The organism is Pseudomonas sp. SB113 (assembly GCF_040754745.1).
Classification (GTDB): domain Bacteria; phylum Pseudomonadota; class Gammaproteobacteria; order Pseudomonadales; family Pseudomonadaceae; genus Aquipseudomonas; species Aquipseudomonas grimontii.
Genome location: NZ_JBFMHW010000039.1, coordinates 1 through 42,544, shown reverse-complemented (window position 1 = coordinate 42,544; position 42,544 = coordinate 1). Strand labels below are relative to the sequence as shown.

Here is a 42,544-nt window from a genome sequence, read left to right as displayed (position 1 = left end):
TGGCTTGTTTGACGTCTATTTCTGCCATCACTTTTTACGGACCTTCGACGTGAATAGCCCTGACTACGGCGCATAATGTGTCCACTATGTCCCCGCACAGGTGTCAACCATGTGTCCGGTCCGTACACGCTTTTCCAAAGTGAGCCGCCGTCAGGGCGGAACCCTAAGCCGCCGTTACCGCAGCAACGGATATGTACCCGGTCCAATCCAAAAAAATGGTCGGCCCAGAGGCCGCCATCGGGGGCAAGTCCCGCTCCCACATTTAAGTCGCGATGCATCAGTTAGATAGTCGTCGGCTCCCGAGCCGTCACGGGAGCAAGCTCCCTCGCCACAGGCTCAGGGCGACGCCAAAGTTGTCTAGATACCCATGCCCCGATAGCAGAGTGTCAGTCAGCAGATTTGTTGGCTGACCCACCGCTATCGGGAGCAATCGTCGCACCGCCCCTCCCACATATGGATCTGTGTCAGATTAGAGGTATTTGAGCCACGCCAGGTCGCGGCGGCGGGCCTTGAGCGCGGCGAACCAGCGCACCGGCGGGTAGAGCGCCAGGGGCAATGCCATCGCCATCAGCCACACCGCACCCATACTGTCGAAGCCAAAGTAGTTGCCATGGTTCAGGCCAAACAGCGCAACACACAGGACATACAGCACTTTCAGCACATAAAGATGCAGCAGGTAAAAGAACATCGGCACGGAACCAAACACCGCCAACACGCCGATCCAGCGTCGATGCCCCACGCGTTCAAACGCCAGCAACAGCAACAGCCCAATCCCCAGCGTCAATGCCAGGAACAACAGCGAAGGCGGGTACTTGGTGACGTTGAAAAAACTCATCAGCGTCTGCACGCCGCTGTCATACGCCTGCCACGGTTTCTCGCCGTAGCCATTGAGCGCACGCAACAGCACAAACCCCAGCAACGCGCCCAAGCCGCCGAGCAGCAAATAGCGCTGGCGCACGGCAGGCAGCGTGGCCTTGGCAAACCACGGTCCCAGGCCGTAACCGAGGGCAATCACGCCGATCCACGGCAGCACCGGGTAAGTCGTGCGCAGGCGCAGGCTGTCGGACACGTCAATCCAACTGCGTTCATGCAGGATCGTCCACGGAATATGCAGCGCCGAGCCTGGATCGAAGTGCAACCCATCCAGCAGGTTGTGCCCGCCGATGATCACCAGCGCCAGCCCAATCAACAGCGGGCGCGGCAGCCACACCAAGGCGGCGAGGGCGAGCATGCTGATGCCAATCGCCCAGATCACCTGCAGATAGATCACGCTGGGCGGCAACTGGAACGTCCAGGCGAAGTTGACCAGGGTGAATTCCAGCACCACCAGGAACAGCCCGCGCTTGAACAGGAATGCCGACACATCGCGGCGGCCCTGGTATTTCTGGCCGTATAAAAACGCGGATAAGCCCGTGAGCAACACAAACACCGGCGCACACAGGTGGGCGAGGGTGCGGCTGATAAACAGCGCGGGTTCGGTGCTGTCGATGCTCATCGGGTCGCTGACTTGTCGATGCAGCAGGAAGGTTTCGCGCACATGGTCGAGCAGCATGAACAGGATCACCAGCCCGCGCAGGGCGTCGATTGAGAGCAGGCGTTGGCGCAGGGGGGCAGCGTCGGTCATGGGCAGGGTCACAGGGCAGGGCGGAAAGTTTGCGTTATTCTATAACATTAATTTGCGCGTTGCCGTGCTTCGTTGTCCAGACTAGAATGCGATCAATTCTTAATTACTCCTTGGCCTCGGCGCCGGTGACTTGCATGTCGTCCCCCCTCAATCTGCCTATCAAGGACCTGTACCGCGAACACCACGGATGGTTGTATCGCTGGCTTGACCGCAAGCTGGGCAATGCCAGCGACGCGGCCGACCTGGCCCACGACACCTTCATGCGCCTGCTGACCCGCCAGGGCAGCGCGGGTTTTGGCAGCGAGCCGCGCGCCTTGCTCACCCATATCGCCAAGGGACTGATGATCGACAGCTGGCGGCGCCAGGAAGTCGAACGGGCCTACCTCGAGACCATCGCCCACCTGCCCGAGCAGCAAGTACCGTCGCCGGAAACCCGCTGGTTGATCCTCGAGGCGCTGTACCGCATCGAAGCCATGTTGCGCGATCTGCCCGAGAAAACCCGCCAGGCCTTCCTGATGTCGCAGATCGACGGTCTCACCTACCAGCAGGTCGCTGACGAATTGAAGGTGTCGCTGGCTTCGGTCAAGCGCTACATGCGCGATGCGTTCCTTGCGTGCCTGAGCGTGGCATGAACCCGTCGATCGACCCGCTGATCCTCGGTGAAGCTGCCGACTGGATGGTGCAATTGCAATCTGGCAGCGCCACCGACGAGGATCGCCGTGCCATCGCCCGATGGCAGTGCCGCAGTGCCCAGCACGCCCAGGCCTGGCAACGGGCGGAGGCGATTCTCGGCGATTTCAACAGTGTGCCCGGCGCGATTGCCGGCGACACCCTCAAGCGCATTGGCCGCAAGAGATCCCTTGGCCGGCGCCAGGCCCTCGGGCTATTGCTGCTGGCGGGGCCGGCAAGCTGGCTGGCCTGGCAGCACAAACCCTGGCAGGCATGGACCGCCGACCAGCACACCGCCATCGGCGAACAACGCAACCTTACGTTACCGGATGGCACGCGGCTGCTGATCAACACCGCCAGCTCGCTGAATATCGCCTATACCGACCACGTGCGGTGTATAGAGTTGTTGCAAGGCGAAGTCATGATCACCACGGCCCAGGACCCTGCGCCGACTCATCGTCCGTTTATCGTGCAGACCCGCCACGGCACCGCCCGCGCGCTGGGCACGCATTTCAGTGTGCGGGTCGGTGAGCAGATCAGCCGCGTGGCGGTGATCGACGGGGCGGTGGAAATGCTGCCGCAGCATGCCAGCCGTGGGCTGATCCTCAAGGCCGGCGAGCAGAGCGCGTTCGGCAGCGACAGCGTGGCGGCGCTGGCGCCGCTGGATGTCGGCGCGCTGACCTGGGAGAACGGCATGCTGCTGGCGCAGCAGATGCGCCTGGCGGATTTGCTTGAGGAGTTGGGCCGCTACCGGCGTGGCGTGTTGCGCTGCCACGCCAGTGTGGCCGGGCTGAGCGTGTCCGGCGCGTTCCCGCTGCGTGACACCGATGCCAGCCTGCGTCTGTTGCAGGAAACCCTGCCGGTAACCATCAGCGGCTTGACCGGCTACTGGGTAACGATTGAGCCACGCTGAAATTTTTTACCTTTTCGCTGATACCTTTTTCGTTGTCGCCCGGTGTAGGGGAGAACCCTCAACTTTGCACCGCGCCGACAGGAATGCCCATGACCTTCACACCGCACCCCATCCGCCCTTTGAAGGCATTGACCCTGGCCGTCGCGCTGGCGGCCATTGCGCCGCTGCACAGCGCCGTGGCTGCCGAGGCGGCGACCAGCGCGGCGCGCAGCTACCAGATCGCGCCTGGGCCATTGGGTAATGTATTGGCGCAGTTTGCGGCGCTGTCGGGCGTGCCGTTGTCGTTTGACGCCACGTTGCTCAATGATCAGCGGAGCACAGGCTTGCAGGGCAGCTACACCACACAATCGGGCTTTATGCAGTTGCTGCAAGGCAGCGGCTATACGCTGCAAAGCGCCGGCAGCAATGGCTACACCGTCGTGCCACAGGCCGTTGGCGACGCGCTGGAGCTGGGCGCCACCACCATCAGCGGTGAAGGCGGGGCGCAGGCGGATACCTACGGCGGCGGGCAGGTAGCGCGTTCGGCACGGCTCGGCGTGTTGGGCAATCGCTCGATCAGTGATGTACCGTTCAGCGTGGTCAGCTACACCGCCAAGACCATCTCCGACCAGCAGGCACGCACTGTTGGGGATGTGCTGCTCAACGACGCCTCAGTGCGCCAGTCATCCGGCTTCGGCAACTTCTCCCAGGTGTTCACCATCCGTGGCCTGCCCTTAAACACCGATGACATTGCCTTCAACGGCCTGTACGGCGTGCTGCCTCGGCAAATCATCACCACCGAGGCGCTGGAGCGCGTCGAGTTGTTCAAAGGCCCCAATGCCTTCGTCAATGGTGTATCGCCGGCTGGCAGCGGCATTGGCGGCAGCGTCAACCTAGTGCCCAAGCGTGCCGAAGACATCGCCACCCGCAGCGTCACCCTAGACACCACCACCGACGGGCAATCCGGTGGTCACCTTGATCTGGGCCAACGCTTTGGCGAAGACAACCGCTTCGGCGCGCGGGTCAACCTGGCCAGGCATGGCGGCGACACAGCCATCGATGATGAATTCAAAGGCTCGCAACTGGTGGCCGTTGCCCTGGATTACCGTGGCGATCGCCTGCGCCTGGCCACTGACTTCGGCTATCAGAAAGAGCGCATCAACAACGGCCGTTCCGTGGTCTACCCCAACGGCACCCAGGTACCCAAGGCGCCGTCGGCCAAGGATAACTATGCGCAGGACTGGAGTTGGTCGGAGCTGGAGGACACCTACGGCATGTTCAATGCCGAGTACGACCTGAATGAAAACTGGACGGTCTATGTCGGTGGCGGTGCCAAGCACACACGCGAGAATGGTCAGTATTCGTCGTTGTATGTGGGCAACGATGGCAGCGGTCGCGTGGGCTTTTTGTACTCGCCCCATGACGAAGACAACAAGAGCGCCATGGCCGGCCTGAACGGGCATTTCAACACGGGGTCGGTGACCCATCAGGTCAACTTCGGACTGTCCGGCATCTGGGGTGAGCAGCGTTCAGCATTTGAGGCGATCCTGCAGGGCAACCGTCGGCCGGGCAATCTGTACAACCCGACCCAGGTACCGCGCCCGACCGTGACTTACTTTGGCAGCGATATCCACGACCCGCGCATCGTCGGTAAGAATCGCATCAAGAGTGCCGCCGTTTCGGACACGCTGGGCTTCATTGATGATCGCGTGTTGTTGACCGTTGGCGTACGTCGCCAGACCATCGAAGTGGATGGCTGGAACACCACGAGCGGCGCGCGCACCGCGAACTATGGCGAGTCCATTACCACGCCGGTGTATGGGCTTGTGGTCAAGCCGTGGGAGCACGTGTCGTTCTATGCCAACCGGATTGAGGGGCTGGCCCAGGGACCCACGGTGCCGACGGCTGTCGACATCACCAACAGTGGCGACGTATTTCCACCCAGTCGCAGTAAACAGACAGAAGCCGGGGTCAAGCTCGATTGGGAAAACTACGGTGCGACCCTCGGCGTATACCGCATCGAACAGCCCAACAGCGCGACCAACAATAACCCCGGTAGTGTGACGCCGCAGTTTCCCAACGGTACGCGGACGTTCAATGTCGACGGCGAGCAAATCAACAAAGGCGTCGAACTCAATGTGTTCGGCGAACCCCTCGACGGCCTGCGCCTGTTGGCCGGTGCCACGTGGATGCACACCGAATTGCAGAACACCTCCAACGGCCTTAGCGACGGCAACCGCGCCGCCGGCGTGCCGCGTTTCCAATATAACCTGGGGGCCGACTGGGACATCCCCGGCCTCCAGGGCGCCGCCGTCAACGCGCGGATGCTGCGTACCGGTGGGGAATACGTCAACGCCACCAACACCCTGAACATCCCGGCCTGGACCCGCGTCGATCTCGGCGCCCGCTACGGCTTCAAGGCCGATGACAAGTACATCACTTTGCGCGCCAATGTCGAAAACGTGGCGAACAAAGCGTACTGGGCGTCGGCGTCGACGGCCAATAACTACCTGACCCAGGGCGAGCCGCGTACGGTGAAGCTGTCGGCCACGGTGGACTTCTAAGCGGTAAACACGGTCCACTGTAGGCGCGAGCGTGCTCGCGCCTACAGGAGAATAAAATGAACACGCCACAGACCGTTATCGACTTCTGGAAAAGTGCCGGCCCCAAACGCTGGTTCGCCAAGGACGATGCCTTCGACGCCACCTTCCGCAACACTTTCCACGCCACCCACCTGCAAGCCGCCCGGCGTGAATTGGAAAGCTGGCTGGACTCAGCCGAAGGCACCCTGGCCTTGCTGATCCTGCTCGACCAATACCCACGCAACGCCTTTCGCGGCACCGCGCATATGTTCGCCACCGACCCGCTCGCGCGCCTGTATGCCCAGCGCATGGTGGACGCCGGGCTCGACCGGCAGGTTGAGCCGGCATTGCGTGCGTTCTGTTATTTGCCGTTCGAACACTCGGAAGACCCAAAGGACCAGCAACGCTCCCTGACCCTCAACCAGCAGTTGGACGCCAACACCTACCGCTGGGCCAAGCAGCACGCGCAGATCATCGAGCGCTTCGGGCGTTTTCCCCATCGTAATGCGGTGCTGGCCAGGGACACCACGGATGAAGAACGCGCCTTTCTGGACAAGGGCGGTTTTGCCGGTTAACCCGCTATTCCGTCCAGGAATGCCCCCATAAAAACAGCGCATTGTCTTTCCCGCCGCACATCTCGTAGCGTAGGGCTTCACCCAAGGAGCCCCGCCATGAACCAGCCCCCGTTACGCCTCTACGTTGATTCGCTCTACACCAGCCCGTACGCGATGTCGGTGTTCGTGACCCTGCGGGAAAAAGGCCTGGCCTTCGACCTGGTCACCCTGGACCTGGAGGCCGCGCAAAACCAGACGGCCGATTTTGCCCAGCTGTCCGTGACCCAGCGGGTGCCGACCCTGGTGGAAGGCGATTTTGCCTTGTCGGAATCCTCCGCGATTACCGAATACCTGGACCAGGCCTACCCCGAGACCAGTGTGTACCCGGCCGATCCAAAACAGCGGGCGAGGGCGCGACAGGTACAGGCGTGGTTGCGCAGTGACTTGCTGCCGATTCGCCAGGAGCGTTCGACCCTGGTGGTGTTTTATGGGCAGAAAATGCCGCCGTTGTCAGCGCACGCCCAAGCGGCAGCACGCCGCTTGATCAGTGCGGCGCAGGTGCTGCTGGCGGGTGACCCGTCGTACTTGTTCGGTGAGTGGTGCATTGCTGACCTGGACCTGGCCGTGATGCTCAATCGCCTGATCCTCAACGGCGACAGCGTGCCCGCCGAGCTGGTGGACTACGCGCAACGCCAGTGGAGCCGGCCATCGGTGCAGGAATGGCTCAACCAGCCACGTCCTGCGCTGTAGCGTTTGCGGTCATTTGCGCCACGCGCCGGTCCAGGTCTTCCCAGTCCGCCATGCCCAGCACCCGCGTGGTGTTCAAACCACGCAGGTAGCCGCGCAATTGTTGGGCGCTGGCGCAGACCTGGTCTGGGTCGGCGTTCGGGGCCTGCAGCACGTGTTCATAGTCGGCCAGGTAATCGGCGACTCGCTCGCGAAACTCCGGCAAGACCGCTTCACGAATACGGTCGAAGGTTTTCTGGTGGGGCTTCATGGCGGCTCCTTATAAGATTTATCGCGACACTATCGCTTCAGATAATAGTCACCATCACGCATCGCAAGTTCTGTTTTTACAGGGAAAGCGCAAAATTGCCCCATCGAGACGCTGTTCAAGGAAATGCGCGATGAGGACGATTATTCAGCTGGGTTTAATGATTCTGATGCTCGGCTCTGTGGTGGTGAGCAATGCTGCCATCGCCGATGAACTACGTACAGGCCATTTGCTACCTATCGTCGGTAGCGTAAACTCCCTGCAGCATGCGCAATCGGTGGGCGTGTTGTTAAGCGATAACACCCGCGACAACCTCAGCTACCTTGAACGCTACCACGACATGGCCTTGAATGGCGCCAAGGATGCCCTTGACGGGCGTATCCGCGAGGCGTTCGTCAACAGCTCCGACCCGGAACTGGCCATTGATTGGTTGATGAGCTCGCTGCAGGGAACCTTTCTGTCGGTGACGGTCTACGACAACCTGGATGCCCTGGTGCAGGCTCACCCCGATGTGGTGGTGATGCTCGATACCCATAACCAACTGCTGACCCAGCGTAACGATCAGGTCGAGGCGCGCTTTACTGCGCGGTTCTATGACGCAGATCTGCAATACATCGCCAAGGCCGAAGGCTCGGTGCACAGGCAGGTGCCTTCGGTGTGGGTGCACGACAAGGCCGCACCGGAGATTGCCGCGCGGATCGAGCAGCAGCGGGATGTACAACTCGACGCCCTGAAGCAGTTCGATGCCTCGCTCAAGGCGCTGGTTCGCGCGGGTTGATGTGAACCTTTATTTTTATACTCGGGATTTTTTCATGCGCTCTTTTTTCGTACCGGCCGCGGCCCTGTTGCTGGCCGGTTGTGTTTCCGCCCCCAACAGTCCGACCTTGACCCTGCAAACCAGCAAAAGCCCGGAAGCCTATGTGCTCTGCGTACTGCCCAAGCTGGAAAAACACGGCATCACCTCCACCGTGACGCAGAACTCGCGCCACGCCAAGGTGGTGTTGACCAGCAAGATTGCCGCCGATGACGTGCTGGAGGTCTACAAGGCCGGGGACGGCGGCAAGGTGTTTTTGTATGAGCGCAAGCCGCTGGCGTCGACCATCACGCCGTCGCGGCTTGAACAGGTTGCGCAGGACTGCAGATAACCAATGTGGGAGGGGGGGCCTCCCACATTTGAATCTGCATAAGGCCTAAGGTCTGACTTCGCTGCTGAAGCTGTTAACCGTTTTCACCAGCCCTTGAGCGGCCAGCGCCACCAACTCCCCACCTTTCTCCACCGTCGCCAGCGCCGGGTCCGAGCCCATGCGCCCGTCGGGGAAGCGGGCGCGGAAGTCCAGGGCTTCACGGATCGGCCCGGTGTTGGCGATTTGCGGGGAGTAGTTGGCCGACTTGATCGCGTCCGGGTACGCCCACTGCGTCACCGCGATCTCCGAGGGTGTGGCATGGCTGCCATGGCCCACCGGAAATTGGCGGTGCGCCAGGTCGGTGACGCCTTCCAGGTCCCACCAGTTCACCAGCTTCAGCGCAAACCCGGCAGGGCGACGGCTAAAGCTCGCCTCGGCGTACAACTCGGAGAACGCCGCTTCAATCGTGGCGATATTGCCGCCGTGGCCGTTCAAAAACAGGATCTTGTCGAAACCATGCCCGGCCAGCGAGCGCACCCAGTCGCCAATCGCCGCGATAAAGGTGGAAGGGCGCAGGGAAATGGTGCCGGGGAAGCCCAGGTGGTGCTGGGCCATGCCGATATTGAAGGTCGGGCCGATGAGGATGTCGGCGTTCTTTTGCGCCTCATGGGCGATGATTTCCGGGCACATCCAGTCGGTGCCCAGCAGGCCGGTGGGGCCGTGTTGTTCGTTGGAGCCGATGGGGATCACCACCGTGCGGCTGCGTTCCAGGAACTGCCCGATCTCGATCCAGGTCGATTGATGTAGAAGCATGCGAAGCTCTCTTTTATCTGTGGGGACAGGCTAACCGCCACGGATTGTACGACTACTCGCCACCTGTTGGGGTTTGCAATTGAGGTACGTCGAGGACTTCAACCAACGCTGGTCGGGGTACCACGAAAACATGAACTGCCCATCCTTGAGCTTATCCACCACCTGGCGCGCCACCTGCGGGCGCACGGCCGGGCAACCCTGGCTGCGGCCAATGCGGCCTTCGCGCTTGCTCCACAAGGGGCTGACGTAGTCGGCGGCGTGAATCACGATGGCGCGGTCGCGGGCCTGGTCGTTGAACCCCGGCTCCAGGCCGTCCATGCGCAGCGAGTAGCCATGGGTGCCGAGGTAGCTTTCCTGGGTGCGGAACAGGCCCAGGCTGGATTGGTGGCTGCCTTCCAGGTTGGAGAACTGGGTGGCGAAGTTTTCCCCGGACTTGGCGCCGTGGGCCACCAGGTCGCGCAACACCAGGGTTTTCTTGCGCAGGTCGAAGATCCACAGCCGACGGGCGGTTGAAGGCTGGGAATAGTCAATCACGGCCAGGCGCTCGGAGCGTTCCTCGCCATTATTGACCGCGCATTGCACGGCGCTCAGGGCGCTTTTCAGTACAGTGGGATTGAGTTCTGGAGCCGAGCGCGCCAGGCTGCTATACAAGGAAGGAGGGTTGCCATTGGCGGCGAGCGCAACATTGCTCAGTAAAGCCAGGCCTACGGTGACCAAACCGAGGCGGCATATAAAAGTCAGCATCTACAGTACATCCCCCACTGTGGATTGGAGCAAAGCTATTGTTCAAAAAACACGCATGTTACTTGAGCATTTGCCTGCTCGTTGCACCATTGGTCGCCACAGCCGACGTGCTGCCGGTCGAGCCGTTGCCGGTCACGACGCCAGCGCCGGTCGAGCTGGCCCCGGTGCAACAGGCGCTGGCGCAACTGCCCAGCGTCTGCCCCGGCCTTGCCGCGCAGATAGACGCCGCCGCCCAACTGCGCCTGCAAGCGCTCTACCAGCAGCAGGGTAATGGGCCGCTGTGGTCCGCTAATGATCGCCGCGAGGCACTGCACGCCCAATTGCAGATGCTCGCCGATGACGGGTTGGACCCCACCCACTATAGTCTGCCTGCGGCGGATGCCATGGCCAATGTGCTGTGCAGCGACATCGACCTCAGCCGGCACTACCTGCAAGCCCTGCAGGACCTGCATTACGGACGCCTGCAGCAATCGCGCTTCGAGCCGCTGTGGCATTCGCAGCCGCCCACCCGTGACCCCGACACCGAAGTGCTGGCCCTCGCTGCCGTCGGCCTGCACGACATGGCCCAAGCCTTTGACCAGGCGCGCCCCAGCGCCGATCTGTACCGCAGCCTGCGTAACGCTTATTCCACCGTGCGCCTGCAACCCTTGCCCCATTGGGACCCGGTCGGCAGCGGGCCGTTATTGCGTCCCGGCATGGACGACCCGCGCGTCCCCGAACTGGCCCGTCGGCTCCACAGCGGTGGCTACCTGTCCGACGAACCCAAGGGCGCGGGCAAACAATACGGTCCGGAACTGGTCACGGCGGTGAAGGCCTTCCAGCTCAGCCACTCCTTGCAATCGGACGGCGTGATCGGCGCTGGCACCGTGGCCGAACTCAATATCAGCCCGGCCATGCGCCGCGAACAACTGCGCATCAACCTCGAGCGTTTCCGCTGGCTGGCCCAGGACCTGGAACCCGAAGGCGTGCTGGTCAACGTCGCCGCCGCGCAACTGAGCGTGTACCAGAGTGGCATCCCGGTGTGGCAAACGCGCCTGCAAGTAGGCCGTGCCGAACGCCAGACGCCGCTGCTCAAGTCCCGCATCACCCGGCTGACCCTCAACCCCACCTGGACCATCCCGCCCACCATCATGCGTGAGGACAAACTCCCGGCCATCCGCCTCAACCCCGAATACCTGCGCCAGCAGAACCTGCAAGTGCTCGACGCCGAAGGCCACCCGCTGGCGCCGGAAAATATCGACTGGGCGCGCCCCGGCAACATCCTCCTGCGCCAGGAAGCCGGCCCGCGCAACCCGCTGGGCAAGATCGTGATGCGCTTCCCCAACCCGTACTCGGTGTACCTGCACGACACCCCCAGCCAACCGCTGTTCACCAAAGGGCCACGGGCATTCAGCTCCGGCTGCGTCAGGGTCGAACAACCGTTGTTGCTGCGCGACCTGCTGGTAAGCCCGGCCGAACGTGCACGCACCGATGAACTGCTGGCCACCGGCGTGACCCACGAATTCAGGCTGGCCACCCCGGTGCCGGTGCTGTTGGGCTATTGGACGGTGCAGGTCGATGGCCAGGGTGACCTGGTGTATGCGCCGGATATTTATGGGCGCGACCTGGTGTTGATGAAGGCGATGGGGAGCGTGCTCTAGGGCATTGCCGTGTGGGCGACGATTAACGCGACGGCCTCGGTGGCTGTCACGGAGGCCGTGTCGAGGGTCAGCACGGGCTGGTCCCAGCGCTCGTACTCATGCGCCGATACCGACTGCCAAGTCGGCGGAGTCAACCCAGGAATGTCGCCCGTACGGGTTTCCACACGGCGCCGGTGTTCCTGCGCGTCTGTACACACCACCTGAACATTGATCAGCGCCGCGTCTGCCATCGCGGCCGTCGCTGTCCAGGCTGCCCGGCTTTCCTGCACCGGGTTCACGCAATCGGCGACGACCCTATGGCCCAACTGCAAGTTACTCAGCGCCAGCGCATTCGCCACGCCGTAACCGCTGGCACCGACATCACCCGCCAATACGCCCGCGTCGCGAATGGCCTGTTCGATCACATCGATGCGCAGGTAAACCGCACCGGTCTGGTGTGCCAGTTCGCGGGCAATTGTGGTTTTGCCAGTGCCGGGTAGGCCGCTGAAGACGATAAGCATGCTTGACGCTCGATAAGGTCGGGGCGGTTCAGGGTATCCTCCAGTTCCCCCACCGGTCGACCCCAGGACAGCCCATGACCTTGCCGTTCACAAAGATGCACGCCCATGGCGACGATTTCATCATCATCGATCGCCGTGGCCTGGACGACCCCGTCACCCCGGAAGTCGCACGCCGCCTGGGCAATCGCCACACCGGCATCGGTTTCAATCAGCTGGCCGTGGTGCTCGACTGCGAAGACGCCGCCGCGCGCGTCAAATTCTGGAACCCCAACGGCACGCCGCTGGCAACCTGCGGCAGCGCCACGCGTGGGGTGGCCGACCGCTTGATGCATGAAACCCGCAGCGATTCGATTGTGCTGCGCACCGACCGTGGCCTGCTGACCTGCGTGCGCGAGGCGGGGCGGCGGGTGTCGGTGGACATGGGCGCGCCGTCGCTGGACTGGGCGGCCGTGCCGCTGGCCGAGGCCATGGATACATGTACGTTACCGCTAGCGGGCAACCCGGCGGCGTGCAGCATGGGCAACCCCCATTGCACGTTTTTCGTGGCCGATATCAACGCCATCGACCCGGCCGCCGTGGGCCCGACGCTGGAAGTTCACCCGCTGTTCCCGGCCAGGACCAATGTGCATTTCGTAGAGGTGCTCGACCGTGGGCATATCCGCCTGCGCATCTGGGAGCGTGGCGGCGGCGTGCCGTTGGGGTCCGGTTCGTGTTGCTGCGGCGCGGTGGTCAATGGCATCCGCCGTGGCTTGCTGGATGCCACGGTGCAGGTGCAGTGCGACGGCGGTACGGTTACGGTGCATTGGGACGGGCAGGGCGGTGTGGTGTTGACGGGCAGTGTGGAGCCGATCATGCAAGGCAGTGCCTACCTGTTCTGAAACGTCACCGTGAAGGTGGTGCCGGCCGTGGCACAGGAACGCACGGTCACATCGCCGCCATGCACCCTCGCCAATTCCCGCACGATATACAGGCCCAGGCCCACGCTGCGCACGTCGCTGCCTTGGTCGGTGCCACGGGTCATGGGCTCGAACAACCCGGCCAGCAAGGCTTCGGGAATCGCCGTGCCGTGGTTGTGCACCGCCACTTCGCAAGCGCCGTCATCCAGGCGCGAGGTGATGGTGATCGGCCGTTGCGGGTCGCCATAGGCCACGCTGTTGGCCACCAGGTTGCCGATGATCTGCTGCACGCGATCGGCATCCAGGCAGGCGTCGCCACGGCCTTGTGCCTGGTGCTCCAGCGTTGCCTTGGGGAACGCCACACGCAGTTCGTCCACCGCGCGATGGATCACCTCGTGCAGGTCCAGCGGCGCCGCCTTGATGGTGATGCCGTGACCAACCCGTGCCTGGGTAAAGTCCAGCAGGTCGGCAATCATACGTTGCGCGCGCTCGGACGACTGGCCGATATGCCCCAGCAACTGGCGTTCCTTGGCGGTGCGTTCGCCACGGTTGAGAAAGTCCGACGCCATGCGAATCGCCGTGAGTGGGTTTTTCAGGTCATGGCTGACAATCGCGACCATTTGCTCGGCAAACAGCGCGCGACGCTGAGCGATAGCGTAGGCCTCCTTCAGCTCGGCCTGGGCTTGCTGCAACGCGACTTCGGTGGCGGTTTTTTCCTGCAACAGTGCTTCGGCCAGGTTGCGTGCGTTGAGCAACTCGCGTTCGTACTTGTCGCGGTCGGTGGTGCCGAACAGCGCCAGGTCGTACACCACGGCGCCGGCCTGTTCGCGTTTGTTGCCGTTGAGCAGCACGGTCACCTTGTGGCCGTCGCGGTGCAGCATGTCCAGCTTCACCTCGGTGACGCTGCCGTGCATGCGCAGCATCGGCGCCAGGTGGGTCTGGTGGAAGATCCGCCCGCCCATGCTCAGCAGGTCCTGGAAGTGCCGGCCATGCAGCTCGGCGATGCTGAACCCCAGCCAGTCGCTGAAGCGCGCGTTGGCCTGCAGGATCGTGCCATCTTCCGTGGTGACGGCCAGGGCGCAGGCGGCGCTGTCGAACAGCTCAGCCGGCACGTGCGGGCATCCACGGCACCAGGAAAGCGTCCATGGCCGCCGCGCAGGCCTGCGGCGCGCTCATGTGCGGGCAATGGCCGACATTGTCCACCAGGCAATAGGTGCTGTTGGGCAGCACGCTGTGCAGGTATTCGCCCACGGCCACGGGCGCGATCAGGTCGTTGCTCGATTGCAGGATCAACACCGGCGTGGGCAGGCCGATCACGTCCTGGCGGTTGTCCGACATAAAGGTCACTCGCGCGAACTGCTTGGCGATGTCCGGCTCGGTGCGACAGAAACTCTCGGTCAGCTCGTCGCTCAGCGCCGGTTGGCCGGGTGCACCCATGATCACCGGGGCCATGGCGCTGGACCAGCCGAGGTAGTTGCTGTCGAGGGTGTCGAGCAGGTCGTCGATGTCGGCGCGTTTGAAACCGCCTACGTAACCGTCGGCATCGATATAGCGTGGCGACGGGCCGATCATCACGTGGGCGGCGACACGGCCGGGGGCCAGGCGGTCGGCGAGGGTGCCGATCATCGCACTGACCGAGTGCCCCACCAGAATCACCGGGCCCTCGGCGAAGGCGTCGATGATCTCGTTCAAGTCGCGGGCATAGCCGTCCAGTGCGCTGTACTTGGCCTTGTCAAAGGCGTTGAGGTCGGAGAGACCGGCGCCCACCAAGTCATACATCACCACGCGAAAACGGTCTTTGAACTGCGGCGCGAGATAGTTCCACATGGCCTGGTTGCAGCCAAAACCATGGGAAAACACCAGGGTCGAGTGCCCATCACCCATCACGTTGACGTTGTTGCGCTGGAGTAGGCCCATGGGGAATCTCGAAGTTATGGCGTATTGCTATGTGTGCTGCAGTTTAGATAGTCGATGGCTTTGGGTCACGCGTTATAGCGTTGATAAGGTAAAGTCAGCGCCTTCAGGAAGAAACTTCAGGTAACAAACATGATGCGGTGGTTGCGGCAATCCGTCTTGAGTCTGCTGGTATTGATCTCCGCCAGCCTGTTTATCACCGCCCAGGCCGAGACTTCGCCCATCGGCGTGGCCCTCGACCAGCGGGTGATCGACCTCACCAACACTCTTGACGCCGACACCACCACTCGCCTGAAAGACCAACTCGCCGCCCTTGAACAGCGCAAAGGCGCGCAGGTTGGCGTATTGCTGGTGCCGACCACCGGTGGCGCCAGCATCGAGGACTACGCCAATCAACTGTTCCGCGCCTGGAAACTGGGGCGCAAGGACGTCAACGACGGCATCCTGCTGGTCGTGGCCAAGGACGACCGTAAGGTGCGCATCGAGGTGGGCTATGGCCTGGAAGGCACGGTGACCGACCTGCTGGCCCACCGCATCATTGAAGAACACATCACCCCGGCGTTTCGCCAGGGCGACTATGCCGGCGGTGTGGTCCAGGGGGTGAACGATCTGGTGCTGCTGGTGGACGGCGGTGACCTGCCGCAGGTGACAGGGCCGGGGGTTGCTCCCGAGGCCATCGCGGTGTTGCTGGCGTTTATCCTTGGCGCCATCGGCGGCGTGTTGATCGCCGCGCGCAAGCTGGGCTGGCGTGGGGCACTGATCGCTTCGGCGGCCGTCACCGTGTTGCTGGTGGTGTTCGCCGGGGGCCGGGAATGGCCGATGTACCTGCTGGTATTGCCGCTGACCCTCCTGATTGGCGGCGCCACCTTCGGCGCATTGTGGCTGGCGCGCACCGCGTTCTACTGCGTGATAGGGCTGTTGGCCTACATCGTCGGGGTGGTGATAGCCAATCGGTTTGTGGAGGTCAGTTATATCCATTGGCTGGTGTGGCCGTTTGGCGGGGCGTTGGTGCTGGGCTTGTACCTCGGGTTGTTCTTCGTCATCAAAGCCTCCTGGAAAAAGAGCCCGCGCTTTTTCCTCCTGCGTGCGCTGGCGGTCATGGCCATCTACGTCGCTGCGGGGACACTGTTTGGGCACGGGTATCAGGGCTGGATTGTGGCGATTCCAGTGGCCTCCTTCGTGGCGTTTATCGTGTTTGTGCAGAGCATCGCCAGTGGAGGCTCGGGGTCGGGCGGTGGCTCCAGTTCGAGTTCCAGCGGGTCCAGTTCCAGCAGTAGCTCCAGCAGCAGCTCCTCGGGGGGCGGTGGTTCCAGTGGTGGCGGCGGGGCGTCGGGGAGTTGGTAAACAGGATGCGGTCCTTGCAGCAATGGGTCCTGAGTCTGCTGGTGCTGGTGTGCGCCGGCCTGTTTGTCACTGCGCAGGCCGACACTTCGCCTATCGGCGTCGCCCTTGACCAGCGGGTGATCGACCTCACCCACACCCTCGACGGCGCCACCATCACCCGCCTCACCGACCAACTCGCCGCCCTTGAGCAGCGCACAGGCTCGCAGGTCGCCGTATTGCTGGTGCCCACTACCGGCGACGCCAGCCTTGAGGACTACACCAACCAACTGTTCCGCGCCTGGAAACTGGGGCGTAAGGGCGTCAACGACGGCATCCTGCTGCTGGTGGCCAAGGAGGACCGCAAGGTGCGCATCGAAGTGGGCTACGGGCTGGAAGGTACCGTGACCGATTTGCTGGCCCACCTCATCATTGAAGAGCACATTCTCCCGGCGTTTCGAGAGGGCAACTATGTGGGCGGTGTTGCCCGGGGTGTGAATGATCTGATCACTCTGGTGGATGGTGGTGATCCGCTCAAGATCGCTGATCCGGGGCTGCCACTTGGCGCCATTGCCGTGTTGCTGGCGTTTGTGATCGGCGCCGGCGGCGGCGTACTGATGGTTACCCGTAAGCTGCACTGGCGCGGCGCCTTGATTGCCACGGCGGTGCTCACGGGACTGGTCGTCGCTTCTGTCGGGGGTAGTGATTGGCCGGTCTATCTCCTGGTATTTCCGGCGAACATGCTGATCGGTGGCGCCGTTTTTGCTGCGCAGTGGCGTGTGCGCACGGTGTTCTACTGCGCGTTGGTGCTGTTGATCTACATCGTCGCGGTGGCGATCGCGTACCTGTGCGTGGGTATCCATTTCATGGAATGGACGGAGTGGATGGAGTGGTCGCTGGGTGCCCTGGTGACGTTGCTGATTTACTGGGCAGTATTCGACGCGATCAAGGAGTCCCGCAGAGATAGCCCGGAGTCGTTCTCCTTGCGTTTGTCGGTGTTGTTGGTGGTTTACCTGGCAGGGGCTGTGTTCACAGTGTTTGAGTACGTTGCCGGTGATTGGCCGTACGTGATTTTCCTGATCCCGTTTCCTGCAGTCCTTATCTTTGACAAGCCCCGCGGCGGTCGTCGTTCGAGGTCACTCCGCAGGTCCGGTTCGAGCTCCGGCAGCTCTTCCGGCAGCCGTTCTTCCGGGGGCGGTGGCTCCAGTGGCGGTGGCGGGGCGTCGGGGAGTTGGTAACCAATGGCTGACATTATTCCCACCAGGGCGAGACCCCTGGCAATCGGCTATTTGGCAACCCCCTGAACGTTACAGCCGCTTGGACAGAAACACGCGACTGCTGCCTGCCGGTTCACAAGGGACCTCCCCAAACCGCACCCATCCATGCTTTTCATAAAACCTCGGGGCCTGAAAACTGAGGGTATAGAGCACCGCGTTCGTGCAGCCGCGACGCCGGGCTTCGTGCTCAAAGGCTTGCAGCAACCGGCTGCCGAGGCCTGTACCGCGCAGGGTCTCGGGCAGGTGGAACAGGTCGAGAAAGGCCGTGCCCAGGGTGGTTTTGCCGGTGATGCCGCCGAGGACTTGCCGCGTGGTGGGATCCTTGATCAACACCGACAGTGGCTGGCGATCGTTGAAGCCCGTGATGGCTTCATTGAACGCGGCAAGACCGCTGCCGAGAAGGTGTTCGGCGTCGGAGGTGGCTTGGTCGCTGATTTCAATGAGGGGTGCAGTCATCACGGCTTCCAGGTGGTATTAGTTGCGTGGCCATCCGCCCATGTTATCGGGCCTGGCTTCGAAGTCTATCGCCTCGCGATACGGATCACCGAGGTTGGCGTATCGACCGTTACCGGCGGCCTGGGTGGGTTGCCAGCTTTGGGTGTTGGGATCGAATACTTCGGCATCATCCCCGGCTGTTTGATCCAGGGGGTTGTGCCTTGGCTTGTCGTTATCAAAACCGCCTATTTCCACCGCCTGGTACATCGCTGCGTGGGGGTTAAAACCATTGATTGAAGACATCACTGAACCTCTCTGAGTGCGTAAGAAAAAGACCAACAGAACCCGCCTTGGCGAGTTGCATCGCAGGCTACAGAAGCCGGAATGGCCGTTCAATCAGGCGGTTTTAGACGGGTGTAACGGTTTAAAACTGTGGTGGCAGAGATTCAGCGACTGGCGGTTTTGGCTATCGGCAGTGTCTTGAAAAACGGTGCGTAGTGCGAGGTCTGGCGTCAGATATTGGCGCTGGTCCCCAGGTTTTTAAACCTTGTCATTCATTTATGTGCGTAATGACTCTTTGCGCCTACACAACGCGATACAAGAGGCGTGTTGTTAATGTGCCGCGTTAAAGAGCCATCACCATCTCATGCCAGGCCATGCCGCCATGATCCGAGGGTGAAGGGCGCACATAGGTGTAGCCCATGCGCGCGTACAACGGCACATGCTGTTCCTTGCACATCAGGTGAATCGTGCGCTTGCCCATCGCGCGCATGCGCTGCACGAACTCGATCATCAGCACCTTGGAATACCCCTTGCCCTGATGCGCCGGGTCGACCACCACCGACATGATCACCACATTCGGCGCCTCGGCCGAATGCCCCACCAGTTCCTTGAACGCCTCGTCCGACATCACCACTTCATGGGCGCAGCCACCATTGATAAACCCCACCACCTCGCCCTCGGCTTCCAGGATCAGGAAGCCTTGCGGGTATAGCGCAATGCGTGTGGCGATCTTTTCCAGGGTCGCGGCTTCGTCGCCTTCATAGGCAGTGATTTCTATCTCGAAGCAACGAGCGGCGTCGGCGGGTAGGGCGTTGCGCAGGGTGAGGGCGGGCATGCGGGTTCCTGGAGTTGTGAACGAAAGAACGCATGATAGATACAAAACCACCCTGTGGCACGGTCTACCGGCATGCCCTCGTTATCTACGGGGTAGAGGCGACGAGCTTGAAAAACGGCTCGTTCGTCAAGGCCCCGGTCTGGGCGGCCGAACCCTCGTGGGAGCCGTCGAGCTTTCGCGCGGCGATGGCGGCGGTACAGACGCTATCAAGTCCTTGTCTTGCTCAAATGACAGATCCCTGAAACCAGAAAACCCGCCAAGGCGGGTTTCTTTATAGTTAAATCGACGGCCCGAATCAGTGGGGCATCCACCCCATCATTCTGTCGGGCTTACATCGACAATCCGGGCGTGACGCAGTGCTTCGTTGATCTGTTTACCGAAATTGTTCACGTTTTCGAGCCTTACAGGGCTGAATGTGTCATCGGGACAGTCTGGGTGAAACTTGATGCTGACCGGCCACACCCTTTGTGGCGGGGTGGTGTAGTCAGCAACATGAGGCGAACCAACGCTCACACTGGCGTCGGATATTCCGTTCTGCTTGGCCAGTTCATGAAAGAGCTCCGTCGTTGCAGACATATTGTCATCGGTGACAATGACTCGGATGACGTCTCGGTCCGGCATGCCTGGCGCAGGGGGCATACGCAACGCTTCAGGCGCTTCAGGCCGTGTCGGCGGGGTGTGGGAGGAAGGAGGGGGTTGAATACCTTGCATGGTAATTACCTGTAAGTTTGAGGGTTGGATTGATCGCTTCACTGAGTGGCCGATTCAACGTGCAAGGTTCCTGGCATCCAGGGCGCTGAGTGAATGGAAATGTTGCCGGTATTACCCCCGTTTGGGTGTAGGCCTCAAAAACCAGAAAACCCGCCAAGGCGGGTTTCCTCACCGCTCAAATCACATCAACTCACCGCAGGCGCACCAAGCCCTCGACGCTCGATCACCGTAAACACATCCGCCACATCCTGGACCATGATCCGGGCGGTATTGGCAACGGTATTGATGTCGTGCTCGGCATAGTCGGACACGTTGGCACAGGCCATCAGGTGCAGGTAGGCGAGGGCTGCCTGGATGCGACGTTGAATGCAGCGAGCTTCTATCGGGCGTGTGGATATGCGGGGGGAGCGGCAGGCGATTTACTATGCGCCGTCGGGGCTGGCCCTGGCGTGTATACCGATGGTTAAGCGACTAAGCGCCTGACGCACAACGCAGGATCCCTCTGTGGGAGCGCTCGAGCTTTAGCGATGCCGCGATGGAGGTGGTACAGACGCTATCAAGTGCTTGGCTGGCGACCACTTTGTCTGGCGGTTAGGCATCGCACGCCAGATACAGCGATGCATTTTTTGGAAAGTCCAATAAAGTGAGTTTTTCGATGCTGTCTATTTGTTGTGGTGTAAGCAGGTAGTCATAGACACAATCGTTTTCATCCTCCCAGCCCATGATAGGAAGCAAATCGGCGGCTGTTAAGTCGAGCGCAATTTCAGTCGAAATATTCTCGCTTCCCGCTGGAACTACGTAGATCAGATGCTTCATGGATCTATCCTCCTTGTGTCGTCTGCGTCTTTGGTTCGTTCACCTGTAATAGGGTCAAACTCGCCCAAGTGTTTGCCTCTCTTGGTGTACTTCTCAACTTTGCCTCGTTCGAAGTCCCACTCGTAGATATAGCCTGGCTCTTTCCAGCGGGGTCTAAGCTTGCCTCCGCCTTTGACACCGGTATGCAGGCGCATCTGCGACCGTGCTCGCTGCACCGAGCGCAACTGCTCTTCGCTATACAATGCGCTATCGCCCAACTCTCCCGGCCAAGCCAACCCCACTACACCGGCCAACAAGCCAGCGGCTATAGACCCAGCGGCGGCGACAGCCGACTCCACTACCACCGTACGCAACGCCAGCTGCCCCAAACCGACCGGCAAGGCGCTGCCATCGATCTGGCGCAGGTGTACTGCGCCCCGGGTGTCCATCTCGCGTCCACCCAACAGGCTGAAATGGCCATACTCGCTGATCAACTCCAGCGGTACGTAACCGTCGGGGTCCGTATAGTGAGTGAGGCCATCTGGCAGTTGGCAGGGTTTGAGGAAGGTGCAGCCGGGAGGCCTGGTTGGCTTAGGCATTGGGGCTGGGGGGGGGATGAATAAATCGATAGGTGGCGAATAGGACACACGCGATGGCTGCGGGGTGAGGATTCGCCGTTTGAGTTGTTCTTCTTCGGTGATCGGGTAGGCGCGTTCAGACATGACGGGCTCACTTCCTTGTGTGGGGAAGTGAGCCTAGGGGGAGGATCAGGCGGCGGGAATTGGCATTATTCGATGGTAAACGTGGGAAAAGTAGGCAGAAAATACAGCTTGCTTCGAATACTGCGATTTTTATTTATTTGTCTAGGTTTGGTTTCAATTGATTTGGCTAACGCTGGAGCTTCATCCGCGTGCGTCACTGAGTGGCTTTGAGGTATAGCGCGTCGAGCGGAGGGTTCAGTTCCTCCAGTTTAGTGGTTTGCCCTCAAGTCCTTGTCTTGCTCAAATTACAGATCCTCGGAACCAGAAAACCCGCCACAGCGGGTTTCCTCACCGCTCAAATCACATCAACTCACCGCAGGCGCACCAAGCCCTCGACGCTCGATCACCGTAAACACATCCGCCACATCCTGGACCATGATCCGGGCGGTATTGGCGACGGTGTTGATGTCGTGCTCGGCATAGTCGGACACGTTGGAACAGGCCATCAGGTGCAGGTAGGCGAGGGCGGCGTTGAGACGCTCACTGGCGCTGGCATGCAGCTCGCTGAGTGGGGCGTCGCTGTCGATCAGCAGCACGGGGTAGTCGGTTGCGGTTTGGGATATGGGGGTGAAGCGGCGGGGCGGGTGTTGAGTTGTCATAAGGTTCGATTCTATTTTGGCTAAAAAGAACTGCCACCTTGCTGCTGCGAAACAGATTGGGTGGCAACTGTGCGCGGGTTCGCAGACCAGGAAGAATCACACCCGGCAGACCCGAAGGTCTCCCACGCACAGCCGCCATAAAGCGAGACGCAGGCGTACTCCGCCTGAGGGTCTGATGACTGTGCAGGTTGATTCTATTTTGTAGGGCTGCGAAACCCTGTCGCTGACCAAAGCCGGCGACGCGGCGAACTATAAAGTGCCGCTAGCCGAGGTGCAACCGACTAGCCGAACGACGGCATCGGCCTAAGGGCTTGATAAGATTAAACTGCCAAAGCGGGAGCAAGCTCCCTCACCTCCGTTATTCATTCACCCGACCGGGCCATGAAAACGCATGAAGGAACGACCCCATGCTGGAAATAAAACGCGCCACCCCCACCGACGCCAACGCCGCTTTTGACATCCGCCGCGAAGCCATCCGCAGCCAATGCATCGGCGCCTACACCGTCGAACAAATGGCGCTCTGGACGCGCGGCAAGGCCGAGGACGGCTACAGCGCGCTGATGGAAAAATCGTTCTACCTGGGTTGCTTGAACGGTGAACCGGTGGCCACCGGCATGCTCGACCCGGCCAACAACGAAGTCGGCGCGTTGTTCGTGTTGCCCGCATTCACCGGGCGCGGGTATGGCAAGGCGATGCTGGAGCACCTAGAGCATGTCGCACGGGAACTGGCGATTGAAGAGGTGGTGCTGGACGCGACGTTGAATGCTGCGAGTTTTTATCGCGCGTGTGGCTACGTGGGCGATGAGCAGGCGATTTACCACTCGCCGTCGGGGTTGCAGTTGGCGTGTATTCCGATGAAAAAACACCTGCATCAATGACGCAAATGCGCGCGCAAGTTCCCGATAACCTGCGCTACTGAAGGCCCGTGGATCACCGGCGGCATCAGGCTCTCGCCAAACTCCCGCCACACAAACAGGGTCAGTTCCGCGCCATCGGTGAGCGTTTTTGCCAGGTCCTGCGAACCCAAACCCTGCAACCGCCGATAACGCTCATCCCGCCAGAATGCATCCTCCACCCAGTCATACACCGGGATGAAATGAAAGTGCAGCGGGAACCCCGGCATATGCCCATAGCGGCTGATATACAACCACTTGGGCTTGAGGTGCGCTTCCATGATCCGCTGGGTTTTCGCCAGCAGTCCACCCAATTCGGCCAACGCCGCCTCCGGCATATCGGCGAGGGAATCAATTGGCGCCTTGGCGCCCAGCATCAGGTAACCCGGCAGCTTCGAAGCCAGGTGATGGTTGAGCCGCCAGTGCTCGGTCTCAAACAGGATGTAGGCGGGGTCGATCTGCATCAGCACGCGTCCTTGGGAGCAAGGTCGGCAGGATAACAAGCGCGCTCGCCTGTATCCCACAAAACCACGCGATCTGTGTCTATCGTGCGCGCCGTCAGGTGGATAGCCTCCAGCCACGTTAACTGACGACTGAGCACACCATGGAACTCACCACTGTCCCGTTTGGCATCACCGACTGGTCCACCGTCGAACCCGAGCTTCACCCCGGCGTGACCGGCAGTGCCTCATGGCGCACCTGCCACTTCGGCACCACCCGCGTGCGCAGGGTCGATTACAGTCCCGGCTACCTGGCCGATCACTGGTGCACGCGCGGGCATGTGCTGCTGTGCCTGGAAGGCGAGCTGCACACGGAGCTGGAAGACGGCCGCCAGTTCACGCTGACGGCCGGGATGAGTTACCAGGTGGGCAATGACATGGAGGCGCATCGTTCCTCGACGAGTGTCGGGGCGAAGCTGTTTATCGTGGATTGAGGAGTGATCTTTGTGGCGAGCGGGCTTGTCCCGCGTTGGGCTGCGAAGCAGCCCTGAAACCTGCCGACGAGGTCTGTCTGAAGGAACTTCATGATCTTATTGGGGCTGCTTCGCAGCCCAACGCGGGACAAGCCCGCTCGCCACAGAAATAGGCACAACCCCCCAAATCCGCTGCATCAATGCATCTTGCTATGGTCCATGCCATCCAGCCCACGCGCCTTGGCCTGAACCTCAACGGTCTGCTTCTCGCCCTTGGCGTCCTGCACCGTCAGGGTCAGCGGCACCTGGTCACCTTCATTGATCTGGCCGGTCAGGCCCATCAGCATCACGTGGTAACCGCCGGGGTCGAGCTTGACCGCCTTGCCCGCCGGCAGGGCCACCGAGTCCACCGGGCCCATGCGCATCACGTCGTCCTTCATGCTCATCTCATGGATCTGCACGTCTTTGGCCACCGGCGAGGCCACGCTGAGCAGCTTGCTGTCGCTGTCGGCGGTCACGGTCATGAACGCGCCGCTGGACGGTTGGCCCGGCACCGAGGCGCGTACCCAGGCGTCGGTCACTTGCACCTGGGCGCTGGCGTGGGCGGCGAGGCCCAGCAGGGACAGGCCGATCAGGGTGCGTTTGAGGTGTTGAACGGCAGTCATTAGCAGACCTCCATGACGGTGAGCAGGTCTTCTGCGCACTCTTTAGCGGTAAGGGATGCCTGCAAGCCCAGGCGCAGGTTGCCACGGGTGTCGAAGACAAAACTGGTGGCCGTATGGGACAGGGTGTAGGTGTCGCCGGCGGGGATCTTTTCATAAAAGATCCCGAACTCCTTGGCGGCCACGGCGATTTCTTCCGGGGTCCCGTACAGCGCTTCGAAGCTGGGGTCGAAGGCCTTGACGTACTTGTCGAGAATCTCCGGCGTGTCGCGTTCCGGGTCCAGGGTGATAAAGATCACCTGCATGATCTCGCCGTCACGGCCCATCAGCTTCTTGGCCTGGGCGGCGCGGGCCAGCGTGGTCGGGCACACGGCCGGGCACTGGGTGAAACCGAAGAACACCACCGGCATCAGGCCACGGTAGGAACTGAGGGTGACGGTGTCGCCCTCGGTGTTCTTGAGCTTGAAGGTGCGGCCCATGATCTTGTCGCTCAAGTCCTTGCCGTACCTGAAGTTCAATCGGGGGCTGTTGTCACAACCGGCCAGCAGGCCCAGACCCAACAGGCCCATGCCGGTCAGAACCTTGCGGCGGGTGAATAACGTACTCATCAACGGTGCATCCTGTGAAACGCCCGCATTGCGCGAAATTAACTCGGCAGGCTTTGAATAGGAGTAAACGAGGAGGGCGCCAAGTCTACCAACCCTGGCCAGCCCGCGTAATCTGCGACGTTCTGCCACAGGGGCACGCCGCGCTTCATCCTTTTGCGGCTCTGGTGGTAGAGTCGCCGCCATGAAATTGAGCCACCCCGACCGTTCCCTGATTGTCTGGACCCTGTACTTCTGCGTGCTGATGAACCTGTTCGTGTGCGGTTTGGGCCATGGCCAGATGATGGGCCAGCAGCTCAATGGGATCGGTGGCGCGTTCTGCGCGGTGGACGGCAAACAGGCGCCACTTTCCGACAAAGGGCTGGGCGCGCCGTCGTCCAGTAACATCTCGAACTACTTTGCCTGCCCGGTGTGCAATGCCGTGAGCGTCGCGCTGGTGTTCCTGATCGGCCTGGCCTGGCTGCTGGGCCTGGGGCAAACCCCACGCCCGGCCCATGAGCGGCGCAACAAGGCGCCGCCGCGTTATTCCTGGCCCTCGGCCAACCCTCGCGCATCCCCCGCCTTCTGACGTGTGCCTTGGGCCTCCTGTGACCAGGGGGCGTTCTATCGTCACGACAGTGAGTGCGCTTTATGAACCATCACTTGCCTGCAGGCGCCAGTCGCCTGGTCAGCCAGGCGTCCCGTCGCCCGCGCGTGGAAACGGCACGGCCGGACTACCCGAGCAATGCCCGCTGCTTTGTACACCTGGATGCACGCCTGTTGCCGTATTGGCACACCGTGTTCGACATCTGCCCGACGCTGCTCAAGCTCGACCCGCCCGAGGGCCTGAACCTGTTTCGCAGCTTCATGACCTGGGCCTATCGCAACCAGCCGGCCCAGGACTGGACCTGGCACCTGAACGTCTGCCGTTGGCTGCTGGCCTCGCCGTATCGCGGGCAGATTGATGAAGAACCCATCGAAACCTTCATGGCAGCGGCGGCGGCGCGTTGGATCAGTACGGATGACAGCCAGGCCCAGGGGGTGGTGCTGGCCTGGCAGGGCTCGACAGTGTTCGATTGGAAGGCCGCGCGCATTCCCGGCGCCGAGCAACAGGTACTCCCTGCCACGGAATGGGATTTTGCCTGGTGTCCGTTCGCCTCCCCGGGGGTATTCCAGGGCTGGTTACCGGTGCCTTGAACGCCGCACAGGCGCCCGGGATTGTTACGTAAACCGCAAAAGTGATTGACGGTTTTAGCGGCTGTTTCCCCACGGCCCAACGCTATACCGTGCGCGCACCCGTTGAATGCAGCACCACCCGACCGACAAAGAACAGGGTTGGGCTGTAACGGGGTCGCCTCAATCACTTCACGGAGCCTTCATGAAACACACCACGTGCCTGGCGCTCGCCGTCTCCCTCGGCGCCGCGCAGCAGGCGGCTGCATCGGGTTTTATCGATGACAGCAAAGCCACCCTCGACCTGCGCAATTTCTATTACAACCAGGACACCCGCAACACCAAGGCACCTTCGGACAAGGAGTGGGGCCAGGCCTTCATGTTCAACTACCAGTCCGGTTTTACCGATGGCCTGGTGGGCTTCGGCCTGGACCTGCAAGCGATGTACGGCCTGCGCCTGGACGCCTCGGGGCGTGCCGGCAAGGCCGGTGAAGACAACACCCCTGGCAGCGTCTTCCCGTTATCCGATGGCAAGGCTGCCAATGACTTCAGCAAGATCGGCGCCACCGGCAAAGTGCGCCTCTCCCAGACCCAACTCAAAGTCGGTACCTTGGTGCCGAAGATGCCGGTGCTGATGTCCGAAGACGGCCGCTTGCTCCCGCAGACCTTCCGTGGCTACCAGGTCGACTCCAAGGACCTCAAGGACTTCAACCTGATCGCCGGTAAAATGGAGCAGGTACTGGACCGCAACTCCAGCAACGGCCAGGGCATGTCGATCGCCGGTGCCAACGACCCGGCCAAGGGCAAGTTCAGCAACCAGTTCTACTACGGCGGGGTGGATTACGCCGTCAGCAAGCAACTGCAAGTGCAGTACTACTACGCGACCCTGGAGAATTTCTACCAACAGCATTTTGTCGGCCTGGTGCACAACTGGCAGTTGCCGGTGGGGCAGCTCAAGACCGATCTGCGTTACTTCTACAGCACCGCCGACGGCAAGAACGGCAGCGCCGCCGGGCGCGGTGAAGGCTATGTCAGCTCCGGGTATTACGCGCCGGGCGTCAACTCCGGCAAGGTCGACAACCGCCTGTGGAGCGCGATGTTGACCTATGGCGTGTACGGGCATTCCGTGGGCCTGGGGTATCAGAAAACCACCGGCGAAAGTGACTTCCCCCACATCAACCAGGGCCAGGGCCGTTCGCTGTACCTGATCACCAACGCGCAGTCGCTGAAGTTCGTCAACGCCGGGGAGCAGGCCACGGTGGGTAACTACACCTATGACTTTACCGGCCTGGGCATTCCGGGCCTGAAGTCGAGCGTGACCTATATCCACGGCAGCAACATCCGTGCGGCGCGTCGCGACAACAGCGAGTGGGAGCGCGATTTGCGCGTCGACTACGTGATCCCCACGGGCACGTTCAAGGGCCTGGGCCTGACCTGGCGCAGCGCGGTGCTGCGCGGCAATGACACCGCCGACAAGGATGAGACGCGGCTGATCGTCAGCTACAGCCTCCCGTTGCTGTAGGCCGAGCAGGAGCAACGCTTGACCGGCATCAAGGCCGCCCCGCGCGCCAGCCCGCACACTGGACTTCCCACGGCCGGTTCCTCTGCGAGGCTCCCATGCTCTACCTCCTGTTGCTATTGGCCCACCTGTTCGCCGCGCTGATTTTTATCGGCACGGTGTTTTTCGAGGTGCTGATCCTGGGGCACCTGCACCAGCACTTGCCGATTCGGGTGATGGTACTGGTGGAACAGGGCGTCGCCCGGCGTGCCCGGGCGTTGATGCCGTGGGTGTTGCTGGTGCTGTTCGGCGCCGGGCTCGGCATGGTCTGGCTGCGTTACCTGCCCGCGTTGTCGGCACCGTTGGCGTCCTCGTTCGGCACGTTGCTGAGCCTCAAGTTGATCCTGGCCGCCAGCGTGCTGCTGCACTTTCTGGTGACCATGGCGCGGATGCGCTGGGGCAAGGTCAGTGCGCGCTATAGCCGCTTCATTCACCTGAGCCTGTTCGCGCACATGGTCGCCATTGTGCTGCTGGCCAAGGGCATGTTTTACCTGAGCTGGTAACGACCTTGATGCACATCAAGGTGCCCGGCGCGGTCACACCGGACAATGCAGCACCGCCGCCCGCTCCGGAGTCCGTCATGCGCACCCATCTTCATCCCACCCGCTTTCGTCAGGATCACGGCGTGTTGGACCTGGCGTGCCAGATGGACACGCGCCGCTTCCATGCCGGCGTTGGTTCCCTCGACCTGTTGCGGGCCCTGCGCGACAGCCGCCAGCGCCAACGGCCCCTGGCGTTGAACCTGCACTGGCCCACGCCTGACTGCGGCGCCGACTACCTGCGCAGCCTTGCCGAGGAAATCCAGCTGATCGGCTGCCAGCTCGGCCCGCGCCAACCGGTCGAACACTTTCACCTGCGCGGTACCACGCCGACGATCGAGCAGGTGCGCACATTGCTGGAACACCTGCACAGCCGCTTCAACTTTCTCGACCACGACCGCGGCGACTACCGTATCGACCTCGACCCCTGGCACATGGACTGGGCGACCCTGGGCCTGTTGCGCGAGCAGGGTTTCAACCACGCCAGCATCGGCGTGCCGGACGCCAGCCGCGACGACCCGCTGTGCCAGTCGCGGTACCAGGACCCGGCGCCCATCGAGTCGCTGGTGGATGCGGCGCGCACCTTCGGGTTTCGCTCGGTGAACATCGACCTCGGCTACGGTCATGCCTGGCAGACGCCGGCCAGTTTCGAGCTGAAACTGGCCAGCCTGATTGCCTTGGAGCCCGACCGCCTGCAGCTGTTCGATTACGCCCAGCCTCCGGTGCGCTACCAGGGCCGCCGAGCCCAGGCGTTTTGCAGCGCGGCGGATAAAAGCGCGATGCGCCGCAGCGGCTTTGAACACCTGGCCGCCGCCGGGTATCACTACATCGGCCTGGGGCAGTTCGCCCGCGCCGACGATGACCTCAAACAGGCCCAGGAGCGCGGTCGCCTCAGCCGTAACTGCGAAGGCTTTACCCTGCACGGTTACTGTGACCACATCGGCTTCGGCCTGGGCGCCATCAGCCAGATCGACACATTGTGCGCGCAGAACACGACGGTCCTGCGCCACTACCGTGAGCAGCTGGCCAGTGGTCAACCAGCCACGTGCCGAGGCTGGTTTCGCGAGGCCGCCGACCCGGTGCGCCTGCATGTCGCCGAACGCCTGGCCTGTGATCTGGAACTGAATATCCAGGCCGTGGAGCGCCGTTACGGCCTGGTGTTCCGGCGTTATTTCGCCAACCTCTGGCCGCTGCTGGAGGCCTTGCACCGCGACGGTCTGCTCGAGTTGTCGCCAACGTTTATCTGGCTGCTGCCTGCGGGCCTGCCCCAGGTGGATGCCATCTGCGCATTGTTCGAACGGGCGGCGCTCGCCACCCCCGTCAGCGCCAACGACGAGGTGATCGACCATGACGGCGTTTGAATTCGACCGTGCCCTGGTGCACAAGTACGACCGCCCGGGGCCACGCTACACCTCGTACCCGACCGCGCCGCAGTTCAACAGCGCGTTTGCCCTGGACGACTATCACCAGGCCGTGCGCGCCAGTCACCAGATGGCAGCGCCCAAGGCGTTGTCGGTGTACATCCACATTCCGTTCTGCCAAAGCCTTTGCTACTACTGCGGCTGCCACAAGATCATCACCCGCAAGACCCACCGTGCCGTCGAGTATGTGGCATACCTCAAGCGCGAGATCCAGATGCAAGGCGCGCTGTTCGAGCGCTCGCGACGCCTGACTCAATTGCACCTGGGCGGCGGCACCCCGACGTATCTGGATGACACGCAACTGGCCGAACTGATGGCCTGCCTGGCGGACAACTTCAGCCTGGATGACAGCGACGCCCATGAGTTCTCCATCGAGGTCGACCCGCGCACCATCAGCGTCGAGCGCATCAACACCCTGCGCCACTTGGGCTTCAATCGCCTGAGCTTCGGCGTGCAGGACTTCGACCCCGATGTGCAGGCTGCGGTCAATCGCGTGCAAAGCGAAGCGCAGATCCTGCAACTGGTGGCAGCGGCCCGCGAGGCACGCTTCAAGTCGGTGAGTGTCGATCTGATCTACGGCCTGCCGCTGCAAACCGTGGCCAGTTTCGATGTAACCCTGGGCAAACTGATCGCCCTGCGCCCCGACCGCGTGGCCGCCTACAGCTACGCGCATCTGCCGAGCCAGATCCGCGCCCAGCGCCTGATCCGCCCCGAAGACATGCCACCGCCGGCGCGCAAGCTGGAGCTGCTGGAACTGACCATTCGCCGCCTCACCGAGGCGGGTTATGTCTACATCGGCATGGACCATTTCGCCTTGCCCGAGGACGAGCTGGCACTGGCCCGCGTCAATGGCAGCCTGCAACGTAACTTCCAGGGCTACTCCACCCATGCCGATTGCGACCTGATTGGCCTGGGCGTGTCGGCCATCGGTAAGGTCGGCGACAGCTACAGCCAAAGCGTCAAGGAGCTGTCCCAGTACTACGCGCGCATTGATGCGGGCCTGTTGCCGGTGCAACGCGGTTACCGGCTCAACCCCGATGACGTCCTGCGTCGAGAGGTGATCAATGGCCTCATGTGCGACGGACGCGTCGATTTCGCCCAGGTTGAAGCGGCCCATGGCATTCGTTTCAACGACTATTTTGCCGAAGCGTTGACGCAGTTGGACGAGCAAGTGGCGGACGGGTTATTGCTGGTTCAAGACGACGCACTGCAACTGCTGCCCAAGGGCCAACTGATGGTGCGCAGCGTGGCCATGGCTTTTGATGCCTACCTGGGCGGCGCACACAAAGGCCAATTCTCCCGCACGGTCTGACGCACCCCGATAGCAGTGTGTCAGCCAACACATCTACTCACCCCGCGGCCGCCATCGAAGCCTCGCTAAAGCTCGACATCTCCCACAGGGATCAGCGGTGCCCATCAGACCTACGGCCGGACGTTTTCTACCTGTCAACGACATTCAAATGTGGGAGGGGGCTTGCTCCCGATAGCGATGGGTCAGCCAGCACCTCTATCAACTGTGTCGCCGCCATCGAAGCCTCGCTGAAGCTCGACATCTCCCACAGGGGACCCGCGGTGCTCCCGAGATCTATAGCCGGGTCACTTTCTACCTGCCAACCACGATCAAATGTGGGAGGGGGCTTGCTCCCGATAGCGGTGGGTCAGCCAGCACCTCTATCAACTGTGCCGCCGCCATCGAAGCCTCGCTAAAGCTCGACATCTCCCACAGGGGATCAGCGGTGCCCATGCGCTCTACGACCTGGCTGCTTCCAGCCTGTCACCCGTGTTCAATGCGACGTCCCTTCCGCAAACTCAACCTTATTGCCCACGTTGTACTTGCCCGACGGCTTATTCATGGGAATGCGCTTCACCTCCTTGAGCGTCTGGCTGTCATACACAATCAACGCCCCGTCCGTGGCCCAGATGCTCAGCAACACATACCGCCCATCCCGGGTGAATTCCACGTGGGCCGCCGTCTTGCCCGGCATCGGCCGCAAGGTGTGGGCGATCTCCAATGTCTGCTTGTCGATCAAGTGAATCGCATCATTGTCCGGCCCAAAAAACACGTCGCTCCACACATAGCGCGAGTTCACGTGGCTGCGCATGAAAAAGCCCGGTCCAAGGGTGGGGATCTGTTTGAGCAGGGTCCAGGTCTTGAGGTCGATCACCGAGATTTGCCCCTTGCTGATATTCGGCGTGGCAAACACCCATTGCCCGTTGCGTTGCCAGTACGTCCCCGAGCCCAGGTGCGGCATGCCGGAGAGTGGGATGTCGGTGACCACGCGGCCGCTGTCCAGGTCGATCACCTGGCCGCCGCCGGCCTTGCGTGAGGTGGCGATCAGTTGCCGGTAATCGGGCGAGAACGAGAAGTCATCGAGCACGTCCTGGGCCTGGATGCGCCGGGGTTTGAAGCTGGGTTGGGCATCGGCATAGGACAATTCCCAGACCTCGTTCACGTCCTTGAGTGCGACGATAAAACTGTTGCGCGGTGGCGCGGTGTACACCGCACTGACCCGTGAGCCGGTGTCCAGGGTCTTGACCAGCGACAGGTCGCGCGCATCCAGCAGCACCAGGTTGCCCGGCAGGTAATTGCCCGCCAGCACCCAGCGCCCGTCCTTGCTCACCGCCAGGTTGCGGGTGTTGAGACCCACGCGGATTTCGGCGATCAGCTTGAGGTTGTGCAGGTCGTATTGGCTGATCCAGCCATCCCGCGAGGCGAAGTACACAAAGCGTCCGTCCGGGGAGAATTTCGGCCCGCCGTGCACCGCGAAGTGAGTGGGGAAACGGTCCAGCACGGCAAAGGTGTCGCCGTCGAGAATATCCATGTGATGGTCGCCGGATTCCACCACCACAAACAGGTTGAGCGGGTCGGCGTGATGCTGTGGCGTGTTCGGCAATTGGCGCAGGTCCGCCAGCACGCTGTGGCTGTTGCGGATGTCTTGCTCGTTCCACGTCGCTGGTGAGTCAGGCGGCTGTTGCAGAAACTCAGCCAGCCCATCCATTTGCGCGGCGCTCAGTTGCGGCGCGAACGCGGCCATCTGGCTGGCGGGCCGGCCTTGTTCGATGACCTTGCGCACTTCTTCCGGCTTGATCCGCCCCAGGCTTTCCGGGAGCAGTGCCGGGCCGGTGGCACCGATGCGATTGAGTCCATGGCAGCTTTCGCAATACTGGCGGTAATCCTGCGCTGGCGTACCCTGTGCGGCCGTCGCCCAGAGCAGCGGCACCAGCAGCAGGCGTTTCATACCGCCACCGCTTCACGGGCCGGTGCCAGGCTGGCCGGAAAGTGCAGGGCGGCGCCGGCAAACAGGCTGACGACGTGGCCGATCACCGTGAGGGTGGGCACACCCGGTTCACAGTCGGCGGCCAGGGTGGGCAACTGGCGCAGGGTGCCACGGGCGACGTGCTGGTCGGCGCGCGCGCCATTGCTGATCAGGGCGGCCGGTGTATCCCCCGGCAAACCGGCCGCCACCAGATGTTCGGCGATCAGTGCCAGGTTCGACAGGCCCATGTAGAACACCAGCGTCTGGCTCGGCTCGGCCAGGCTCGCCCACGGCAGTTTCAAGGCGCCGTCGCGCTGCAGGTGGCCGGTGACGAAGCGGCACGAATTGACCAGGTCGCGATGGGTCAGCGGAATACCGGCATAGGCGCTGCACCCGGAGGCGGCGGTAATGCCCGGTACCACCTGGCAGGGGATCCCACGCGCAAGCAGGTACTCCAGTTCCTCGGCGCCGCGCCCGAAGATAAACGGGTCGCCGCCCTTGAGGCGCACCACCCGTTGGCCCTCGTCGGCCAGCTCGGCGAGCAGTTCGTTGAGCTGATCCTGGGGCAGGCTGTGACAGCCGCTGGCCTTGCCCACGTAGTGGCGGGCGCAGGTCAGTGGGATCAGCGCCAGCAATTCAGCGCTGATCAGCCGGTCGAACACCACCGCATCGGCCTGCATCAACAGGCTCCAGGCGCGCAGGGTCAGCAGGCGCGGGTCACCGGGGCCGGCGCCCACCAACGCGACTTCGCCGGGGTGGAAGGGGCTGTGCAAACTGGCCGGCAGGCCAATTGAAGGTTGGGCAGTTGAAGTGTGCATGCGACGTCCTTGGTTCATCATCAGGTAGGCGGCCCCCGGTTGTGTCACCGGGTGGTCGAGCAAGGGATCAGGGTCGGCGCCTGGCAGGCGATCTCGGCGTCGCTGAAGTAGCAACCGGGGTCCGGGCCCCACAGGTCGCCATCGGCCCAGGCGCGGGTGCGCGTATTGCCGTTGCAGATCGGCAGCCAGCGGCATTCGGCACAGCGCCCGCCAAGGCTGCGCGGGTGTTCGCGCAGGCGCAGCAGCAACGGGTCGGGCTGTTCCAGCCAGAGCTGGCGGAAGGCGGTGTTGCGCACATTGCCCACTGACTGCTGCCACCAGTAGGTGTCCGGGTGCACCTCGCCGGTGTTGTCGATATTGGCGATGCCGCTGCCCGAGGCATTGCCGCCCCAGGCATGCAGCAGGTGCTCAAGCTGCGGGTAATGTTCGGGCAGGTGCTGGTGCACCCATTGCAGCAACAGCACGGCGTCGGCGTCGTTGTTGCCGCTGACGAAATCGCTGTCCACGCCGTTCTGAATATCGCTCCAGGCCTGCTGGAAAATCAGCGCCATGGCCTCGCGGCTCATCTGCCGGTGCGCATCCAGTTGGCGGCTGCGCTTGCCGCGCCCACTGTAGTTGAGGTGTGACAGGTAGAACTTCTGTACATCATAGGTGCGCATCAGCGTCAGCAGTTGCGGTAACTGCCCATGGTTGTCCTGGGTCAGGGTGGTGCGCAGGCCCACGCGAATCCCGGCCTCGCGGCACAGGCGAATGGCGTGCATGGAGCGCTGGAAACTGCCGTGCAGTTGGCGAAAGGCATCGTGGGTCGCTTCCAGGCCGTCGATGCTGATGCCCACGTAGTCGAAGCGCGCGTCGGCAATCTGCTGGATGTTGTGCTCATCGATCAGCGTGCCGTTAGTCGACAGCGCGACGAAAAAACCTTTGTCACGGGCATAGGCGCTGAGTTCGAAGAGGTCGTCGCGCAGCAGCGGCTCGCCCCCGGACAGGATCAACACGCGCACCCCGGCGTCGTGCAAATCGTCGATCACCCGCAACGCAGCCGAGGTGTCGAGCTCATCGCGAAACACGCTGTCGGCACTGGTGGCGTAGCAATGTTTGCAGGTGAGATTGCAGCGCCGCAGCAGGTTCCAGATCACCACCGGCGGCCGCTCACTGCCAGGGGGCGAGGTGCGCGGCGGCGGGCAATGGCCGGCGAGGGTACGCAGGTACTGACTGATTCGCAGCATGGGCTATTCCTTTGAGTGCGCCGGCGTCAGGCGCAGGCCGGTTTTTTTCAGGATGCGGCTGCTCACCAGCATTTCGTCGCTGCGGCAGGCGTCCCCCAGCAGGAAACGCAGGTGCTCGCGGTAGCTGTCGATTTCTTCGCGGCTGCGGCCATGCACCATGGCGAACAGGTTGTAGGGCCAGTCAGGGCGCCGGGGGCGACGGTAGCAATGGCTGACAAACGGCTGGGCGCCGATCAGTTCACCCAGGCGCGGTATGTGCACATCGGCCACGTCCCACACGGTCATGCCGTTATGCCGATAGCCCAGGCGGTAGTGGTTGGGCACGGCGGCGATACGCCGGATCGCGCCTTCGGCTTGTAGGCGCTTGAGCAGGTCGAGGGTCGATTCGACGCTGATACCCAACTGCTCGGCGAGCCAGGCCCAAGGGTCTTCCACCAGCGGCAGGCCGCTTTGGGTCAGGGCGACCAGGTGCAGGGCCAGGGTGTTGTCAGACCGGGAAATACAGACCGACATGGTAGGTTTGCTCCTTCGGCAGATTGAGCACCGCCAACCCGGTCAGGGCCTCGATGCGGGACAGGGTGGCGGCCAACTCCCGCTCGGTGGCGCAGGCCAGCACGAACCACATGTTCCAACGGTGTTCGCGGCGGTAGTTGTGGGCCACCTGGGGCAGGGCGTTGAGCTGTTCGGCGACCGCGTCAAACTGCGCCTCGGGTACGGCCAGCGCGGCCAGGGTGAAGGCGCCGCCGAGACGCTCGATGTCGAACATCGGGCCAAAGCGCGTGAGTACGCCGTCTTCGAGCAGGGCATACAAGCGGTCGAGCAGTTCACTCGGATGGCTGTGCAGTTCCTCGGCCACCTGTTGCCATGGCTGGCGCACCAGCGGCAGGCCAAGTTGCAGGCGGTTGATCAATTGCCGATCCAGCTCATCCATGGGCCCATACCTGCGACGGTGGTGGTGCAAAACGCCCGCCGCATTGCTTGAAGGCGCGGGTGCTGAACAGCAGCTGGTGGGGCAGGTCGCTGAGCAGATGCTGCTCCAGCAACCCTTGGATCTGCGCCTCGACCACCGCGCGCTCGCGGCCGTGGACCATGCAGAACAGGTTATAGCGCCACTGCGGCAGGCGCCGCGGGCGCTGGTAGCACAGGTTCACGCCGGGCGCGCCGCCCAGGCGCGCGCCGACTTCATCGACCAGCGCATCCGGCACATCCAGCACCAGCATGGCGTTGGCCACGAAGCCCAGCGCGCGATGGTTGAGCACCAGGCCCACACGGCGGAACAGGCCCTGGTCACGCCATTGCTGCATCTGTTGCAGCACCTGATCGTGATGGGCGCCGATCTGCTCGGCGAGTTCGTCGTAGGGCCGCGCGACGATGGGCAAACCGCGCTCCAGGCACTGGCGCAGGTCGAGCATCTGCTCGTGGTTCAGTGGCGTGATCACGGCTGCTCTCCCAGGCTACCCACTTCAAAAAAATCCCCCGTAGCAGCTGTCGAGCCTTGGCGAGGCTGCGTTTGCGGTGTATCTGAGCCACCGCTGACGCAGCCTCGCCAAGGCTCGACAGCTGCTACGCGCGGGGCTTCTCCCGCTTCGAGGGGGAAACCGAGGTCGATGCGATAGGCCGTGAGCATCGGCAGGTCCAGGGGGGTGAGGCCGGTGTCTTTCTCCAGCTCGTCAAGGATTTGCTGCAGGTGCTGGCGATGGGGCCCGGTGAGCACGAACCACAGGTTGTAATGATGCTCGCGGGCGTAGTTGTGATTGACCTCCGGGTACTGGCTGACCCGCGCGGCCACTTGTTCCAGGCGCTCGATCGGCACCGCCAGGGCGGCCAGGGTGCTGGCGCCCGCGCGGGTGTGTTCGAACACCGGGCCGATGCGCGACAACGCCCCGGCCAGTTCCAGGCGTTGCAGGCAGGCCATCACCTCGGCCTCGTTGCAGCCCAGCACCTGGGCCATTTCGCGGTAGGGTTCGGCGCACAGCGGCATGCCGTGCTGGAAGCGTTCAATCAATTGCTGGCTGAGCGAATCAAGGTCCATTTCAATACCCCATTTTTTGCGCGCGCAGGCTGAAGAAAATTCCGCTGGGACTCTGGGCCGGCAGGCTTTTCAGCAGGGTCAGGCGGTACGGGTCCCACACTTGCAACTGTTCGCCATCGCGCACCGACAGCCACAGTTGCTCGCCGCGCCCGGTGAATTCCATATGCAACACACCGGGGCCAGGACGCAGGTCGGCGACCACCTGGTGGGTTTCGGTGTCGAGCACCTGTACCCGGTCGTTATCCGGGTAGGCGAAGTTGACCCACAGCTGGCGCCCGTCGGGGCGTGCAGTGACGAAAATCGGCTGCCCAGCCACCGGGATCGTCGCGGTCTGCCGCCAGGTGCGTGCGTCCATCACCAGTACCTGGTGGCGCCCCACGGCCGGCACGAACGCCTGGTCATCGGCGACGGCCCACCCCTCCAGATGCGGCATCTTGTACACGGGCAGCTTGGCCTGGCCGCGCCCATAGTCCTTGAGCACGCGCACCACGCCGCGCTCCGGGTGCCACAGGTCGAGCTGGGCCATGCCGTCTTCACCGAACAGCCCGGCCATGTAGTAGCGGCCATCAGCAGTGATCAGCGCGTCATAGGGTTGCTCGCCGATGTCCTTGAAGCGAGTGATGCGCGGCGGGTTGCCGTGGCTGAAGTCGGCGCTCCAGATCTCGCCGGTGTCGAACAGGCTGAACACGAAGCGCTGCCCAGGTGCGTCCACCAGGCCGACCACCCGCGAGCGTTTGCCATCGGCCATTGCGGTCGCGGGGATGTCGGCGATGAGGGTCAGGTTCTCGGCGTCGAACACCTTGACCCCGCCAGGCACGTAGTTGGACACGGCGATCAAACGCCCATCCTGGCTGATGGCGCCGCCGATGCTGTTGCCGCCCTGGACGATGCGCCGCTCGATGCGTTGGCGCAGCAGGTCGATCTTGGTCAGCCCGCCATCGCGGGCAAATACATAGGCGTAACGCTGGTCGCGGGAGAACACCGCCGAGGCGTGGGACAGGTCGCCCAGCCCCTCGATACGGGCCAGTTCGGTCATGCCGGTGCTCTCGATAATCTGCACGCTGCCACTGACGCGTTCGATCACCAGGCCCAGGTCGCCGCTGCCGCGTAACACGGGTTGGGCACAGGCGCCAAGCAACAGGCACAGGGAGAACAGGGTGGGTCGCATCATGGTGGGGGGCTTCCTTGCAAAAGGCGGTCGACCAGCCAGGCAATATCGCCGGCACTGAGCAGCGGGCCCCAACCGGGCATGGCGCGGGCAGGGCGGCCGTAGGTCACGGTGGCGATCAGACTGTCGCGGCTGTGCTGGGCGAGGGCTTGCGGTGTGAGCGCCGGGCCGAGGCCGCCGGTGAGGTGCAGGCCATGACAGGCGCCACAGTCCTGGGTCAACAGGTGTTCAAGGCGGGCAGCGTCCTGGGTGGCCGCTGCCCGTGCGGGAATCAGCAGGAGCAGCGCCATGGCCGTACCGATGATCGATGCTTGCATGGCGTGCTCCTTGTGCTTATTTCAAGGTCAGGACCCAATCGGCCAATACCTTGGCTTCATCATCGGTGACTTGGTTCGGCGGCATCGGGACCGGCCCCCAGTTGCCCTGGGTACCGTTCTTGATGTGGCTGGCCAGGGTGGTGGCGGCGTCTTTCACACCGGCATTCTTGGCGGCGACTTCCTTCAACGCCGGCCCCACCAGTTTGCTGTCGATCATGTGGCAACCCACACAGGGTTTGCTGTTGAACAACCCAGGGCCGTCTTGTGCCAACGCCGGTTGCAGGCTGAGCGCAGCGGCGGATGCCAGCAGTGCGAGGAGCATATTTTTCATTGGGTGACCTCGTGTTGATGGGGCTCAATAAATGTCGTGTTGGGTGTTGTAGACGTTGAACTTTCCGGTCGGCGTGATCAGGCGCTTGTCGCGGATCACTTGCTTGAGCTTCAAGGTCTTGTCATCGATCACCACCAGCGCCGACTCTTCGGTCTGGCCGTTCCACACCGAGAACCACACCTCGTCACCCGCCTTGTTGTATTCCGGTTGCACCACCCGCAGCGCGCCTTGCTTGATGCCCGAGTACTCGGCAATCGGCAGCACGGTGTAGCCCTTGTCCAACTGCTTGATATCGAACACCGCCACCGACTGGCTGAGCTTGGCGTCGGGGTTGAGGGTGGTGTCGACGTACAGGTGATGGGAGTTGGGGTGGGTCTTGATAAACAGCGAACCGCCGCCCTGGCCCTTGAGGGATTCCACCTGTTTCCAGGCGTATTGCGGGTGCTTGACCGGGTCGGTGCCGATCACCGAAATACCGCCGTCGCCCAAGTGGCTGGTGGCCCATACAGGACCGTATTGCGGGTGGGTAAAGTTGGCGCCGCGACCTGGGTGCGGGGTTTTGCCGACGTCGACCAACGCGGTGAGCTTGCGCTCCTTGGAGTCGATCACTGCGACCTTGTTGGAGTTGTTCGCGGCGGTCATGAAGTAGCGGTGGGTGCTGTCCCAGCCGCCGTCATGCAGGAACGGCGCGGCGTCGATGGTGGTGATGGTGAGGTTCTTGATGTCCTGGTAATTGACCAGCATCACCTTGCCGGTTTCCTTGATATTGACGATGAACTCCGGCCACTCGTGGGAGGCGATGATCGCCGCCACGCGGGGTTCGGGGTGGTATTCCTGCTTATCGACGGTCATGCCGCGAGTGGACACGATCTGCTTGGGCTCCAGGGTCTCGCCATCCATGATGGTGAACTGCGGCGGCCAGTAGGAACCGGCAATCGCGTACTTGTCTTCATAGCCCTTGAACTTGGAGGTCTCCACCGAGCGCGCCTCGATGCCGACCTTGATCTCGGCGACTTTGGTCGGCTCCAGGGGCCACAGGTCGATCATGTCGATCTTGGCGTCGCGGCCGATTACCAGCAGGTAGCGGCCCGACGCGGAGATACGCGAGATATGCACGGCGTAGCCGGTGTCGATCAGCTTGATGATCTGCTTGGTGTCGCCGTCCACCAGGGCGATCTTGCCGTCGTCGCGCAGGGTGACCGAGAACAGGTTTTGCAGGTTGAGCGTGTTCAGCTGTTTTTTCGGCCGGTCTTCGGGCTTGACCAGTACTTTCCAGGTCTTGAGGGTTTCGGCCATGCCCCATTCCGGCGGGGTGGGTGCGGTGTGCTGGATGAAGGTGGCCATGCTGGTGATCTGCGCCTTGGTCAGCGCGTTGGACGTACCCCAGTTCGGCATGCCGGCCGGGGAGCCATAAGTGATCAGCGCTTCCAGATAGGCCTGGCCACGGGCCTGGGTGATGTCCGGGGTCAGCGGCTTGCCGGTGGCGCCTTTGCGCAACACACCGTGGCAGCCGGCGCAGCGTTCGAAGTAAATCTGTTTGGAGGCGTCGAAGTCCGCTTGGCTGATGTCGGGCGCGCCGTGGCTTTTCACCTTCTCGGCATGCGAGTCGCCGTGGGCGTTGATGGGCAGTGCCAGGGCTAAGGCGCAGCTCAGGCCGGCGAGGCCAAGGCCCCAGGGTTTTCTGTTGCGAGTCAGCATTCCATTTCTCCTCAGGCAAGACCTTTGCGATGCCCGGCGAAGGCTGGGTAGAGCGCAGGTTCTTAGTGCCAGGCAAGACTATGTTGCAGCGGCGCAATGCTCGCTTGACGGCGATCAAGTTTGCCGTTGTGCGTGCTTGCCAGGTTGTCGCAGGGGCCCTTAGCGTGGGGGCCGAACCCGTTGCGAGTACGTGTGATGACCGAGCCCTTCTATCAACCGCAGGACAACGAACAGCAGCTGTTCGAACACGCCTGGCACCACCACCTGCCGGTGCTGATCAAAGGTCCCACCGGCTGCGGCAAGACGCGCTTCGTGCAGCACATGGCGCACCGCCTGAACCTGCCGCTGTACACCGTGGCCTGCCACGACGACCTCAGCGCCGCCGACTTGCTCGGCCGCCACCTGATCGGCACTGACGGCACCTGGTGGCAGGACGGCCCGCTGACCCGCGCCGTGCGCGAAGGCGGGATCTGCTACCTCGACGAAGTCGTCGAAGCGCGCCAGGACACCGCCGTGGTACTGCACCCGATTGCCGATGAGCGCCGGGAGCTGTTCCTGGAACGTACCGGCGAAGTGCTCAAGGCACCGTCGTCGTTCATGCTGGTGGTGTCGTATAACCCCGGCTACCAGAACCTGCTCAAGGGCATGAAACCCAGCACACGCCAGCGCTTCGTGGCGATGCGTTTTGCTTACCCGCCGGTGGCCGACGAGGAACGCATCGTTGCCCGCGAGGCCGGTGTGGATGTGGCGCTGGCCGCCCAGGTCGTGCGCCTGGGCCAGGCGTTGCGTCGGCTTGATCAGCATGACCTGGAGGAGGTGGCCTCCACTCGGCTGCTGATCTTCACCGCGCGCCTGATCGGCGCCGGCATGAGCCCGCGCGAAGCTTGCCTGGCGTGCCTGGCCGAACCGTTGAGCGACGACCCGCAGACCGTCGCCGCGCTGATGGACGTGGTGGATGTGCACTTTGCCTGAACCGCGCCGCCTGCCAGGCGACCTGGCGATGTGGTTCTTCATCCTCGCCGAACTGTCGGTGTTTGCGATCCTGATCCTGGCATTTGCCGTGACCCAGGTGCTCAAGCCCGAGTTGTTTGCCGCCGGGCGAGCACAGCTGGACACCTCGACCGGGTTGGCGATGACCTTGAGCCTGCTGACCGCAGGGTTGTTGGCAGCGTTGGCTGTGCAGCAGGTGCGTTTGCGACGTTCGCGTCGGGGCGCTTGCTTGTTGTTGGGGGCGCTGTTGGTGGCGCTGGTGTATGTGGCGATCAAGCTTGGCGAATACTCGCACCTGATGAGCCTCGGGCTCGGACTTGAGCGCAACACGTTTTTTACCTTGTACTGGATGCTTACCGGGTTTCACTTTTTGCATGTGCTGCTGGGGATGGTGATTCTCGGGTGGCTGGCGTTGCGCTGTTGGCAGCGGGCTTACCGGGTGCCGGGCTTGAGCGGTTTGGAATCCGGGGTGCTGTATTGGCACATGGTGGATGTGGTGTGGGTGGTGTTGTTTCCGCTGGTCTATGTGATTCGCTGAGGTGTGTATGACGGATTCCCGGACGCTGATCCTGTGTTGGCTGGTGTTGGTGGTGCTGAGCGTTGGCACTGTGCTGACGGGCGCGTCTGGGTTGTGGTGGGGGGTGTTGTTGCTGGCGGTGGTCAAGGGGTGGGTGATCGTGGATGGGTTTATGGAGTTGCGGCGTGGGCCAGTGTTGTGGAGATTTTTGATGCTGGGGTGGGGGGTGGTTGTGGTCGCTTTACTGAGTACATATCCGTTATTTGCGTAGCGGCTGCTTACGGGCTCGGCGTGCCCTCACTCCAGATCAAAAGCCAAGCCGCGGCGGCCTTGGAACCGACCGGTGTTGGGTCTGGTGTACTCGGTTAAAAATGTGGGAGTGGGCTTGCCCCCCGAATGCCAACCCCATCAAGGCCTCCCCCCGTAGCAGCTGCCGAGCGCAAGCGAGGCTGCGTCGGCCGCGACTCGAGCTTGAATCGGCAGCGT

49 protein-coding genes and 3 pseudogenes are annotated in these 42,544 nt (G+C 62.5%); 23 read left to right on the top strand and 29 right to left on the bottom strand.

Annotated features, from left to right (window positions below):
- Positions 1–469 precede the first annotated feature (469 nt).
- Complete coding sequence (locus AB1462_RS30050) at positions 470–1,624, bottom strand: DUF1624 domain-containing protein (protein ID WP_367248781.1); 1,155 nt, start codon at positions 1,622–1,624, stop codon at positions 470–472.
- Between the two features lie 134 nt (positions 1,625–1,758).
- Between AB1462_RS30050 and AB1462_RS30045 the strand changes: the two genes are divergently transcribed.
- The 5 genes from AB1462_RS30045 to yfcF all read left to right on the top strand — a co-directional run bounded on the left by AB1462_RS30045 (position 1,759) and on the right by yfcF (position 7,071).
- Positions 1,759–2,256, top strand: coding sequence for a sigma-70 family RNA polymerase sigma factor (locus AB1462_RS30045; protein ID WP_367248779.1), 498 nt, complete (start codon positions 1,759–1,761; stop codon positions 2,254–2,256).
- The gene (locus AB1462_RS30040) at positions 2,253–3,206 is read left to right on the top strand and encodes a FecR domain-containing protein (RefSeq protein WP_367248777.1); all 954 of its coding nucleotides are present in this window, start codon (positions 2,253–2,255) and stop codon (positions 3,204–3,206) included. Before AB1462_RS30045 ends, AB1462_RS30040 begins: the two co-directional genes overlap by 4 nt.
- Positions 3,207–3,295: 89 nt before the next feature.
- Positions 3,296–5,749: a TonB-dependent receptor gene (locus AB1462_RS30035; RefSeq protein ID WP_315338356.1), complete on the top strand. Its 2,454-nt coding sequence runs from the start codon at positions 3,296–3,298 to the stop codon at positions 5,747–5,749.
- Between the two features lie 56 nt (positions 5,750–5,805).
- Positions 5,806–6,342 carry a DUF924 family protein gene (locus AB1462_RS30030; RefSeq protein WP_367248775.1) on the top strand — a complete coding sequence of 179 codons (537 nt, stop codon included), beginning with the start codon at positions 5,806–5,808 and terminating at the stop codon, positions 6,340–6,342.
- Between the two features lie 96 nt (positions 6,343–6,438).
- The gene (gene yfcF / locus AB1462_RS30025; RefSeq protein WP_367248773.1) at positions 6,439–7,071 is read left to right on the top strand and encodes a glutathione transferase; all 633 of its coding nucleotides are present in this window, start codon (positions 6,439–6,441) and stop codon (positions 7,069–7,071) included.
- Here the strand turns inward: yfcF and AB1462_RS30020 are convergent.
- Entirely contained in the window at positions 7,046–7,318 is a 273-nt protein-coding gene (locus AB1462_RS30020) for a hypothetical protein (RefSeq protein ID WP_090403012.1), read from the bottom strand. The two genes, yfcF and AB1462_RS30020, sit on opposite strands and share 26 nt — an antisense overlap.
- A gap of 130 nt (positions 7,319–7,448) precedes the next feature.
- Here AB1462_RS30020 and AB1462_RS30015 point away from each other — a divergent pair, with 130 nt between their 5' ends.
- Complete coding sequence (locus tag AB1462_RS30015; protein ID WP_367248771.1) at positions 7,449–8,093, top strand: ATPase; 645 nt, start codon at positions 7,449–7,451, stop codon at positions 8,091–8,093.
- A 34-nt stretch (positions 8,094–8,127) separates the two neighbouring features.
- On the top strand, positions 8,128–8,460 hold the full coding sequence (locus AB1462_RS30010; protein WP_090403016.1) for a hypothetical protein: 333 nt from the start codon (positions 8,128–8,130) through the stop codon (positions 8,458–8,460).
- Between the two features lie 45 nt (positions 8,461–8,505).
- Here the strand turns inward: AB1462_RS30010 and AB1462_RS30005 are convergent, their stop codons facing one another.
- Positions 8,506–9,252 (bottom strand): creatininase family protein, encoded by a 747-nt coding sequence (locus AB1462_RS30005; protein ID WP_090403018.1) that lies wholly within the window; start codon positions 9,250–9,252, stop codon positions 8,506–8,508.
- A gap of 30 nt (positions 9,253–9,282) precedes the next feature.
- The gene (locus AB1462_RS30000) at positions 9,283–9,996 is read right to left on the bottom strand and encodes a murein L,D-transpeptidase catalytic domain family protein (RefSeq protein WP_090403020.1); all 714 of its coding nucleotides are present in this window, start codon (positions 9,994–9,996) and stop codon (positions 9,283–9,285) included.
- Between the two features lie 38 nt (positions 9,997–10,034).
- Here AB1462_RS30000 and AB1462_RS29995 point away from each other — a divergent pair, with 38 nt between their 5' ends.
- Complete coding sequence (locus tag AB1462_RS29995) at positions 10,035–11,636, top strand: murein L,D-transpeptidase (protein ID WP_367248769.1); 1,602 nt, start codon at positions 10,035–10,037, stop codon at positions 11,634–11,636.
- Here AB1462_RS29995 and AB1462_RS29990 read toward each other — a convergent pair.
- Entirely contained in the window at positions 11,633–12,136 is a 504-nt protein-coding gene (locus AB1462_RS29990) for an AAA family ATPase (protein ID WP_315338349.1), read from the bottom strand. The genes AB1462_RS29995 and AB1462_RS29990 overlap by 4 nt on opposite strands.
- Before the next feature lie 74 nt (positions 12,137–12,210).
- Here AB1462_RS29990 and dapF point away from each other — a divergent pair, with 74 nt between their 5' ends.
- Positions 12,211–13,014, top strand: a complete 804-nt coding sequence (gene dapF, locus AB1462_RS29985) for a diaminopimelate epimerase (RefSeq protein WP_367248767.1) — start codon at positions 12,211–12,213, stop codon at positions 13,012–13,014.
- On the opposite strand, the gene AB1462_RS29980 is transcribed toward dapF, so the two are convergent.
- Positions 13,002–14,144 carry a PAS domain-containing sensor histidine kinase gene (locus AB1462_RS29980; RefSeq protein WP_315338345.1) on the bottom strand — a complete coding sequence of 381 codons (1,143 nt, stop codon included), beginning with the start codon at positions 14,142–14,144 and terminating at the stop codon, positions 13,002–13,004. The genes dapF and AB1462_RS29980 overlap by 13 nt on opposite strands.
- Positions 14,134–14,949, bottom strand: a complete 816-nt coding sequence (locus AB1462_RS29975; RefSeq protein ID WP_090403032.1) for an alpha/beta hydrolase — start codon at positions 14,947–14,949, stop codon at positions 14,134–14,136. Before AB1462_RS29975 ends, AB1462_RS29980 begins: the two co-directional genes overlap by 11 nt.
- 129 nt (positions 14,950–15,078) lie before the next feature.
- Here AB1462_RS29975 and AB1462_RS29970 point away from each other — a divergent pair, with 129 nt between their 5' ends.
- The gene (locus AB1462_RS29970) at positions 15,079–16,290 is read left to right on the top strand and encodes a YgcG family protein (protein WP_367248764.1); all 1,212 of its coding nucleotides are present in this window, start codon (positions 15,079–15,081) and stop codon (positions 16,288–16,290) included.
- 5 nt (positions 16,291–16,295) lie between these two features.
- A complete protein-coding gene (locus AB1462_RS29965) occupies positions 16,296–17,504 on the top strand; it encodes a YgcG family protein (RefSeq protein ID WP_367248762.1) in 1,209 nt (402 codons plus the stop codon).
- Between the two features lie 69 nt (positions 17,505–17,573).
- Here the strand turns inward: AB1462_RS29965 and AB1462_RS29960 are convergent, their stop codons facing one another.
- From AB1462_RS29960 to AB1462_RS29940, 5 genes and pseudogenes are all read right to left on the bottom strand, one after another.
- Positions 17,574–17,999: a GNAT family N-acetyltransferase gene (locus tag AB1462_RS29960; RefSeq protein ID WP_367248760.1), complete on the bottom strand. Its 426-nt coding sequence runs from the start codon at positions 17,997–17,999 to the stop codon at positions 17,574–17,576.
- 18 nt (positions 18,000–18,017) lie between these two features.
- Positions 18,018–18,281, bottom strand: coding sequence for a hypothetical protein (locus AB1462_RS29955; protein ID WP_367248759.1), 264 nt, complete (start codon positions 18,279–18,281; stop codon positions 18,018–18,020).
- Positions 18,282–18,603: 322 nt separating this feature from the next.
- Positions 18,604–19,095 (bottom strand): GNAT family N-acetyltransferase, encoded by a 492-nt coding sequence (locus tag AB1462_RS29950; RefSeq protein WP_090403043.1) that lies wholly within the window; start codon positions 19,093–19,095, stop codon positions 18,604–18,606.
- Between the two features lie 315 nt (positions 19,096–19,410).
- Positions 19,411–19,806, bottom strand: coding sequence for a hypothetical protein (locus AB1462_RS29945; RefSeq protein ID WP_367248757.1), 396 nt, complete (start codon positions 19,804–19,806; stop codon positions 19,411–19,413).
- Positions 19,807–19,991: 185 nt separating this feature from the next.
- A pseudogene (locus AB1462_RS29940) lies at positions 19,992–20,177 on the bottom strand (fructose-bisphosphate aldolase); the annotation flags it as partial.
- On the opposite strand from AB1462_RS29940, the pseudogene AB1462_RS29935 reads away from it, so the two are divergent.
- Positions 20,157–20,289: pseudogene (locus AB1462_RS29935) on the top strand (GNAT family N-acetyltransferase); the annotation flags it as partial. The pseudogenes AB1462_RS29940 and AB1462_RS29935 sit on opposite strands and share 21 nt — an antisense overlap.
- 108 nt (positions 20,290–20,397) lie before the next feature.
- Here the strand turns inward: AB1462_RS29935 and AB1462_RS29930 are convergent.
- The 3 genes from AB1462_RS29930 to AB1462_RS29920 all read right to left on the bottom strand — a co-directional run bounded on the left by AB1462_RS29930 (position 20,398) and on the right by AB1462_RS29920 (position 21,961).
- Complete coding sequence (locus AB1462_RS29930) at positions 20,398–20,622, bottom strand: hypothetical protein (protein WP_259194710.1); 225 nt, start codon at positions 20,620–20,622, stop codon at positions 20,398–20,400.
- Positions 20,619–21,323, bottom strand: a complete 705-nt coding sequence (locus tag AB1462_RS29925) for a colicin E3/pyocin S6 family cytotoxin (protein ID WP_367248755.1) — start codon at positions 21,321–21,323, stop codon at positions 20,619–20,621. The genes AB1462_RS29930 and AB1462_RS29925 overlap by 4 nt, the downstream gene beginning before the upstream one ends.
- A gap of 344 nt (positions 21,324–21,667) precedes the next feature.
- Positions 21,668–21,961 (bottom strand): fructose-bisphosphate aldolase, encoded by a 294-nt coding sequence (locus AB1462_RS29920; protein ID WP_367248754.1) that lies wholly within the window; start codon positions 21,959–21,961, stop codon positions 21,668–21,670.
- A gap of 407 nt (positions 21,962–22,368) precedes the next feature.
- On the opposite strand from AB1462_RS29920, the gene AB1462_RS29915 reads away from it, so the two are divergent.
- On the top strand, positions 22,369–22,839 hold the full coding sequence (locus tag AB1462_RS29915) for a GNAT family N-acetyltransferase (RefSeq protein ID WP_090403051.1): 471 nt from the start codon (positions 22,369–22,371) through the stop codon (positions 22,837–22,839).
- Here AB1462_RS29915 and AB1462_RS29910 read toward each other — a convergent pair.
- Entirely contained in the window at positions 22,833–23,318 is a 486-nt protein-coding gene (locus tag AB1462_RS29910) for an HIT family protein (RefSeq protein WP_315338327.1), read from the bottom strand. The two genes, AB1462_RS29915 and AB1462_RS29910, sit on opposite strands and share 7 nt — an antisense overlap.
- Positions 23,319–23,458: 140 nt before the next feature.
- Between AB1462_RS29910 and AB1462_RS29905 the strand changes: the two genes are divergently transcribed.
- Positions 23,459–23,788, top strand: coding sequence for a DHCW motif cupin fold protein (locus AB1462_RS29905; protein ID WP_367248752.1), 330 nt, complete (start codon positions 23,459–23,461; stop codon positions 23,786–23,788).
- Positions 23,789–23,964: 176 nt separating this feature from the next.
- Here the strand turns inward: AB1462_RS29905 and AB1462_RS29900 are convergent, their stop codons facing one another.
- Together AB1462_RS29900 and AB1462_RS29895 are read right to left on the bottom strand one after the other, a co-directional pair.
- A complete protein-coding gene (locus AB1462_RS29900; RefSeq protein WP_367248750.1) occupies positions 23,965–24,432 on the bottom strand; it encodes a copper chaperone PCu(A)C in 468 nt (155 codons plus the stop codon).
- On the bottom strand, positions 24,432–25,037 hold the full coding sequence (locus tag AB1462_RS29895; protein ID WP_090403057.1) for an SCO family protein: 606 nt from the start codon (positions 25,035–25,037) through the stop codon (positions 24,432–24,434). The genes AB1462_RS29900 and AB1462_RS29895 overlap by 1 nt, the downstream gene beginning before the upstream one ends.
- Before the next feature lie 181 nt (positions 25,038–25,218).
- Between AB1462_RS29895 and AB1462_RS29890 the strand changes: the two genes are divergently transcribed.
- From AB1462_RS29890 to hemN, 6 genes are all read left to right on the top strand, one after another.
- Positions 25,219–25,602, top strand: coding sequence for a DUF2946 domain-containing protein (locus AB1462_RS29890; protein WP_090403059.1), 384 nt, complete (start codon positions 25,219–25,221; stop codon positions 25,600–25,602).
- A gap of 62 nt (positions 25,603–25,664) precedes the next feature.
- Positions 25,665–26,210 carry a putative natural product biosynthesis protein gene (locus AB1462_RS29885; protein WP_367248748.1) on the top strand — a complete coding sequence of 182 codons (546 nt, stop codon included), beginning with the start codon at positions 25,665–25,667 and terminating at the stop codon, positions 26,208–26,210.
- 181 nt (positions 26,211–26,391) lie between these two features.
- On the top strand, positions 26,392–27,708 hold the full coding sequence (locus AB1462_RS29880; protein ID WP_367248746.1) for an OprD family porin: 1,317 nt from the start codon (positions 26,392–26,394) through the stop codon (positions 27,706–27,708).
- Between the two features lie 95 nt (positions 27,709–27,803).
- The gene (locus AB1462_RS29875) at positions 27,804–28,247 is read left to right on the top strand and encodes a hypothetical protein (RefSeq protein ID WP_090403064.1); all 444 of its coding nucleotides are present in this window, start codon (positions 27,804–27,806) and stop codon (positions 28,245–28,247) included.
- A gap of 77 nt (positions 28,248–28,324) precedes the next feature.
- Positions 28,325–29,644 (top strand): coproporphyrinogen III oxidase, encoded by a 1,320-nt coding sequence (locus AB1462_RS29870; RefSeq protein WP_367248744.1) that lies wholly within the window; start codon positions 28,325–28,327, stop codon positions 29,642–29,644.
- Positions 29,631–31,016 (top strand): oxygen-independent coproporphyrinogen III oxidase, encoded by a 1,386-nt coding sequence (gene hemN / locus AB1462_RS29865; RefSeq protein WP_090403068.1) that lies wholly within the window; start codon positions 29,631–29,633, stop codon positions 31,014–31,016. Before AB1462_RS29870 ends, hemN begins: the two co-directional genes overlap by 14 nt.
- 472 nt (positions 31,017–31,488) lie before the next feature.
- Here the strand turns inward: hemN and AB1462_RS29860 are convergent, their stop codons facing one another.
- The 11 genes and pseudogenes from AB1462_RS29860 to nirS all read right to left on the bottom strand — a co-directional run bounded on the left by AB1462_RS29860 (position 31,489) and on the right by nirS (position 40,551).
- A complete protein-coding gene (locus AB1462_RS29860; protein ID WP_367248742.1) occupies positions 31,489–32,943 on the bottom strand; it encodes a cytochrome D1 domain-containing protein in 1,455 nt (484 codons plus the stop codon).
- A complete protein-coding gene (cobA, locus tag AB1462_RS29855) occupies positions 32,940–33,779 on the bottom strand; it encodes a uroporphyrinogen-III C-methyltransferase (protein ID WP_090403072.1) in 840 nt (279 codons plus the stop codon). Before cobA ends, AB1462_RS29860 begins: the two co-directional genes overlap by 4 nt.
- A 44-nt stretch (positions 33,780–33,823) precedes the next feature.
- Positions 33,824–35,005: a heme d1 biosynthesis radical SAM protein NirJ gene (nirJ, locus tag AB1462_RS29850; RefSeq protein WP_367248740.1), complete on the bottom strand. Its 1,182-nt coding sequence runs from the start codon at positions 35,003–35,005 to the stop codon at positions 33,824–33,826.
- Between the two features lie 3 nt (positions 35,006–35,008).
- Positions 35,009–35,518 (bottom strand): nitrite reductase, encoded by a 510-nt coding sequence (locus AB1462_RS29845; protein WP_367248738.1) that lies wholly within the window; start codon positions 35,516–35,518, stop codon positions 35,009–35,011.
- Entirely contained in the window at positions 35,493–35,936 is a 444-nt protein-coding gene (locus AB1462_RS29840; RefSeq protein ID WP_367248736.1) for an Lrp/AsnC family transcriptional regulator, read from the bottom strand. The genes AB1462_RS29845 and AB1462_RS29840 overlap by 26 nt, the downstream gene beginning before the upstream one ends.
- The gene (locus tag AB1462_RS29835) at positions 35,929–36,441 is read right to left on the bottom strand and encodes an AsnC family protein (protein ID WP_244176472.1); all 513 of its coding nucleotides are present in this window, start codon (positions 36,439–36,441) and stop codon (positions 35,929–35,931) included. The genes AB1462_RS29840 and AB1462_RS29835 overlap by 8 nt, the downstream gene beginning before the upstream one ends.
- A 146-nt stretch (positions 36,442–36,587) precedes the next feature.
- A pseudogene (locus AB1462_RS29830) lies at positions 36,588–37,037 on the bottom strand (Lrp/AsnC family transcriptional regulator); the annotation flags it as partial.
- Between the two features lies 1 nt (position 37,038).
- Positions 37,039–38,208: a cytochrome D1 domain-containing protein gene (locus AB1462_RS29825; RefSeq protein WP_367248734.1), complete on the bottom strand. Its 1,170-nt coding sequence runs from the start codon at positions 38,206–38,208 to the stop codon at positions 37,039–37,041.
- Positions 38,205–38,522: a cytochrome c gene (locus AB1462_RS29820; RefSeq protein WP_186731568.1), complete on the bottom strand. Its 318-nt coding sequence runs from the start codon at positions 38,520–38,522 to the stop codon at positions 38,205–38,207. Before AB1462_RS29820 ends, AB1462_RS29825 begins: the two co-directional genes overlap by 4 nt.
- 16 nt (positions 38,523–38,538) lie before the next feature.
- Positions 38,539–38,853: a c-type cytochrome gene (locus AB1462_RS29815; protein WP_090403085.1), complete on the bottom strand. Its 315-nt coding sequence runs from the start codon at positions 38,851–38,853 to the stop codon at positions 38,539–38,541.
- A gap of 24 nt (positions 38,854–38,877) precedes the next feature.
- Entirely contained in the window at positions 38,878–40,551 is a 1,674-nt protein-coding gene (gene nirS / locus AB1462_RS29810) for a nitrite reductase (RefSeq protein ID WP_090403087.1), read from the bottom strand.
- Positions 40,552–40,746: 195 nt separating this feature from the next.
- On the opposite strand from nirS, the gene AB1462_RS29805 reads away from it, so the two are divergent.
- Genes AB1462_RS29805 through AB1462_RS29795 form a run of 3 tightly spaced genes read left to right on the top strand, consistent with a single transcriptional unit; the run spans position 40,747 to position 42,329 of the window.
- Positions 40,747–41,523, top strand: a complete 777-nt coding sequence (locus tag AB1462_RS29805) for a CbbQ/NirQ/NorQ/GpvN family protein (protein ID WP_090403089.1) — start codon at positions 40,747–40,749, stop codon at positions 41,521–41,523.
- Entirely contained in the window at positions 41,507–42,079 is a 573-nt protein-coding gene (locus AB1462_RS29800; RefSeq protein WP_259194692.1) for a cytochrome c oxidase subunit 3, read from the top strand. The genes AB1462_RS29805 and AB1462_RS29800 overlap by 17 nt, the downstream gene beginning before the upstream one ends.
- 7 nt (positions 42,080–42,086) lie before the next feature.
- Complete coding sequence (locus tag AB1462_RS29795) at positions 42,087–42,329, top strand: cytochrome C oxidase subunit IV family protein (RefSeq protein ID WP_315338739.1); 243 nt, start codon at positions 42,087–42,089, stop codon at positions 42,327–42,329.
- The last annotated feature ends 215 nt before the right edge of the window (positions 42,330–42,544 follow it).

What these genes read in the sequence shown, in the direction of transcription:
- AB1462_RS29875 (WP_090403064.1), top strand. Translation starts at nt 27,804, where the DNA reads ATGCTCTACCTCCTGTTGCTATTGGCCCACCTGTTCGCCGCGCTGATT.
- AB1462_RS30010 (WP_090403016.1), top strand. Translation starts at nt 8,128, where the DNA reads ATGCGCTCTTTTTTCGTACCGGCCGCGGCCCTGTTGCTGGCCGGTTGT.
- AB1462_RS29795 (WP_315338739.1), top strand. Translation starts at nt 42,087, where the DNA reads ATGACGGATTCCCGGACGCTGATCCTGTGTTGGCTGGTGTTGGTGGTG.
- AB1462_RS29825 (WP_367248734.1), bottom strand. Translation starts at nt 38,208, where the DNA reads ATGATGCGACCCACCCTGTTCTCCCTGTGCCTGTTGCTTGGCGCCTGT.
- AB1462_RS30015 (WP_367248771.1), top strand. Translation starts at nt 7,449, where the DNA reads ATGAGGACGATTATTCAGCTGGGTTTAATGATTCTGATGCTCGGCTCT.
- AB1462_RS29915 (WP_090403051.1), top strand. Translation starts at nt 22,369, where the DNA reads ATGCTGGAAATAAAACGCGCCACCCCCACCGACGCCAACGCCGCTTTT.
- nirJ (WP_367248740.1), bottom strand. Translation starts at nt 35,005, where the DNA reads ATGCTGCGAATCAGTCAGTACCTGCGTACCCTCGCCGGCCATTGCCCG.
- hemN (WP_090403068.1), top strand. Translation starts at nt 29,631, where the DNA reads ATGACGGCGTTTGAATTCGACCGTGCCCTGGTGCACAAGTACGACCGC.
- AB1462_RS29975 (WP_090403032.1), bottom strand. Translation starts at nt 14,949, where the DNA reads ATGGGCCTACTCCAGCGCAACAACGTCAACGTGATGGGTGATGGGCAC.
- AB1462_RS29815 (WP_090403085.1), bottom strand. Translation starts at nt 38,853, where the DNA reads ATGAAAAATATGCTCCTCGCACTGCTGGCATCCGCCGCTGCGCTCAGC.
- AB1462_RS30050 (WP_367248781.1), bottom strand. Translation starts at nt 1,624, where the DNA reads ATGACCGACGCTGCCCCCCTGCGCCAACGCCTGCTCTCAATCGACGCC.
- AB1462_RS30035 (WP_315338356.1), top strand. Translation starts at nt 3,296, where the DNA reads ATGACCTTCACACCGCACCCCATCCGCCCTTTGAAGGCATTGACCCTG.
- AB1462_RS29900 (WP_367248750.1), bottom strand. Translation starts at nt 24,432, where the DNA reads ATGACTGCCGTTCAACACCTCAAACGCACCCTGATCGGCCTGTCCCTG.
- AB1462_RS29895 (WP_090403057.1), bottom strand. Translation starts at nt 25,037, where the DNA reads ATGAGTACGTTATTCACCCGCCGCAAGGTTCTGACCGGCATGGGCCTG.
- AB1462_RS29945 (WP_367248757.1), bottom strand. Translation starts at nt 19,806, where the DNA reads ATGCAAGGTATTCAACCCCCTCCTTCCTCCCACACCCCGCCGACACGG.
- AB1462_RS29905 (WP_367248752.1), top strand. Translation starts at nt 23,459, where the DNA reads ATGGAACTCACCACTGTCCCGTTTGGCATCACCGACTGGTCCACCGTC.
- AB1462_RS29955 (WP_367248759.1), bottom strand. Translation starts at nt 18,281, where the DNA reads ATGTCTTCAATCAATGGTTTTAACCCCCACGCAGCGATGTACCAGGCG.
- AB1462_RS30040 (WP_367248777.1), top strand. Translation starts at nt 2,253, where the DNA reads ATGAACCCGTCGATCGACCCGCTGATCCTCGGTGAAGCTGCCGACTGG.
- AB1462_RS29910 (WP_315338327.1), bottom strand. Translation starts at nt 23,318, where the DNA reads ATGCAGATCGACCCCGCCTACATCCTGTTTGAGACCGAGCACTGGCGG.
- AB1462_RS29860 (WP_367248742.1), bottom strand. Translation starts at nt 32,943, where the DNA reads ATGAAACGCCTGCTGCTGGTGCCGCTGCTCTGGGCGACGGCCGCACAG.
- AB1462_RS29880 (WP_367248746.1), top strand. Translation starts at nt 26,392, where the DNA reads ATGAAACACACCACGTGCCTGGCGCTCGCCGTCTCCCTCGGCGCCGCG.
- AB1462_RS29930 (WP_259194710.1), bottom strand. Translation starts at nt 20,622, where the DNA reads ATGAAGCATCTGATCTACGTAGTTCCAGCGGGAAGCGAGAATATTTCG.
- AB1462_RS30000 (WP_090403020.1), bottom strand. Translation starts at nt 9,996, where the DNA reads ATGCTGACTTTTATATGCCGCCTCGGTTTGGTCACCGTAGGCCTGGCT.
- AB1462_RS29885 (WP_367248748.1), top strand. Translation starts at nt 25,665, where the DNA reads ATGAACCATCACTTGCCTGCAGGCGCCAGTCGCCTGGTCAGCCAGGCG.
- AB1462_RS30045 (WP_367248779.1), top strand. Translation starts at nt 1,759, where the DNA reads ATGTCGTCCCCCCTCAATCTGCCTATCAAGGACCTGTACCGCGAACAC.
- AB1462_RS29800 (WP_259194692.1), top strand. Translation starts at nt 41,507, where the DNA reads ATGTGCACTTTGCCTGAACCGCGCCGCCTGCCAGGCGACCTGGCGATG.
- yfcF (WP_367248773.1), top strand. Translation starts at nt 6,439, where the DNA reads ATGAACCAGCCCCCGTTACGCCTCTACGTTGATTCGCTCTACACCAGC.
- cobA (WP_090403072.1), bottom strand. Translation starts at nt 33,779, where the DNA reads ATGCACACTTCAACTGCCCAACCTTCAATTGGCCTGCCGGCCAGTTTG.
- AB1462_RS29990 (WP_315338349.1), bottom strand. Translation starts at nt 12,136, where the DNA reads ATGCTTATCGTCTTCAGCGGCCTACCCGGCACTGGCAAAACCACAATT.
- dapF (WP_367248767.1), top strand. Translation starts at nt 12,211, where the DNA reads ATGACCTTGCCGTTCACAAAGATGCACGCCCATGGCGACGATTTCATC.
- AB1462_RS29950 (WP_090403043.1), bottom strand. Translation starts at nt 19,095, where the DNA reads ATGCCCGCCCTCACCCTGCGCAACGCCCTACCCGCCGACGCCGCTCGT.
- AB1462_RS29870 (WP_367248744.1), top strand. Translation starts at nt 28,325, where the DNA reads ATGCGCACCCATCTTCATCCCACCCGCTTTCGTCAGGATCACGGCGTG.
- AB1462_RS29960 (WP_367248760.1), bottom strand. Translation starts at nt 17,999, where the DNA reads ATGACTGCACCCCTCATTGAAATCAGCGACCAAGCCACCTCCGACGCC.
- AB1462_RS29820 (WP_186731568.1), bottom strand. Translation starts at nt 38,522, where the DNA reads ATGCAAGCATCGATCATCGGTACGGCCATGGCGCTGCTCCTGCTGATT.
- AB1462_RS30005 (WP_090403018.1), bottom strand. Translation starts at nt 9,252, where the DNA reads ATGCTTCTACATCAATCGACCTGGATCGAGATCGGGCAGTTCCTGGAA.
- AB1462_RS30030 (WP_367248775.1), top strand. Translation starts at nt 5,806, where the DNA reads ATGAACACGCCACAGACCGTTATCGACTTCTGGAAAAGTGCCGGCCCC.
- AB1462_RS29920 (WP_367248754.1), bottom strand. Translation starts at nt 21,961, where the DNA reads ATGACAACTCAACACCCGCCCCGCCGCTTCACCCCCATATCCCAAACC.
- AB1462_RS29845 (WP_367248738.1), bottom strand. Translation starts at nt 35,518, where the DNA reads ATGTCGGTCTGTATTTCCCGGTCTGACAACACCCTGGCCCTGCACCTG.
- nirS (WP_090403087.1), bottom strand. Translation starts at nt 40,551, where the DNA reads ATGCTGACTCGCAACAGAAAACCCTGGGGCCTTGGCCTCGCCGGCCTG.
- AB1462_RS29970 (WP_367248764.1), top strand. Translation starts at nt 15,079, where the DNA reads ATGATGCGGTGGTTGCGGCAATCCGTCTTGAGTCTGCTGGTATTGATC.
- AB1462_RS29890 (WP_090403059.1), top strand. Translation starts at nt 25,219, where the DNA reads ATGAAATTGAGCCACCCCGACCGTTCCCTGATTGTCTGGACCCTGTAC.
- AB1462_RS29805 (WP_090403089.1), top strand. Translation starts at nt 40,747, where the DNA reads ATGACCGAGCCCTTCTATCAACCGCAGGACAACGAACAGCAGCTGTTC.
- AB1462_RS30020 (WP_090403012.1), bottom strand. Translation starts at nt 7,318, where the DNA reads ATGAAGCCCCACCAGAAAACCTTCGACCGTATTCGTGAAGCGGTCTTG.
- AB1462_RS29925 (WP_367248755.1), bottom strand. Translation starts at nt 21,323, where the DNA reads ATGTCTGAACGCGCCTACCCGATCACCGAAGAAGAACAACTCAAACGG.
- AB1462_RS29965 (WP_367248762.1), top strand. Translation starts at nt 16,296, where the DNA reads ATGCGGTCCTTGCAGCAATGGGTCCTGAGTCTGCTGGTGCTGGTGTGC.
- AB1462_RS29840 (WP_367248736.1), bottom strand. Translation starts at nt 35,936, where the DNA reads ATGGATGAGCTGGATCGGCAATTGATCAACCGCCTGCAACTTGGCCTG.